General features: G+C 65.2%; 49 protein-coding genes (2 of these 49 cut by a window edge). 33 read left to right on the top strand and 16 right to left on the bottom strand.

Translation table 11 applies throughout. The features are described from left to right. The 3 genes in view from RMP10_RS19060 to RMP10_RS19050 are tightly spaced (each overlapping or abutting the next) and all read left to right on the top strand, a layout consistent with a single transcriptional unit that may run on beyond the window. A protein-coding gene (locus RMP10_RS19060) for a PDZ domain-containing protein (protein ID WP_310571693.1) crosses the window boundary here: on the top strand, positions 1–1,427 show its 3' end. The gene continues 1,909 nt to the left of window position 1, outside the view; 1,427 of the gene's 3,336 nt are visible here — the last part of the coding sequence; its start codon lies beyond the left edge, outside the window; it ends in the stop codon at positions 1,425–1,427. Next, positions 1,424–1,972 carry a PepSY domain-containing protein gene (locus RMP10_RS19055; RefSeq protein ID WP_310571692.1) on the top strand — a complete coding sequence of 183 codons (549 nt, stop codon included), beginning with the start codon at positions 1,424–1,426 and terminating at the stop codon, positions 1,970–1,972. The genes RMP10_RS19060 and RMP10_RS19055 overlap by 4 nt, the downstream gene beginning before the upstream one ends. Next, positions 1,969–2,985 carry an MBL fold metallo-hydrolase gene (locus tag RMP10_RS19050; protein WP_310571691.1) on the top strand — a complete coding sequence of 339 codons (1,017 nt, stop codon included), beginning with the start codon at positions 1,969–1,971 and terminating at the stop codon, positions 2,983–2,985. The genes RMP10_RS19055 and RMP10_RS19050 overlap by 4 nt, the downstream gene beginning before the upstream one ends. Here the strand turns inward: RMP10_RS19050 and RMP10_RS19045 are convergent. Together RMP10_RS19045 and RMP10_RS19040 are read right to left on the bottom strand one after the other, a co-directional pair. Continuing rightward, positions 2,882–3,238, bottom strand: a complete 357-nt coding sequence (locus RMP10_RS19045; protein ID WP_310571690.1) for a hypothetical protein — start codon at positions 3,236–3,238, stop codon at positions 2,882–2,884. The two genes, RMP10_RS19050 and RMP10_RS19045, sit on opposite strands and share 104 nt — an antisense overlap. Further along, positions 3,238–4,740, bottom strand: coding sequence for an FAD-dependent oxidoreductase (locus RMP10_RS19040; protein WP_310571689.1), 1,503 nt, complete (start codon positions 4,738–4,740; stop codon positions 3,238–3,240). The genes RMP10_RS19045 and RMP10_RS19040 overlap by 1 nt, the downstream gene beginning before the upstream one ends. A 116-nt stretch (positions 4,741–4,856) precedes the next feature. On the opposite strand from RMP10_RS19040, the gene RMP10_RS19035 reads away from it, so the two are divergent. From RMP10_RS19035 to RMP10_RS19025, 3 genes are all read left to right on the top strand, one after another. After that, positions 4,857–5,333 carry a cytochrome c gene (locus tag RMP10_RS19035; protein WP_310571687.1) on the top strand — a complete coding sequence of 159 codons (477 nt, stop codon included), beginning with the start codon at positions 4,857–4,859 and terminating at the stop codon, positions 5,331–5,333. Between the two features lie 587 nt (positions 5,334–5,920). Next, positions 5,921–8,956, top strand: a complete 3,036-nt coding sequence (locus RMP10_RS19030; protein ID WP_310571686.1) for a SusC/RagA family TonB-linked outer membrane protein — start codon at positions 5,921–5,923, stop codon at positions 8,954–8,956. Positions 8,957–8,970: 14 nt separating this feature from the next. Next, entirely contained in the window at positions 8,971–10,329 is a 1,359-nt protein-coding gene (locus RMP10_RS19025) for a hypothetical protein (protein WP_310571685.1), read from the top strand. Between the two features lie 108 nt (positions 10,330–10,437). Here the strand turns inward: RMP10_RS19025 and RMP10_RS19020 are convergent, their stop codons facing one another. Then, positions 10,438–11,418 (bottom strand): aldolase/citrate lyase family protein, encoded by a 981-nt coding sequence (locus RMP10_RS19020; RefSeq protein ID WP_310571684.1) that lies wholly within the window; start codon positions 11,416–11,418, stop codon positions 10,438–10,440. A 232-nt stretch (positions 11,419–11,650) separates the two neighbouring features. Here RMP10_RS19020 and RMP10_RS19015 point away from each other — a divergent pair, with 232 nt between their 5' ends. From RMP10_RS19015 to RMP10_RS19005, 3 genes are all read left to right on the top strand, one after another. Next, positions 11,651–14,203 (top strand): DUF1592 domain-containing protein, encoded by a 2,553-nt coding sequence (locus RMP10_RS19015; RefSeq protein WP_310571683.1) that lies wholly within the window; start codon positions 11,651–11,653, stop codon positions 14,201–14,203. A gap of 64 nt (positions 14,204–14,267) precedes the next feature. Continuing rightward, on the top strand, positions 14,268–15,656 hold the full coding sequence (locus RMP10_RS19010) for a DUF1552 domain-containing protein (RefSeq protein WP_310571682.1): 1,389 nt from the start codon (positions 14,268–14,270) through the stop codon (positions 15,654–15,656). Continuing rightward, on the top strand, positions 15,649–17,568 hold the full coding sequence (locus tag RMP10_RS19005; protein ID WP_310571681.1) for an ankyrin repeat domain-containing protein: 1,920 nt from the start codon (positions 15,649–15,651) through the stop codon (positions 17,566–17,568). The genes RMP10_RS19010 and RMP10_RS19005 overlap by 8 nt, the downstream gene beginning before the upstream one ends. A 58-nt stretch (positions 17,569–17,626) precedes the next feature. On the opposite strand, the gene RMP10_RS19000 is transcribed toward RMP10_RS19005, so the two are convergent. Continuing rightward, a complete protein-coding gene (locus RMP10_RS19000; protein WP_310571680.1) occupies positions 17,627–17,872 on the bottom strand; it encodes an FmdB family zinc ribbon protein in 246 nt (81 codons plus the stop codon). Between the two features lie 35 nt (positions 17,873–17,907). Here RMP10_RS19000 and RMP10_RS18995 point away from each other — a divergent pair, with 35 nt between their 5' ends. Then, a complete protein-coding gene (locus RMP10_RS18995; protein ID WP_309669474.1) occupies positions 17,908–18,390 on the top strand; it encodes a RidA family protein in 483 nt (160 codons plus the stop codon). Positions 18,391–18,593: 203 nt separating this feature from the next. On the opposite strand, the gene RMP10_RS18990 is transcribed toward RMP10_RS18995, so the two are convergent. After that, positions 18,594–19,775, bottom strand: coding sequence for a hypothetical protein (locus RMP10_RS18990; RefSeq protein WP_310571679.1), 1,182 nt, complete (start codon positions 19,773–19,775; stop codon positions 18,594–18,596). Positions 19,776–19,915: 140 nt separating this feature from the next. Between RMP10_RS18990 and RMP10_RS18985 the strand changes: the two genes are divergently transcribed. From RMP10_RS18985 to RMP10_RS18975, 3 genes are all read left to right on the top strand, one after another. Beyond that, positions 19,916–21,730, top strand: a complete 1,815-nt coding sequence (locus tag RMP10_RS18985) for a HupE/UreJ family protein (RefSeq protein ID WP_310571678.1) — start codon at positions 19,916–19,918, stop codon at positions 21,728–21,730. A gap of 10 nt (positions 21,731–21,740) precedes the next feature. Next, a complete protein-coding gene (locus RMP10_RS18980) occupies positions 21,741–23,951 on the top strand; it encodes a PQQ-binding-like beta-propeller repeat protein (protein WP_310571677.1) in 2,211 nt (736 codons plus the stop codon). A 104-nt stretch (positions 23,952–24,055) separates the two neighbouring features. Then, the gene (locus tag RMP10_RS18975) at positions 24,056–24,460 is read left to right on the top strand and encodes a hypothetical protein (RefSeq protein WP_310571676.1); all 405 of its coding nucleotides are present in this window, start codon (positions 24,056–24,058) and stop codon (positions 24,458–24,460) included. A 7-nt stretch (positions 24,461–24,467) separates the two neighbouring features. Here the strand turns inward: RMP10_RS18975 and RMP10_RS18970 are convergent, their stop codons facing one another. Then, a complete protein-coding gene (locus tag RMP10_RS18970) occupies positions 24,468–25,535 on the bottom strand; it encodes a hypothetical protein (protein ID WP_310571675.1) in 1,068 nt (355 codons plus the stop codon). A 199-nt stretch (positions 25,536–25,734) separates the two neighbouring features. On the opposite strand from RMP10_RS18970, the gene RMP10_RS18965 reads away from it, so the two are divergent. The 7 genes from RMP10_RS18965 (at position 25,735) to RMP10_RS18935 (ending at position 31,258) form a co-directional block, all read left to right on the top strand. Next, positions 25,735–26,295: a Uma2 family endonuclease gene (locus RMP10_RS18965; RefSeq protein ID WP_310571674.1), complete on the top strand. Its 561-nt coding sequence runs from the start codon at positions 25,735–25,737 to the stop codon at positions 26,293–26,295. 44 nt (positions 26,296–26,339) lie between these two features. Then, entirely contained in the window at positions 26,340–27,200 is an 861-nt protein-coding gene (locus tag RMP10_RS18960; RefSeq protein WP_310571673.1) for an N-acyl homoserine lactonase family protein, read from the top strand. Positions 27,201–27,528: 328 nt separating this feature from the next. Beyond that, entirely contained in the window at positions 27,529–28,740 is a 1,212-nt protein-coding gene (locus tag RMP10_RS18955; RefSeq protein ID WP_310571672.1) for a radical SAM protein, read from the top strand. Positions 28,741–28,755: 15 nt separating this feature from the next. Further along, positions 28,756–29,682: a glycosyltransferase gene (locus tag RMP10_RS18950; RefSeq protein ID WP_310571671.1), complete on the top strand. Its 927-nt coding sequence runs from the start codon at positions 28,756–28,758 to the stop codon at positions 29,680–29,682. Continuing rightward, a complete protein-coding gene (locus tag RMP10_RS18945) occupies positions 29,682–30,566 on the top strand; it encodes a glycosyltransferase (protein ID WP_310571670.1) in 885 nt (294 codons plus the stop codon). Before RMP10_RS18950 ends, RMP10_RS18945 begins: the two co-directional genes overlap by 1 nt. A 27-nt stretch (positions 30,567–30,593) precedes the next feature. Then, positions 30,594–30,977, top strand: coding sequence for an MBL fold metallo-hydrolase (locus RMP10_RS18940; protein ID WP_310571669.1), 384 nt, complete (start codon positions 30,594–30,596; stop codon positions 30,975–30,977). Further along, a complete protein-coding gene (locus RMP10_RS18935; protein ID WP_310571668.1) occupies positions 30,974–31,258 on the top strand; it encodes an FG-GAP-like repeat-containing protein in 285 nt (94 codons plus the stop codon). Before RMP10_RS18940 ends, RMP10_RS18935 begins: the two co-directional genes overlap by 4 nt. Before the next feature lie 45 nt (positions 31,259–31,303). Here the strand turns inward: RMP10_RS18935 and RMP10_RS18930 are convergent, their stop codons facing one another. The 4 genes from RMP10_RS18930 to RMP10_RS18915 form a co-directional block, all read right to left on the bottom strand. Beyond that, entirely contained in the window at positions 31,304–31,588 is a 285-nt protein-coding gene (locus RMP10_RS18930) for a hypothetical protein (protein WP_309669458.1), read from the bottom strand. A 90-nt stretch (positions 31,589–31,678) separates the two neighbouring features. Then, positions 31,679–32,500, bottom strand: coding sequence for an ATP-binding cassette domain-containing protein (locus RMP10_RS18925; protein WP_310571667.1), 822 nt, complete (start codon positions 32,498–32,500; stop codon positions 31,679–31,681). Beyond that, on the bottom strand, positions 32,497–33,435 hold the full coding sequence (locus RMP10_RS18920; RefSeq protein WP_310571666.1) for an ABC transporter permease: 939 nt from the start codon (positions 33,433–33,435) through the stop codon (positions 32,497–32,499). Before RMP10_RS18920 ends, RMP10_RS18925 begins: the two co-directional genes overlap by 4 nt. Further along, entirely contained in the window at positions 33,432–34,454 is a 1,023-nt protein-coding gene (locus tag RMP10_RS18915) for a sugar ABC transporter substrate-binding protein (RefSeq protein ID WP_310571665.1), read from the bottom strand. Before RMP10_RS18915 ends, RMP10_RS18920 begins: the two co-directional genes overlap by 4 nt. 102 nt (positions 34,455–34,556) lie before the next feature. Here RMP10_RS18915 and RMP10_RS18910 point away from each other — a divergent pair, with 102 nt between their 5' ends. From RMP10_RS18910 to RMP10_RS18895, 4 genes are read left to right on the top strand one after another with little or no spacing between them, the layout of a single operon-like run. Beyond that, positions 34,557–35,471, top strand: coding sequence for a serine hydrolase (locus RMP10_RS18910; RefSeq protein ID WP_310571664.1), 915 nt, complete (start codon positions 34,557–34,559; stop codon positions 35,469–35,471). Beyond that, entirely contained in the window at positions 35,468–36,829 is a 1,362-nt protein-coding gene (locus RMP10_RS18905; RefSeq protein ID WP_310571663.1) for an MATE family efflux transporter, read from the top strand. The genes RMP10_RS18910 and RMP10_RS18905 overlap by 4 nt, the downstream gene beginning before the upstream one ends. After that, positions 36,826–38,166, top strand: a complete 1,341-nt coding sequence (locus RMP10_RS18900) for a hypothetical protein (RefSeq protein ID WP_310571662.1) — start codon at positions 36,826–36,828, stop codon at positions 38,164–38,166. Before RMP10_RS18905 ends, RMP10_RS18900 begins: the two co-directional genes overlap by 4 nt. Further along, a complete protein-coding gene (locus RMP10_RS18895; RefSeq protein ID WP_310571661.1) occupies positions 38,163–38,801 on the top strand; it encodes a hypothetical protein in 639 nt (212 codons plus the stop codon). The genes RMP10_RS18900 and RMP10_RS18895 overlap by 4 nt, the downstream gene beginning before the upstream one ends. Here the strand turns inward: RMP10_RS18895 and RMP10_RS18890 are convergent. Further along, entirely contained in the window at positions 38,752–40,164 is a 1,413-nt protein-coding gene (locus tag RMP10_RS18890; protein WP_310571660.1) for an MATE family efflux transporter, read from the bottom strand. The genes RMP10_RS18895 and RMP10_RS18890 overlap by 50 nt on opposite strands. 15 nt (positions 40,165–40,179) lie before the next feature. Next, positions 40,180–41,307, bottom strand: a complete 1,128-nt coding sequence (locus tag RMP10_RS18885; protein WP_310571659.1) for a DUF4097 family beta strand repeat-containing protein — start codon at positions 41,305–41,307, stop codon at positions 40,180–40,182. A 107-nt stretch (positions 41,308–41,414) separates the two neighbouring features. Here RMP10_RS18885 and RMP10_RS18880 point away from each other — a divergent pair, with 107 nt between their 5' ends. Continuing rightward, positions 41,415–42,701 (top strand): M20/M25/M40 family metallo-hydrolase, encoded by a 1,287-nt coding sequence (locus RMP10_RS18880; RefSeq protein WP_310571658.1) that lies wholly within the window; start codon positions 41,415–41,417, stop codon positions 42,699–42,701. Between the two features lie 11 nt (positions 42,702–42,712). Here the strand turns inward: RMP10_RS18880 and RMP10_RS18875 are convergent, their stop codons facing one another. Then, positions 42,713–44,209 (bottom strand): amidase, encoded by a 1,497-nt coding sequence (locus RMP10_RS18875; RefSeq protein WP_310571657.1) that lies wholly within the window; start codon positions 44,207–44,209, stop codon positions 42,713–42,715. A gap of 27 nt (positions 44,210–44,236) precedes the next feature. Next, positions 44,237–44,686 carry a DCC1-like thiol-disulfide oxidoreductase family protein gene (locus tag RMP10_RS18870; protein WP_310571656.1) on the bottom strand — a complete coding sequence of 150 codons (450 nt, stop codon included), beginning with the start codon at positions 44,684–44,686 and terminating at the stop codon, positions 44,237–44,239. A gap of 21 nt (positions 44,687–44,707) precedes the next feature. On the opposite strand from RMP10_RS18870, the gene RMP10_RS18865 reads away from it, so the two are divergent. From RMP10_RS18865 to RMP10_RS18855, 3 genes are read left to right on the top strand one after another with little or no spacing between them, the layout of a single operon-like run. Continuing rightward, a complete protein-coding gene (locus tag RMP10_RS18865; protein ID WP_310571655.1) occupies positions 44,708–46,594 on the top strand; it encodes an ATP-binding cassette domain-containing protein in 1,887 nt (628 codons plus the stop codon). A 55-nt stretch (positions 46,595–46,649) separates the two neighbouring features. Beyond that, a complete protein-coding gene (locus RMP10_RS18860; RefSeq protein WP_310571654.1) occupies positions 46,650–48,749 on the top strand; it encodes an ATP-binding protein in 2,100 nt (699 codons plus the stop codon). Between the two features lie 28 nt (positions 48,750–48,777). Then, a complete protein-coding gene (locus RMP10_RS18855; protein WP_310571653.1) occupies positions 48,778–50,736 on the top strand; it encodes a DUF885 family protein in 1,959 nt (652 codons plus the stop codon). Between the two features lie 9 nt (positions 50,737–50,745). Here RMP10_RS18855 and RMP10_RS18850 read toward each other — a convergent pair whose 3' ends face one another. Continuing rightward, on the bottom strand, positions 50,746–51,720 hold the full coding sequence (locus RMP10_RS18850; protein ID WP_309669112.1) for an alpha/beta fold hydrolase: 975 nt from the start codon (positions 51,718–51,720) through the stop codon (positions 50,746–50,748). Positions 51,721–51,752: 32 nt separating this feature from the next. Next, complete coding sequence (locus RMP10_RS18845) at positions 51,753–53,849, bottom strand: prolyl oligopeptidase family serine peptidase (protein ID WP_310571652.1); 2,097 nt, start codon at positions 53,847–53,849, stop codon at positions 51,753–51,755. Positions 53,850–54,213: 364 nt separating this feature from the next. Here RMP10_RS18845 and rplS point away from each other — a divergent pair, with 364 nt between their 5' ends. The 5 genes from rplS to RMP10_RS18820 form a co-directional block, all read left to right on the top strand. Beyond that, on the top strand, positions 54,214–54,576 hold the full coding sequence (gene rplS / locus RMP10_RS18840) for a 50S ribosomal protein L19 (RefSeq protein WP_309669110.1): 363 nt from the start codon (positions 54,214–54,216) through the stop codon (positions 54,574–54,576). Positions 54,577–54,615: 39 nt separating this feature from the next. Then, positions 54,616–55,299: a ribonuclease HII gene (locus RMP10_RS18835; RefSeq protein WP_310571651.1), complete on the top strand. Its 684-nt coding sequence runs from the start codon at positions 54,616–54,618 to the stop codon at positions 55,297–55,299. A 4-nt stretch (positions 55,300–55,303) separates the two neighbouring features. Further along, complete coding sequence (locus tag RMP10_RS18830; RefSeq protein WP_310571650.1) at positions 55,304–56,164, top strand: SDR family oxidoreductase; 861 nt, start codon at positions 55,304–55,306, stop codon at positions 56,162–56,164. 212 nt (positions 56,165–56,376) lie between these two features. Then, positions 56,377–57,021 (top strand): OmpA family protein, encoded by a 645-nt coding sequence (locus RMP10_RS18825; RefSeq protein WP_309669107.1) that lies wholly within the window; start codon positions 56,377–56,379, stop codon positions 57,019–57,021. Positions 57,022–57,108: 87 nt separating this feature from the next. Continuing rightward, positions 57,109–57,671: the start of a glycosyltransferase gene (locus RMP10_RS18820; protein ID WP_310571649.1), read on the top strand. 700 nt of this gene lie beyond the right edge of the window; the window shows 563 of its 1,263 coding nt (coding positions 1–563); its start codon is at positions 57,109–57,111; its stop codon lies off the right edge, out of view.

Here is a 57,671-nt window from a genome sequence, read left to right as displayed (position 1 = left end):
GCAACACGCTGCATCGCTTCCAGCTGTCCACGCGTCGTGCCGCGCCGTTCGTGACGGGCGTGGCGCAGTACGTGGTGAGCGCCGATGGCCGCAAGCTGCTGTATCGCACCGGTGGTGCGCAGGGCGGACTGTATCTGGTGGACGCCGACCGCGCCGTGCCGACGGCGGGTACGGGTCGGCTCACGGCGACGCTGCGCGCGTACATCGATCCGCGCGAAGAGTTTCGGCAGATCTTCAATGAAGGCTGGCGGAATCAGCGCAACAATCTGTACGTGAAGAACGCGCATGGCGCCGACTGGCCGGCGGTGAAGCAGATGTATGAGCCGCTGCTGGCGCACGTGAATCACCGCGCCGATCTGAACTATCTGATCGACAACATGGGCGCCGAGATCGCGATCGGGCATTCGTATGTGCGCGGTGGCGACATCCCTGACGTGCCGGCCAACACCGGCGGCCTGCTGGGCGCCGACTTCACAATCGAGAACGGTCGGTACCGTTTGTCACGCATCTACGATGCGGAGAGCTGGAACCCAGAGCTGCGGGCGCCGCTCGCGGTGCCGGGCGTGAACGTGAGCACCGCCGACTACGTGCTCGCCATCAATGGCGTAGAGTTGCGCGCGCCGGACAACCTGTTCCGCTTGCTCGACGGCACCGCCAACCGACAGACGGTGCTGACGGTGAATTCGCGGCCTGATATGCAGGGCGCGCGCAGCGTGACCGTGATGCCGATTGCCAACGAGCAGGGCCTTCGCACCCGGGCCTGGGTGGAGTCCAACCGGCGCAAGGTGGATTCGCTGTCGGGTGGCAAGCTGGCGTATGTGTATTTGCCGAACACCGGTCAGCCGGGATACACCAGCTTTAATCGCTACTACTTCGCGCAGCAGGACCGCTTAGGCGTGGTGGTGGACGAGCGATACAATGGCGGTGGCTCGGCGGCCGACTATATCGTGGATCTGCTCGGACGTGACTACGACGGCTATTTCAACAACCCCGTAGGCGAGCGCTATCCGTTCACCAGTCCCGCCAACGGGATCTGGGGACCGAAGGTGATGATCATCAACGAAATGGCGGGCTCCGGCGGCGATCTGATGCCGTACATGTTCAAGCGTCGCAAGCTTGGCCCGCTGGTTGGCGCGCGCACGTGGGGTGGACTGGTGGCCACGACCGACACGCCCAACTTCGTGGACGGCGGCTCGATGATCGCGCCGCGTTTTGGCTTTTTCTCGCGTGACGACACGTTCGCGGTCGAGAACGAAGGCGTGGCGCCGGATATCGACGTCGAGAATTTCCCGAAGGAGGTCATCGCCGGTCGCGATCCGCAGTTGGAGCGGGCCGTGCAGGAAGCGATGCGACTGTTGTCCACGTGGAAGAATGATCGCGCCACGAAGGAGCCTTTGCCCCCCGTGTGGGGTAAACGGAAGCCGTGACGACACTCAATCCGCGCATCTGGAATCGGAAGCTGCACCGCTGGGGCTCTATCGCCGTCGCGCTGCCGTTCTTCATCGTGCTCTGCACCGGGCTGCTCTTGCAGCTCAAGAAGCAGATCGCCTGGGTACAGCCACCCGAGCAGAAAACGTCAGTGCGCGTGCCGACGGTCACGATGGAGCAGATTCTCGCCACCGCGCAGTCGGTGCCCGAGGCGAAGGTGGCGAGCTGGGCGGACATCGATCGACTCGATGTGCGCCCGGGTAAGGGCATCGTGAAGGTCGCGACGATCACCAACTGGGAGATCCAGATGGAGCTCGCCACCGGCGCGCTGTTGCAGTCGGCGTATCGGCGGTCGGATCTGATCGAGACGATTCACGATGGGTCGTTCTTTCATCCGCTCATGAAGCTGTGGGTGTTCTTTCCCGCTGCCGTGATCGTGCTCGGGCTGTGGATCACGGGGATGTATCTATTCATCCTGCCGTTCCGCGCACGCGCCAACAAGCGGCGCGTGGTGGCGTCGTCCGTGGGACCGTTGGCGGAGTGAGCACGCCCGTCGGACCGCCGTACTCCAATCGCTCCGGCATCGATGTGGATGGTGCCGGCGCTGGGACGTGGATGGTACAGCGGGCGCGTGACCGACTTCCGCGTCCGCCGGCCCATCCCATCGTCGGCGTGGCGCCGGACCTCGAATTCATTCACGCGAATCGCACCGAGCCGGCGCTGACATGGATTGGCCACTCGTCGCTGTTGCTGCAGATCGACGGCGTGAACCTGCTCGTCGATCCCGTGTTCAGTTCGCGGGCCTCACCGGTGCGGTTCGCCGGCCCCAAGCGCCATCAGCCGCCCGGTTTGCGCGCCGACCAGTTACCGCGCATCGATGCGGTGGTGTTGTCGCACAACCACTACGATCATCTCGATCGGCGCTCGATGCGCGACGTGTCGGTGCAAACCGGTGGGCCTCCGGCGTTCATCGTGCCGCGGGGTACGGAACCGTGGTTTGCCGCGAACCTGCCGCGGGCGGCGAATGGAGCCCGCGTGATCGGCTGCGCGTGGGATGAGGTCGTGCGCTGGCCCGGCCGCACGCGCGATCTCGAACTGCATTTCTTGGCGGTGCAGCATTGGTCGAATCGGAACATGCTCGATCGCAATAAGTCACTGTGGGGCAGTTGGGCCTTCGTACACCCCGACTTCCGCTTCTGGTACTCTGGTGACCTCGGCTACTCGAACGAACCGCGCGAGATCGGGGAGCGCTTCGGCCACTTCGACGCCGCCGCGATCGCGATCGGGGCCTACGAGCCGCGGTGGTTCATGCGCACACAACACGTGAACCCCGAGGAAGCGGTGCAGGTGATGCTCGATGTGAATGCGCAGGAAGCCGTCGGTGTGCACTGGGGCACCTTTGCGCTCACCGACGAACCCCTCGATCAGCCGCCGCGAGATCTCGCGGCGGCGCTCACGGCGCGCGGGTTACCGCCGGATCGGTTCCGGGTACTGCGCCACGGGGAGACGCGTCGCTACCGGTGGCCAGATACACCAGCAGCGGTGGACATCCCATGATGAGCGTGGCCGGCCACCACCAGATGGCGCGGCCGCGGGCGCGCAGATCGCGCGCCAGCCAGACCAGCACGATCGCGGTGAATACGCCCATGTCGTTCCAGGCCATGAACACCATGGGATCTTGCCGAAGGGTGGCCCACGCGTGCGCAAGCCCGGCCGATACCGTGCCGTGCAGCTGCATCCACATGTAGAACGACCACTGTTCGTAGGCGAAGAAGAGCGCCGCGAACGCGAAGAGGGCGACGCGTCGCATCAACCGGGCGGCTTCTCGTATTCCTCGGTGGGCAGCTTGAACGCCGCCACGAGCTTCGGGTCACCAGTGATGCCCAGTACGCGCTGCGCGACGTACTCGCCAACGACCGGACCAAACTTGAATCCCTCGGCCTGACCGACGCCGGCGATCCAGGCGTTCGATGTGCCGGGTACGTGATCGATGATGAAGTTGCCGTTCACACTCGATTCGTAATGACAGGCGCGAGTCTCGAGCAGCGGCGCGTTGGCCAAGAGCGGAAAGCGCGCGGCGAGAAAGCGACGGGATCCGTCGACGCGATCCTGACTGGCCCAGCGGCTGCTCGTGTCGGGGTCCTGCTGGAGCGGATCGGCCGCCACGGGTGCGCCGGCGGCGGGTCCCACGGCCGGCCGGGTCGCGGTGCCCGCTGCGGGAGTGGCCGGAGCCGCGGGAGCTGGTGCCGGTGTGCCGGCGGGCGGGGCCGGCGGTGCGATCGCTCCGCGTACGCGGAAGCCGCGTGAGTCGACCGGCAATACGGGCCAGCCGGTGACGCCGGGAAAGTTGAAGCTGGGCAGATTGGGGAAGGTGAAGCGCGAATCACCGACCGGTACGCCGAAGTAACAGGCGACGCCGATCGGCACGCGCATCCTGTTCTCCATGTAGGGGAAGAGTTTGCGCAGCCACGGACCGCAGGCGAACACATACGAGTCGCCGCGTACGGTCGTGCCGTCTTCCAGGATCACGCCATCCATCGCACCGTTCACGATGGGGCCGGGACGTACCCGGCTGATGACGAGCTTCACGCCCATCTTTTGGCCAACGGCGGCCACGGCCTGCGTGGCGGCGCGGCAGCGCACGACGCCGGCATCGGGCTCTGTGATCGCGATGGTGATGTCATCGGCCTTGATGACAGGATACCGTTTGCGCAGTTCGGCGCCGTTGAGCACCTCGTGCTTCACGTTGTTCGCCTTCCAGAGTTCGAGCGTCTTCGTGATGAATGGCTCAGCGGTGGCGCGCATGATCACGTCGCCGGTCTGGTGGAAGTACGACGTCCGGAACACCGGTGCCCATTCCTTTTCGAAAAGCCGCCAGCGCTCGATCGCCGCGCGCGCCCACGGGGTCCAGAGTTCACCGGTGGCGCGATCACCGTACGACGAGCGAATGCCGCGCGTCTCGTCGCCGCTCGTGGAGCGCGAGTTGCCGGGACCATAGGCGTCAATGAGGGTGACGCGGGCGCCACGCTCACGAAGATGATACGCCGTCCAGCCGCCCCAGGCGCCGGCACCGATCACGACGACATGCCCGACCCCGCCGTCTTTGGCACGGCCGCGCTCGATGCCACGCACGGGGGCGGCCGACGCGAAGGCGCCGGCCGAGGCGCAGCCGGAGGCGAGCAAGGCACCGGCGCCGACACCGGCGATTCGGAGAAAGTCGCGACGGGGGAGGGCGGAGGGCTCAGGCGCCGAATCTTCGGTGGGATCCTCAGCCGGATCCAAACGTTCAGGGTCATGTGGGGTAAGCGTCATGGGGCGAAAATGTCCACGAGCCCGCACAATCGCAATCGACTTTCACGAAAGGATCACGAGATGCCGCGCAGGTCACATCTTGTCAGCGTTCTGCCCGCGACGCACGTTGATCGGCCATGACGATCAGCAACTATCTTCCCAGCGCGTTTCTCGCGACGGTGGTCGCCGCCAGCGTATTCGGCGGCAGCCGGATGTCCGCCCAGCGCCCGCTTGCCGTATCCCCACTGCGCGCCGCGATGTTCGTGGTCGACAGCGCGAAGTTGTATACCGAAGCCCAGGCGGTCGAGGGGGCGAAGGTGTGGACTGCCACCTGCTCGGGCTGCCACGAATCGAAAGATGTCACCAGCGCCGACTTCAAGACGAAGTGGGTTGGCCGTTCGTTGTTCGAGCTGTATGAGCAGATTCGCACGACCATGCCCGACGATGCGCCCGGTACGCTGACGCCGGAGCAGTACCTGACGTCTGTCACGTATATCCTCAAGCTCAATGGCCTGCCCGCGGGCGAAACGCCGTTGGTGGCCGATTCGGCGACGATGTCCACGTTGAAGTTCGACCTGCCGGCACCGCCGCCGCCATCACCGTTGGTACCGTAATTCCCGTCGTCCCCGTCGGCGGACGTGTCGTCCGTCGACGGGCATGCTATTGTTGTATTCAGCGCACGCGTAATGGCGTTCGATATTGACAGCCGGTGCACCGTGCCGTACCCTCTCGCGGTCCGACTGTATCAGTCCTATACCAGTCCCATTTCGCCGCGGTCAATTTAGCAGCCCTCGGTGACGGATTCTCGGTTCGGACTGTTGTTCCGGTTAGCAGCCCCTTTCCCTCGAAGTTCCCACCGCGTGCATGTCACGCACCCGGGAGCGACGCGCGAGTTCCGCAGCGTCCTTCCGTTCCCTTCGCGCCTATCGGGCCTTCACACGCCCGTGCACCGTAGTGGCATGGCCAACCCGATTGCCCGCCGTCAGGCGAGCGATGGATGTTGGCTATTGCCATGTTCGGCCACACTGGGTGGCCGTTGAGTGATCCAGCTCTCTGAGGGAGTCACGAGATGCGATTGTTCGGACCCGTCGCGACTGATCGTGGCGAGCGAAACGGCTCGCCACATCATTCCGTTTATCGCCGCCCACTGGCCGCTGTATGCGCCCGTCTTGCCCTGTTTGCCGGGCTTGTCGGCGCCTCCTTGCTTGCGGCTCCGCGCGTAGAAGCGCAGGCTGCTGGCGGAACTATCTCTGGACGCGTCACCGACGCCGCCACCGGGAACCCGGTCTCGCAGGTCCGCGTGCTGGTGTCCGGCACGCAGAACGGAACGCTCACCGCCGACAACGGCCGGTACACGCTTCGCGTCACGACGACTGGTGCGGTCACGCTCGATGTGAATCGCATCGGCTACGAAGCCCAGAAGATCACGGTCACCGTCGGCGCTACGCCGGTGGTCGCCGATGTCCAGATCAAGCAGGCCGCGTTCTCGCTCGCCGCCGTCGTCACCACGGTGACCGGCCAGCAGCGTAAGGTCGAACTGGCGAACGCCACGGCGCAGATCAACGTGGCCGAGAAGATCGCCGAGCTCCCCGTGTCCAACATGGGCAGCTTGCTCTCGGGTCGTACCTCCAGCGTGCAGGTCGTACAGACCGGCGCCACCGGTACCGGCTCGCGTATCCGTATCCGCGGCCAGAACTCGTTCTCGCTGTCGAATGACCCCATCGTCGTTATCGACGGTGTGCGCGCCACGTCGACCACGAACAACGCCCTGGGCGTTGGTGGTTCGGGTCCGTCGCGTCTCGACGACATCAACCCGTCCGAAATCGAGACCATCGAGATCGTGAAGGGCCCGTCGGCCGCCACGCTGTACGGCACTGAAGCGGCGAACGGCGTGGTCGTGATCACGACCAAGCGCGGTAAGTCGGGCAAGACGAACTACAGCCTGAGTGTCGAGAACGGCAAGATCGACAACACGGCCAGCTATCCCGACCTGTGGCAGCTCTGGGGCCGCACCGCCGCCTCGCCGAGCCGGGCCGTGCCTTGCTTGCTCACGGCCGTTTCGCTCGGCACCTGTACGGCCGTGGATTCGCTCTCGCATGGCAACATCCTGAACGATCCGAACCTCACCCCGCTCAGCACCGGCAGCCGTCGTCAGTACAACCTGCAGGCGTCGGGCGGCAACGATAAGGTGCAGTTCTTCGTCTCCGGTCAGACCGAAGGCGAAACGGGCATCTACAAGCTGCCCGACAACGAAATTGCCCGTCTCAAGGCGCGTCGCGGCGTAACCGAGCTACCGTCGGACATCGTGCGTCCTAATGCACTCGCGCGTAACAGCTTCCGCGCCAACGTGAACGCTGAGCTCCGCAAGGGACTCTTCGTGCAGGCGTCGTCCGGCTACGTGAACAGCGAACTGCGCCTGCCGCAGAACGAAGACAACGGCAACGGTCTCATGGTGCTCGCGCTCGGCGGCCCGTGGCGCGCCGACCTGGTCGATGCGCAGGGCGATTCGCTCCGTGGCTATCGTGCCTTCATGCTGGGCGACGTGTTGTCGCAGACGACGAAGCAGGGACTCAATCGCTTCATCAACAGCGTGTCCGCCCAGTGGACGCCCACCACGTGGCTCTCCACGCGTGCCGCCATTGGTTCCGACTACACCGACCGCAACGACTTCTTCATCGCGAAGGTCGGTGAAGGTCCGAATACGGCGACGGTCCGCCAAGGTAACATCACGAGCCAGCGCGTGGACATCAACCAGCAGACGGCGGACTACGGCGCCACCGGCACGTTCCAGCTGACCGATTGGATGAAGTCGACCACGAGCATCGGTATGCAGTACATCCGCAACGCGGTGGGTGCCACGGCTGGTACCGGTATCGGCCTGCCGCCGGGCGGCGTCACGGTGTCGTCGGCCGCCACGCGCTCCAGCACGCAGACGTATAACGAGCGTCGAACGCTCGGCTACTACGTGGAGCAACAGATCGCCCTGCGCGATCGCCTGTTCATCACGGGTGGCATGCGTCGCGACGCCGCCAGTGCCTTCGGTGCCAACACGCGTGCCGTGTACTACCCGAAGCTCGGTGCCTCGTGGCTCATCTCCGACGAGACGTTCCTGAATCTCCCCGATTTCGTGAACTCGCTGCGCTTGCGCGGCACGTACGGCGCGTCCGGCCAGATCCCGGGTGCCACCGACGCCGTGCGCTTCTACTCGCCGGGACCGCTCACCACGGCCAGTGGCGATGCCCCGGCGGCGTCACTTGGATCGCTCGGTAACGTCAACCTCAAGCCGGAGTACTCGGCCGAGACGGAGTTCGGCTTCGATCTGGCCATGTTCTCCGGCCGCACGAACGTCGAAGTCACGTCGTACAACAAGAGCACGACGGATGCCCTCATTCAGCGCCAAATTGCCCCGTCGCTGTCGGGTCTGACCACACAGTTCGTGAACATCGGCAACATCAAGAACCAGGGTGTCGAGTTCACGTGGAACCAGCGTATCATCGACCGCGAAGCGGCTGCGCTCTCGTTCGCGTTCACTGGGTCGACGAACAAGAATCGCATGACCAAGCTGGGCCAAGGCGTCAGCTCGATTGCTTCCGGCAATCGCAACACGCAGCAGAACCGTCCGGGCTTCCCGTTGTTCGGCTTGTGGGACAAGAACATCAGCTTTGACGACAAGAATGGGGATGGCATCATCACCTTCAATTCGAACAAGGCATTGAGCGAACTGACGTTCAGTGACACCGCGGTCTACCAGGGCAACACGTTCCCGACGCGTGAAGTCGCGTTCTCCCCGACGCTCGAGCTGTTCAAGAAGAAGCTCAGGATCTCGGGTCAGGTGGACAGCAAGTGGGGCTTCCGGAAGTTCAACAACACCCTGCGTCACCAGTGCATGAACGGCGTGACCTGCCGCGGCCGTTACGACAAGAGCGCCTCGCTGCAGGAACAGGCCAACGCCTTGGCTACGTCGCAGGCGGTGTACACGGGCATGTTCGAGAACGGCTCATTCACGCGCTTCCGTGAACTCTCGGCCTCGTATGAAATGCCGACGAAGTGGGCCAACGCCGTTCGTGCCTCGCGCTGGAGCGTCGTGCTCACCGGCCGAAACCTGGGCGTGATCACGGACTACACCGGCGTCGATCCCGAAGCCGCGCAGTCCAACAACGACGCCCGTGGTAACGAGGAATACTTCTCCACGCCACCGCTGCGCATCATGACGTTGCGCATGAACTTCTCCTTCTGAGACGACCCACATCCATGCGATTCTTCAATTCCGCACGCCGGGTGATCCGTCCAGTGGGCGCCATGGCCGCCGTGTTCGCGGTAACCGGGTGCAGCTCGGACCTTCTCTCGGTTCCCACGCCTGACGTGATCGCCGAGGCCGCCATTGGTGGCAGTCTTGGTGTGACCACGCTGCGCAACGGCGCCATGCAGGACTTTATCGTATCGTACTCGGGTACCCAGGACGGGTTCGTTGTCGTCTCTGGCAACCTCGGCGATGAGCTCAACACCACGGACACCTTTGCCGACCGGTACAACACGGACGGACGCAACTCGAGTGAAGTTCTCGGTGGTGCCGTGCAAACGCCCTACGTCCAACTGCAACTGGCACGCACGAGTCTCGCGTCGGCCATCGAGAAGTGGATCGTGGTGAAGCCGACAACCGCGGTCGTGAAGGACTCACTCAGCGAGATGTACGCGATTCGCGGCTTCACCGAGACGGCGTTCGGTGAGGGCTACTGCTCGGGCGTGCCGTTCAGCAAGGTGTCGGCGAGCGGTGACTTCGAGTACGGCGATCCGCTTACGACGGCGCAGATCTACACCCGCGCTCTCGCGTCGATGGATACGGCGCTCATCAATGCGACCGGCACCAACTATCGCAGCCTGGCCTCGATCGGCAAGGCGCGTGTGCTGCTCGACCAAGGGCAGTTCGCCGCGGCGGCCGCGGCGGTGAGCGGTGTGGCCACGAGCTACAAGTACGTGCTCAACCACTCGATCGCGACTGGTCGTCAGACCAACGGTCTCTGGACGGCGATGTACAATGCCGGCACTCGCTACACGGTGACCACGAACGAAGGCACCAACGGTATCGACTACCTCGTCACGCCGGTTGATCCGCGTGTGCCTTGGGTGGCCACGGCCAACCTCGGATTCGACGGCACGAGCACGAACCTGCCGCGTCAGCTCAAGTACACGTCGCAGTCGGCGCCGTTTACGCTGGCCGACGGTATCGAAGCGCGTCTCATCGAAGCCGAAGCCCGCTTGCAGGGTGCCACGCAGGGCGATCGTGACGCCGTGTTCGCACAGCTGAACGCGCTGCGGGCCACTGGCCTCAGCACGGCGATCGCTCCGCTGCCGGCATCGCCCACCACGCAGGCTGCGGCCGTGGACATGCTCTTCAAGGAGCGCGCCTACTGGCTGTACCTGACCGGTCATCGCCTAGGCGATATGCGTCGGCTCATCCGGCAGTACAGCCGGACGGCCGCGACGGTGTTCCCGACGGGCGCTATGCGCTATCGCCCGGGTAGCAACTATGGCACCGACGTGACGCTGATTGTTCCGTTCATCGAGCGGAACAACCCGAAGTTCACCGGTTGCCTCGACCGCAACCCGTAGCGGTTGCCGGTTGGAGTCGTGAAGAAGGCCGCCGATGCGAACTGCATCGGCGGCCTTCTTCGTATGCGACATGGTTCAGCGAACGGCGCACAGCGTTCGTGAATTTCCTTACCGGCCCGCCACGCCGCGTCCGATCTCAACCGCCTTGAAGCCCGGCTCGCCCCAGCCGATCACAAACACGCTGAACCCCTGCTTCATGCGCATCTCGATGTCGGCGGCGCCGGCCGGGTAACCACACGGCACGTTGAACTCCTTGCACGCCGCCAGCACCGACTGAATCGCGGCTTCCCACGCCTTCTCGTCGAACGTGCGCTTGCCGGCCGCATCTGTGGTACTGAATACGCCACGCAGTGTACCGGCGCCGGGGAACAGCACGCCCACGCCCTTCACCGCGGCGATCTCACGAATCTTCGCCAATCCCGCCTTGCTCTCCACGATTGTGAAGTTGTACAGCTCACCCTTGGGGTTCATCGGCCACAGGTCGGCCTTCGCCTTGTACTCGGCCGGCGTCATGCCCCACATGGCGGGCGCGTCGCCCACGTCGTCGGAGCGGGTGCCGCCGTTGCTCTTGAAGCGCATCGCGGCCAGTCCCTGCTCGAGCTCTTCCGCACTGTCCACATCGACGAACACCACGCCCGCCACGCCAAGGTTGAGCTGCTGCCCGATGCGCTTGGCGGCGAGGGCAGGATCGGGCGAGATATCGTGCGTCTTGACGTAGATCGGGTGCGTGAAACGCGGCGACTTCCCCTTCTGCAGCGAGCCTTGCGCAACCATGCCCTTCGAGAAGGCGGCGAACTGCGGCAGGGCGGCATCGAAGTCGCCTTCCATGCTGCCGTCAAAGATGTAGTCGTTCTTCTTATAGCCGAGCGCTTCGGCGGCAAGCTGCGCCGGCGACTTCATCGAGTCGGGAGATATCGCCGGCTGGCCGGGACGGGCGCGGCGGTTGGCGGGGCCATACAGACCGAACACTGGCTGCTTCTTGGCAATCAGGTCGATCACGGGATTCAGGCGCGTCTGAGCGTGCAGGGGGGAGACAGCGCTCAGAGAGACGGCCACAGCAGCGGCCGACAGCATCCAGCAGGGGCGCACGGAGAGTCCTCCAGGTGGGAAAGGGGCAGGGATGCCCCCGGGTACCGCGTATATGCCCCCCAACGAGATTCGGGGCAAGAGTGTTGAGAATCGGTACCCCACAAGCGCACTTCCGCTAAAAACGCGATAGCTTTCCTCGATATCTCAGCACTTTCCACTGCGCGCGCGTTACTCAGTATTCACGCACGTGGTCGTATCCTGCCCGTTCCCGCCTGAGCCCGGAGTTCCGAGGATGAAATCCTTGGTTGCCGCTTCGGTTGGTGGCTTGTCGCTCCTCGCCGTCGCGATCATTGATCGACCTGATCCGGCTGCGACTTCGACGCTGACATCGCCGCTCGCCTCGTCTGCTTCGTTCGACGCCTCGCTATCCGATCCTCCCGTGCGACCCGCCGCGCCGACGCGGCGTGGTCTGGGGCATCCGGTGCTCTCGCCCGCGCCGACCGCGATCGCGCCGAGTGCGTTGACCGAGGTGGTCAAGAAGACCTGCGCCGGCTGTCATAGCGAGCAGCGCAAACAGGGTAACCTGTCGCTGCAGGGCTTCGACATGGCGAACATCAACGGCAGCCCCGAGCTGGCCGAAAAGATGATCGGTAAACTGCGCGCCGGCATGATGCCGCCGCCGGGTCGTCCCAAGCCGGGTGGTGACACGCTCGATGTGCTCGCCGGCACACTCGAACGGATGATGGACGCGCGCTACGCGCTCAATCCGAACCCCGGCACGCGCACCTTCCAGCGCTTGAATCGCGCCGAGTACGAGCGGTCCGTGAAGGATCTCCTCGGCGTGGACATCAAGGCCGAATCGTGGCTGCCGCTCGATACCAAGAGCGCCAACTTCGACAACATCGCCGACGTGCAGATGCCGTCGGCCACGCTCCTCGATTCGTACCTCGATGCGGCCAGCGAGATCAGCCGCCTCGCGGTGGGCGACCCAAAGGCGAGTGTGTCCACGTCGAGCTACAAGATCGCCCGCTTGGCGTCGCAGATTGATCCGGTGGAAGGCGCACCGGCCGGCACGCGCGGCGGCACCTCGGTCACGCACGCGTTCCCGGCCGATGGCGAGTACGTGTTCACGATCACGCTGCACGCGATTCCCACGGGCCAGCTGTTCGGTTCCGCGGCGCCGTTCGACGAGAAGATCGAAATCTCGGTGAATGGCGAGCGGATGGCGGTGCTCGATGTCGATCGCGGCATGTCGCAGGCCGATCCGAACGGCATGGAGATCCGCACCAAGCCGATCTCGGTGCGTGCTGGTCCGCAGCGCATCACGGCCGCGTTCATCCGCACCTTCGAAGGTCCGGTGAACGACAACATCGCGCCGATCGGTCACAGCATCGCCGACACGCAGATTGGCTCGCAGGCCGGCATCACCACGCAGTCGCACGTGCAGATGTTTGCCGTCACGGGCCCGTTCAATCCGACCGGCGTGTCGGATACGCCTAGCCGTCGTCGCATCTTCAGCTGCCGGCCGCTCACGCCGTCAGAGGCGCGGCCGTGCGCCGAGAAGATCATGACGCGGTTGGGTGCGCAGGCGTATCGTCGCCCGCTGGCGACGAACGATCTGAAGGGACTACTCACGTTCTATGACGCCGGTGCCAAGGACGGCGGCTTTGAACTCGGTATCCGCACGGCCGTCGAAGCGTTGCTGGCGAGCCCGCACTTCATCTTCCGCGTCGAAGAGATGCCGGCGGCGTCGAAGCCGGGCTCGCGCGTGGCAGTGAATGGCGTCGATCTCGCCTCACGTCTTTCGTTCTTCGTGTGGGGCGCTCCGCCCGACTCGCAGCTTGTGTCGCTGGGCCGTCGCGGTCTCCTGACCGACACGACCGTGCTGATCGCGCAGACGAAGCGATTGCTGGCCGACAAGCGCAGCAGCGCGTTGTCCACGCGCTTCGCGGCGCAATGGCTGCGGCTGTCGGACATCGAGAAGGTGCATCCTGATGCACTGCAGTATCCCGATTTCCGCGAACAGCTGGCAAACGATATGGTGCAGGAAACCGAGATGTTCTTCGATCATCTCGTGCGGGAGAATCGCAGCTTCCTCGATCTGTACACGGCCAACTGGACGTACGTGAACGAGGATCTCGCGAAGCATTACGGGATCCCCGGCGTGGTCGGCACTGATTTCCGTCGTGTCGAGTACCCGGCCAACTCCGGCCGCGTCGGCATCTTCGGGCATGGCAGCGTACTCACGCTGACGTCGCATGCGAACCGCACGTCGCCGGTGTTGCGTGGCAAGTGGGTGATGGAAGTGCTCATGGGCACTCCGCCTCCCGCCCCGCCGCCCAATGTGCCCGATCTCGAGAAGACGGGTGACAGCAAGGAAGGCCGAATGCTGACCACGCGCGAGCGCATGGAAGAGCACCGCGCCAATCCGAGTTGCCGGTCGTGTCACGTGTTCATCGATCCCATCGGCCTGGCCATGGACAACTTCGATGTGAACGGACAGTGGCGCATCCGTGAGAATGGCACGCCGCTCGACACCCGTGGCGACTTCTACGATGGCACGAAGATCACCAATGCGATCGAACTCCAGAAGGCGCTGCTGAAGCGGCCCACGCCGTTGGTACGCAACTTCACGCAGAACCTGATGGCGTATGCCTTGGGCCGTCGCGTGGAGTACTACGATCATCCCGCCGTGCGGAAGATCGAAGCGCAGGTGAAGGCGAACAACTACCGCATGCAGGACTTCATTGTCGGTGTCGTGAAGAGCGACGCGTTCCGACTGAAGAAAGTGATGGAGCAGGCTGACTCGGGAACGAAAGGCGTTTCGGCGCCCGGCGTTCGCTGATCATTCGTAGAACTCATTCGCAAACGATTAGCACCCCCGTTCACGATACCGGAGACGCCACACCATGTATTTTCTCAGCGGCAAGGCGATGCCCCGCCGGCAGTTCCTGCAGAACCTCAGTGCCACGATCGCGCTACCGTATCTCGATGCGATGATCCCGACCGGACGTGGCTCGCGCATCCTGGCCAACAAGGCGCCTCGCCTGGTGGCCATCGAGATGGTACACGGCGCGGCTGGCTGCAACGAACTCGGCTCGAAGCTCAACCTCTGGTCGCCTGCGGCGGCCGGCAAGCAGTTCGACCTTGCACCCACGGCGATGTCGTCGCTCGAGCAGTATCGCGACTACCTCACGATCATCAGCAACACCGACGTCCGTGAAGCGGAACCCTCGTCGCCGAACGAAATCGGCGGCGACCACTTCCGTTCCAGCGCCACGTACCTCACGCAGGCACACGCCAAGCAGACGGAAGGCTCGGATGTGAAGGTCGGTACGTCGCTCGATCAGCTCTATGCGAAGCGCTTCGGGCAGGAGACGCCGATTCCTTCCATGCAGCTGTGCATCGAGAACGTCGACCAGGCGGGCGGGTGCGCGTACGGCTATGCCTGCGTGTACACCGACTCCATCAGCTGGTCGTCACCGACTGAGCCGCTGCCTGTCATTCGCGATCCGCGCGTGGCGTTCGAGAAGCTGTTCGGTGTGGGTGGAACCAGTTCCGAGCGGGCCGAACGCCGTCGGACGCGTCGCAGTATTCTCGACTTCGTGTCGAGGGAGATGTCGTCGCTCAAGGTGAACCTCGGTCCCGACGACCGTCACCGTCTCGACAAGTATCTCGAGGACATCCGCGAAGTCGAGCGCCGCATTCAGCGCGTGGAAGCGCGTAATCAGAGCGGCGATCCGCGCGAGTTGCCGGAAGCCCCGGCCGGCGTGCCCGATTCGTTCGCCGAGCATGTCAAGCTGATGTTCGACATTCAGGCGCTGGCGTTCGCGGCCGATATCACGCGCGTGTTCTCGTTCAAGATGGGTCGCGACGGCTCCAGCCGGACATACCCGGAGAGCGGCACGGACAAGCCGTTCCACCCGGCCTCGCACCATGGCGGGACCGAGCGCGGCGTGAAGGACTTCAACATGATCAACAAGTACCACGTCTCGATGCTGCCGTACTTCCTGGACAAGCTGAAGAACATCCAGGAAAGCGACGGCAACATGCTCGACAAGACGATGATCATCTACGGCTCGCCGATGGGTGACTCGAACTTGCACAACCATCGCCGCTGCCCGCTCATCCTGTTGGGCAAGGCCGAAGGGCAGCTGGCCGGCAACCTGCACATCAAGGCGCCGGATGGCACGCCGATGGCGAATGCAATGCTCAGCATGATGCACACGCTCGGCCTGAACGATCAGACGAAGTTCGGTGACGCCACGGGTGCCCTCAACCTGAACTCCTATGCCTAAGTCCGGAGCGCGGAACGGCTACCGCCTGGCGGTGATCGCGTCGGTGCTCGGTGCCTCGCTGGCGTTGGGCGCGGCGCGTATGCCGACTGACGAGTCGCCGGTGGCGGATGCCGTCATGCGCGGCGACAGCTCGCGCGTGCGGCAGCTGATCAAGCAGGGACTCGATGTGAACGCGGCGCAGCCGGATGGCATGACGGCGTTGCATTGGGCGGCGCAGCGTGGTGATGCCGGCGGCGCGCAAATGTTGATGTATGCCGGCGCGCGCGTGGATGCGGTCACGCGCAACGGCAACTATACGCCGTTGCACTTGGCGGCGCGCCACGGACGCTCAGCCGCCGTGAGGGCGTTGCTGGCGGCTGGCGCCGACGTCAATTCCGTGACGACCACCGGTGCCGTCTCCGCGCTGCATTTCGCCGCGTCGAATGGCGATCCGGCCACGGTAGCGGCGCTGCTCGACAAGGGCGCGCCGGTGGATATCCGTGAAGGTGCGTGGGGGCAGACGCCGCTCATGTGGGCGGCATCGGCCAATCGTCTGGCCGCACTCGACATGCTGATCAAGCGCGGCGCGAACCTCGAGCTGGCGTCGAAGATTGAAGACATCTCGGCCAAGGAAAAGGCCGAGCGCGCGATGTTGGTGCAGCGTGGTCGTCGTGTGGCGGCCATGAAGGCGGCGGATGCGGCGCCGACGGTGGCGGCGGCTGGTCCTGGTGCGTCGGGTGCGCCGGCCACACCGCGTGTTGCGGTCGCCGTCGCGGCGCCGGCTCCGGTGGCCGACGCGAAGGCGCCGGACACGAAGGCGCCGGACACGAAGGATTCCGCCAAGAAGAGCCCGGCGGCCGCTGCGCCAGTCAAGCGCGACTCCGCCACCACGCCGCCGCCGCAGACGGGCTTCAACAATCGTGGCCCGACCTACGGCGACTTGATCGGCAATAAGGGCGGTCTCACCGCGCTGCTGTTCGCGGTGCGTGATGGCAGTGACGAGTGCGTGGCGCGGTTGCTCGAGGCTGGTGCCAAGATCAATCACGTGAGCGAGGGCGATCATACCAGCCCGCTGCTCATGGCGACGATCAACGGCCGCTTCGACATGGCCAAGATGCTGCTCGAGAAGGGCGCCGACGTGAAGCTACAGAGCGACGCCGGGGCGACGCCGCTGTACGCGACGATCAACGTGCAGTGGGCGGCCAAGTCCCTCTATCCGCAGCCCACCGCGCAGTTGCAGCAGACCACGTCGTACCTCGACCTGATGGAGTCCTTCCTGAAGGCCGGCGCCGACGTGAACGTGCGCCTCAAGAAGCACCTGTGGTTCATGTCGTACAACTTCGATCTGCTGGGCGTGAACACCGTGGGCGCCACGGCGTTCTGGCGTGCGGCGTACGGCACCGATGTGCCAGCCATGAAGTTGCTCGTGAAGTACGGTGCCGATATCACGATCCCGACGATCAAGCCGACGGGCCGGTTGCCCGGCGACGATTCAGGCGGCGATGACGCGGCGGCCGGCGGCAAGGATCCGTCGGGGCTGGCGCCGATTCCCGATGGCGGCCCCGGCGTTTATCCGATTCACGCGGCCACCGGCGTGGGCTACGGTGAAGGCTTCGCAGCGAACTCGCATCGGCATGCGCCGGACGCGTGGATGGCGTCGGCCAAGTATCTGATCGAGGAGCTCAAGGTCGACGTGAACATGCGCGACCATAATGGTTACAACGTCGTCCACCATGCGGCGGCTCGCGGCGACAACGCTCTGATCACGTATCTCGCCAGCAAAGGCGGGGACATCATGGCGATCAGCCGTCGTGGCCAGACCACCGTCGACATGGCGAATGGTCCGGTGCAGCGCATTCCGCCCTTCCTCGAGACCGTGGAGCTGCTGGTCAAGATGGGCGCGAAGAACAGCAATAAGTGCAAGTCCTGCTAGTTCGCTAGCACGCGGACTCGATCTGCCGCTGAGCCACGCCGACCGGGCCCACGTGCCTTCAGTCGTCGTGGCTCAGTTCGTATTTACGTTGCTCGTGCATGCGATCCTTGCCCTGCGCGGCGTCCCGTCGCTTGGCGGCGTGCATGGCCTGACCGTGCGTGGACGAGGTCTTGATCGAGGGCAGGGCCATCTGCTTTTCGAGGGCGGTGCTGCCACAGGCCGGGCAGGCGGGCGGCGTACTACCGCGCACCAACGCTTCGAAATGCTGTTGACAGGCTGTGCACACAAAGTCGAACATAGGCATATGATTCCCGCTCCCGCTTACCTGGAGGATTGCTGATGCATCGTTCGTTCGTTTTCGCTTCCACGGCCGCCATCGCGGCGTCGCTTTCTACTACGCTGCTCGCCGGTTCGGCGCTGGCGCAAGCTGCTGCATCACAACCGGCCGCTGTCCGGCAGCAGGTGATTCCGGCAGGACAGAGTGCGTCTCCTACGCTCACCCCGGGCATCCGCGTGGGCAATATGCTGTTCGCGTCGGGCCAGCTGGGTATGAGCCGCACGGCGCCCGACACCACGATTCAGGGGCAAACGCGCCTGGCGCTGGAGAACACCAAGAAGGTGTTCGAAGCTGCCGGCACCACACTCGCCAACGCTACGAAGTGTACCGTGTTCCTCACCGACGTGAAGGATTTCGGCGGCATGAATTCGGTGTATCGTGAATTCTTCCCGGTCGCGCCGCCAGCCCGCTCCACGGTGGTCGTGGCCGCGCTCGTGTCGACCGGTGCCAAGGTCGAGATCGAGTGCGCGGGCGTGATCCCCTGAGTTCAGGTCGCACCGCTTTTCAAAACCAAAACAACTCGACCGCGGATTGCCACCGATCGAACGCGGATTGGCACGAGCGAATCCGCGCCGTTTCGGCGCTAATCCGCGGTCGAGTTGTTTTGGTTGTTTGTTTTGGAGGAAACGAAAAGGCCAGCGCAAACCCTGCGCTGGCCTTTCTGTTTGAGCGGCGGCGATACCCGCGGCTACTTCCCCGTCGGCCAGACCACGCCTTGGTTGCCGCGCTTGACCGGTCCGATACCCTTGTAGCGGAACTTCTGCAGGCGCTTGCCCTCGTACGTTTCGGTCGTGTAGAGATTGCCCTTGGAGTCGGTCGCGATGCTGTGCACGGCGAAGAACTGCCCGGGCTGACGGCCGCCGTCGCCGAAGCTCGTGAGGATTTCCAGCGACTGACGATCCATCACGTACACCCGCTCGTTCTTGCCGTCGGCGAGATACAGATACTTCTGGGCCGGGTCCTTCGAGAAGGCGATGTCCCACACCGAGCCGTCGCCGCGCGTGGCCGGCACGACACGCACTTCCTTCACGAACTTGCCGTTCTTCTGAAACACCTGGATGCGATCGTTGGGACGGTCGCAGACATACACCAGCCCATCATTCGTCGGCTCGGCGCAGTGCACCGGATTGCGGAACTGCTGCACCAGCGGCGCCGACGGATCGTACGGTGGCAGGCGCGCGTCGTCAGGCTTGTTGCCGTAGGCGCCCCAGAAACGCTTGAGCTTTCCGCTGTTCATGTCGAGCACGGCCACGCGTTTGTTGCCGTAGCCGTCGGCCACGTAGGCCTCGCCGGCCTTGGTGTCGAAGGTGATCTTGGCCACGCGACCGAAGTGCGTGCTGTCGTTGCTGGCCGATCCCTGACCGGGCGTGCCGATCTGCTGCAGGAACTTGCCCTCGTGCGAGAACTTGAGGATGTGCGAGTCGGTGGGGCCGTTGCCGCCGATCCAGATGTTGTCCTTGTCGTCCACGGCCACGCCGTGGTTGGAGCCGGGCCACACGTAGCCCTCGCCCGGTCCGCCCCAGCCCTTCACTAGATTGCCGTCGGGGTCGAACTCGAGGATCGGCGGGGCCGACGCGCAGCATTCACCGATGGGTGGCTTGGCGTTCAGTCCCGCTTCCGTGCGCTGATTCAGCGTGGAGTCACCGCGGTGGATGATGAACACGTGGTCACGGCTATCGATACCCATGCCGATCACCGAGCCCAGAATCCAGTGGTTCGGCATGGGCTTGGGCCACACGGGATCGACCTCGAACCGCGGGGCCTGGACCATCTGCCGGTCAGTGGCGCGGAGCGACGCTTGCGCGACACCCAGGGCTCCGATGGTCAGTATCAGGGCCGTCCAGCGCAGCGTATTGCGCTTCCTCGTCATCAGCGTCTCCATCAGGGGTAATACCCCGTGTGGATTCCGGGGCGGGATGGTATGTTCGATCGATTGCGGCATGGCCGCATCTCCCACCTTTAGTAACCTTGCATCTCCCGCCTGTCCAGAGAATCGACGCCCTCTTCGCGATGCCCTTTCTCTACTCCCTTCTCGTTCTGCTGCTGGTTCTCGTGCCGGGACATCGTGCGCATGCGCATGAAGTGCCGGCGAGCGTGGTCGTGCGCAGCTACGTGAAGCCCGACGGCGCGCGCGTGAGGTTGCTGGTGCGTGTCCCGCTCGAAAGCATGCGTGACGTGTCGTTCCCCACGCGTGGTGCGGGGTTGCTGGACGTGGCACGGGCCGAACCCACGCTGCGCGATGCGGCGCAGCTGTGGATTGCTGACGGACTGCGGCTGCGGGTTGGTGATCGCGCGTTGGGAGCGCCGCACGTGATCGCCGTGCGTGCGGCGCTGCCAAGTGATCGTGCCTTTGACTCGTACGACAGCGCGCTGCGCGCGGTGCGGGAATCTCCCTTGCCGGCCAGCACCGATATTCCGGTGGGGCAGGTGATGCTCGACGTGTTGCTCGACGTGCCGACCGCGGGCATCGTGGTGGGCAACGGCGCGGACCTCGTGCTCGAGCCCAAATGGGCGCACCTCGGGGTACGTACCACCACGGTGGTCACGCTGGTCCTGAACGACGGCACCGCGCGGGTCATCACGTTCGACGGCGACCCAGGCGCGGTGCGACTCGATCCCCGCTGGTGGCATGCGGCGGGGCGGTTCGTGGTCACCGGCATGGAGCACATGGTCAGCGGCATCGATCATCTGTTATTCGTGCTCTGCCTGGTGCTGCCCATACGCGCCATGCGGCCATTGGTGGGTGTCGTCACCGCGTTCACGATTGCGCATTCGATCACGCTGGTAGCGTCGGCCATGGGGTTCGCGCCGACCGTGCTCTGGTTTCCGCCGCTGGTGGAAGTGCTCATTGCCGGGTCTATCGTGTACATGGCGCTCGAGAACGTCGTGGGCGCCCGCGTGCAGCAGCGTTGGATGATTGCGTTTGCGTTCGGCCTGGTGCACGGCTTCGGATTTTCGGCAGCGCTGCGCGACCAGCTGCAGTTTGCCGGCTCGCACCTGCTCACCTCACTGGCGGCCTTTAATGTCGGCGTGGAGTTGGCGCAGCTGGCCGTGCTGGCCGTCGCGGTACCGGCGCTGCGCTGGATGTTTGCGCGCGGTGTACCAGAACGCATGGGTGTGATCATCGCCTCGGCGTTCATCACGCACGAAGCGTGGCATTGGCTGCTCGAGCGCGCGGCCACTTTGCGGAGCTACCGGTTTACGCCGCCGGTGCTCGATGCTCTTTTTCTGGCGGATGTCCTGCGGGGAGCGATGGGTGTGTTGATCGTGATCGGTGTGGCGTGGGGGATATCGGGTGTGATGCGCCGGCTGTCGGGCGCGCGCGTCGCGTCGAAGGCGGCGGCGACTGGCCTCGTGTTGTTGTGCGGCGTCGCACTCGTGGCCCCGCGCACGAGTCGCGCGCAGGCTCCCAAGACGACCATGCAGGGCGTGTACACGGTCGCGCAGGCCACGAAAGGCAAGAACGTGTTCAACGGCGCCTGCCTGGGCTGCCACACCACGGCATCGCACATGGGGCCGGCGTTCGAACTGCGGTGGTTCGGGCGTCCGCTGTCGGAGTTGTATGGCTACCTGAGCAATCTGATGCCCAAATCGGCGCCGGGTACGCTCACCGAAGCCGAATATGTGTGGGTGACGGCCTATATCCTCAAGCTGAACGGCATGCCGGCGGGTAAGGTGGAGTTGAATGCCGAGCCGGATTGGTTGAAGGCAGTGCGTATCGATGCGGCGCCAAGTCATGCGCCGAACAATGCGCCGAATCACGCGCCGTCGCCGTTGGAAGATCGTTGGGAAGTACGCAGGTTCAGACTCGTCCCGCAGTTTTGACGGAGATCAGATGATGCAACGCAGGACCAAACGGCTCGTCGGCTTTGCGCTGGTCGCGGGCGCCGCGGTTGTCGGCGCCACGTTCACGCGTGTCGCTCCCACGGTGGCGCAACAGGGCAAGCCACTCGTGCGCGGCAACGCGTATGGCGAATGGCGCCATTGGGGAGCAGACCAATGGAGCACGCGCTACTCGCCGCTCGAGCAGGTGAACGCCAGCAACTTCGATTCGCTGCAGGTGGCTTGGGAGTGGAAGGCCAGTGCGTTCGGCAAGGACGAGTACTATCGCACCACGCCGATCTTCGCGAACGGCCGGTTGTTCACCGTGGCCAGCACGCGTCGCGTCGCCACCGCACTCGACCCGGAAACGGGCGAGACGTTGTGGATGTATCGCCTGGACGAAGGCATTCGCTGGCAGAAGGCGCCGCGTCAGTTCGCCGGTCGTGGCTTGTCGTACTGGACCGACGGTCGCATTGAACGCGTGCTGTTGGTGACGCCGGGCTATCACCTGATTTCGCTCGATGCGAAGACGGGCAAGCCCGATCCGCTGTTCGGCAAGAACGGTGTCGTCGATTTGATGGACGGCTTGGGCTACCCCATGGTGCCGCTGGCCGTCGATGACTCGGGGCCGCTCATCATCTCCGACGCCGCGCCGATGCGCAAAGCGAAGCCCGGCGAAACGTGGGACCCGATCAAGAAGATCGGCGCCGACGGGACGGTGGGCCTCGACCCCGCGGCCGGCCAGATCGCTGCCAGTTCACCGGCAATGGTGGTGGGCAACATGATCGTGTTGGGCAACTCGTCGATTCACGGCTACTACCCGATTCGCTCGCATAACGTGACCGGCACCGTGCGCGGATTCGATGTTCGCACCGGTCGTCAGGCGTGGAAGTTCAACCTCGTGCCGCAGCCCGGTGAGTTCGGCGCCGACACGTGGAAGAACGGATCGAAGAACGGCACCAAGGGTGTGGGCAAGAACGACGCCTGGGCGCCGTACGCGGCCGACGAACAGCTCGGTCTCGTGTACATCCCGGTGGGTATGCCGTTGATGGATGAATACGGCGGACATCGCCCCGGCAACAACCTGTATGGCAACTCACTCGTGGCGCTCGACGCGAAGACGGGTCTTCGCAAGTGGCACTTCCAGATGGTGCATCACGACATCTGGGACTACGACACGCCGATGGCGCCAAACCTGATGGACATCACGGTCGACGGCAAACCGCGCAAGGTGATTGCGCAGACCACGAAGCAGGGCTGGGTGTACACCTTCGATCGCGCCACCGGTGAGCCCATCTGGCCGATGGTCGAGACGCCCGTGATGAAGAGCGACGTGCCGGGGGAGATTTCGTCGCCGACGCAGCCGATTCCGAGCAAGCCCGCGGCGTACTCGCAGCAGGGCCTCGTAGAAGCCGATCTCATTGACTACACGCCAGCCATCAAGGACTCGGCGCTCAAGATGGCCAAGCGGTGCCGCATGGGCCCGTACTTCATTCCGCCGGCCGCTGCCGACGGGAAGGGGAGCACGGGATTCAAGTGCTCGTGGTATGCGCCCGGTGCGAGTGGTGGCGTGAACATCGACGGCGGGGCCACGGTGGACGTGGAAACCGGCATGATGTACGTGGCGTCGATCACCGGCATGAGCACCGCGCAGCTGCAGAAGGATCCGTGCTCGGAGTTCGACTACAGCTCGCCGCGCAACAGCTGCGGCCTGCTCGGCGCAATGCCCGCGCCGCCGGGATACGAAGGCCCCGTGCGTGAGCGCGGTGGGGACTTCGCGGCGCGCGCCGGTGGTTCGATCATCGGTGGTGTGTCGATCGTGAAGCCCAAGGAGTTCGGCGGCATCACGGCGTACAACATGAAGAGCGGCGACAAGTCGTGGTGGGCACCGAACGCCGGCATGCTGAAAGTCACGAGCCGTGATCCGCTGTTTGCCGGTGTTACGTTGCCGCCGCAAGGCGGTCGCGGTCAGGCGCAGGCGATCACGACCAAGACGCTGTTGATTTATGGCACGGGCCGCAGCGGTGGCGCGCCGGGTGAGGCACCCAAGCTGTACGCGCTCGACAAGACCTCTGGCAAGCAGGTAGGCGCCGTGGAGATTGCGTCGAAGACGACGGCCGTGCCGATGACGTTCCTGCACAAGGGGCGTCAGTACATCGTGTTCGCCAGTGGTGCGGAGAACGAAACGCAGCTCACCGCGTTGGCGCTGCCGGTGAAGAAGTAAGGGCGCTACTGCGAGCGGTCACGGAATGGCAAACGCCCTTGGCAGATCAATGCCAGGGGCGTTTGTTTTCGGAGAGCACCCTGAAGAAATGACACGGAGGCGTCGTGATGAGATCGATGAAGTACTGTGTGGCATTCTGCTGCACGGCATTGCTGTCGTGCGAATCGATCACGGACATCGAGGACGGATATCCCACGGTTCGCGTCGTGGGTCGCGTGGTCGATGGCGCTGGGCTGCCCGTGGCCCCGTCGATGGTCGCGATCACGTCCTACAAAGGCAGCTGCTCCGGTTCGGCGAGCACATATGGGACCGCGAATACAGACGCCAACGGCCGGTATCGTGGTGGGTTCCCCACGCCAGGAATACCGTTCATAGGATGCGTCAAAGTCACGGTCACGGCTGGCGTGCGCGAAACCTTTCCGGCCATCACGGTGCGTCGCGACAGTCTGTCGATCAGCGATCCCGATGCGGATTCGCTGATCGTGAACTTCGTGGTGGCGCGACCGTAACGCCCGACTACTTCTTCTCGTAGCGCTTCAGCGCCTTCTGCCCCACCTCGGCGCCGTAGATGTTTCCTGCCGCGTCAACCGCCACGCCCTCGGCCGAACTCGTGCTGGGGGCTTTGTCGTCGGGGTCGGGAATGAACGCCGTGACCTTGCCGTCGCGCGCGCTGCCGATGCGCATGCCGCGCTTCCACGCGACGTGCGGCGGGTTCACTGAGCCTGACTCCGAGTCGGCCACATAGATCACATCGTTCTTGTCGATGTAGATGCCGCTCGGGCGGCTGAACTGGTACCACGTGTCGAGCACCTTGAAGTCCTGATCGACGATGATGATGCGGTCGTTGCCGCGATCGCCGACGAACAGGCGTCCCTTCGAGTCAAACGCCAGCGTGTGCGGCTGATCGAGTTGCGTCGGGCCTTGGCCCCACGAGCCCCATGTCTTGAGCAGCTTGCCGCTCTGGTCGAACTTGAGCACGCGCGCGTTCGAGGTGTTGCGCGACGAGTGCCCCTCGGCCACGAAGATGTCGCCGTTGGATGCCGTGATGACGGCGTTGGGCTGCCAGAAGTACGACGTGTCGCGCTGTCCGCCGCCGGGCGTGCCGAGCGTCATGAGCAGCTCGCCCTTCGGAGAAAACTTGTAGATCTGGTGCCCCTTGCCCGCGTTGGCCGGCGCGGTGGCGGCGGCGCCCAGTGTGCAGGCACAGTCGACCACCCACACGTTGCCGCTGTTATCCACGTGAATGCCGTGTGGCGACAGGATCAGGCCGGCGCCGAAGCTGGTGACGAGCGTGCCCTTGTCGTCGAACTTGAGCACCGACGGTTGCGGCGAGCCCGCGCAGTTGTTCACGCCGCACCGTTCAGCCACCCAGATGCTCTTGCCGTCTTTGTCGATGGCCACGGCACTGGTGGAGCCCCAGGTGCGTCCCTCGGGCATCTTGGCCCACCCGGTCACGGTACGATACGGATTGGGCAGGTCATTGACCGCCGGCATCGTCGCGGACGACTGCGCGGAGATTTGCGCGGGAGCGTGCACGCAGGCGCTCGACGAGGCGAGCGCGAGCAGGATGGCAAGACGGCGCATGAGGGCAGGGGCGGGAGGTGGGGCGGACGGCTTTGTGTACGCGGGCGTGCCATCGGGCTGCTGTAACTTGGGGGCAGAAGCAGCGGTCACGCCAGATGATGGCGCGTGCGTAGCATCGGTGACGGAGATGACGAGCCCGCGCGGCATGATGGGCGATGCGTACTTGCCAACCCCGCGCCGAGGATCGCAGCTTATGGCCATGCCCGCCCTGGTCGCCGATTGGACCATCGACATGCTCGACGCACTGCCTGAAGACGGCCAGCGCTACGAGCTCATCGACGGAGTGCTCCACGTGACTCCCTCGCCCAACGAGGGACATGAGGACGTCGCGCGCGAGCTCAGTTATCGCCTGTCCGCGTACTTCGTCAACAGCGATGTCGGCAAGGTGATGATTTCACCCAGCGACGTCTGGCGCGGCGAACGCAATCGCAATCGCGTGCAGCCCGACGTGTTCGTGGTGAAGCGTGTCAACGGAAAGCGCGCCCCGTACCCCTACCATCTGCGCGACCTGCTGCTGGCCGTCGAGGTCGTGTCGCCGTCCAATCCGCTGCTCGATTACCAGATCAAGCGCGATCTGTACCTGCGCGAGGGCGTCGGCGAGTATTGGGTGGTGCACCCCGAGGCGCGCAACATCTCGCGATGGAGTGGCGCGGCCGATCCTGGCGAGGTGCTCAGCACGACGCTGCGCTGGCAGCCGCAGGGCATGGCGGAGTCCTTCGTGCTCGATCTGCCGTCGTTTTTCGAACACGCCTTCCGGTAGCCTCCGGGAGGCGCTTCACTCTTTACTCTGGCCGAGATGTTCGCATGACTCGCTCCCTCCGCACCGTCACTGCACGCCTGCGTCCGGCCTTTGCACTAAGCGTGGCCAGCTTCGTGGCTGCCCTCGCTTCGCCGACGGCCCACGTCGCGGCCCAAGCTGCTCCCACGGTCACGCTCACCCGCATGTCGTGCGGCACGAACGCGCCTCCTACCGACGTGGGTCTGCGGTTCTCCGACACGTTCGCCTTCAGTGGACTCATGGTGCAGCTCACCTACAGCTGCTACCTCGTGCGCCACAACGACGACTACCTGATCTGGGATACCGGGTTCGCCATGGGGCCCGGCGCCACCGCGCCCAAGCAGAGCCTGGTGGACATGCTGGCCGTGTTGAAGTTGCCGACGGCGAGTGTGAAGTACGTCGGCATCAGTCACTATCATGGTGACCACACCGGGCAGACCAGGCTCTTTCCGCAGGCCACGCTGCTGATCGGCAAAGGTGACTGGGAGGCGCTCAACGATCCGAAACTCGCCGCCGCCACGAATCCCGCGAACTTCGCGCCGTGGATCAGCGGCGGAGCCAAGGTGGAGCCGCTCGCGGCCGACAAGGACGTGTTCGGCGACGGCTCCGTGATGATCCTCAACATGCCGGGACACACACCGGGTCATCACAGTCTGCTGGTGAAGCTGCGCGACATGGGGCCGGTGCTCATCACCGGCGATCTGTCGCACTTCCGCGAGAACTACGAGAGCGACGGAGTGCCCACCTTCAACACCGATCGCGCGGCCACGCTGGCGAGTATCGATCGCTTCAAGCGGATCGCGAAGAATCTCAAAGCCACCGTCATCATCCAGCATGATCAGCGGGATGTGACCAAGCTGCCCGTGTTTCCGGCGGCGGCGAAGTAGCTCCGGCACGCGGGACCGCGGACGATCGCGCCGTGGCCACCGGGCTCCGACAAGTTCGAGGGCCCAACGGCGGACACCGAAGCCGCCGACAAGCGCGCGCACCGATGCTACCGAGGCAGGGGACCGCGGCCTACATTACAGCCACCTAGACTGAATTTTCTATCCCGAATCGTCTAGTTGCTGGTCGCCGCAGGCGAGGATCTTTCGGCGCCGTGGGTGCAGCACGCCGATGCGCCATGCCGATCCTACAGTTGCCCTTGAGCCCAAGCTGTACGAAACCTTGGGCCACCGCACACCGCTCGCCCGTGGTGCGATGCACCGAGAATCCATGAAACAACCTGCTCTCACCGACCGCGTTCGTAGACACCTGCGGTTGACGCGCGACGCCTACCTGCCCGTTGATGGTACCACGCCGCCGTTTCTCGTGCTGTTCATCAACTCGATCTGCAACCTGACCTGCGACCACTGTTTCTACTGGCGGGAACTGAATCAGCGCGACGACCTGACGCTCGACGAAATCAAGAAACTGAGCGCCGAACTCGGCCCGATCGACAACTTGAATCTGTCGGGTGGCGAGCCCTTCATTCGCAAGGAGTTTGCGGAGATCGTTCGCACATTCGTACGCAACAATGGGGTCCGGCAGGTCTACGTGCCAACCAATGGCTACTTCACGGACAAGACCGAAGCGGCGTTGCGTAGCGTGCTCGAAGAGAAAGACTTGATGCTGTTCGCCTGCGAGATCTCGCTCGACGGGATGCCGGAGTACCACAACAAGTTCCGCGGCAACGACAAGTCGTTCGAGAAGGCGATGGAAACCTACGAGATGCTCGCCGCCTTGCAGCGCGAAGATCCACGGCTGCGCATTCACTCCATTTCGACGGCCACCAACCAGAACATGGGCGAGATCTGGAAGTTGACCGAGTATCTGCACGAGCGCTGTCCGCAGATGGATCACCACAATCTGGCGATCATCCGAGGCGACCGAAAGGATCCCAAGCTGCTGACGCCGCCGATCGATCGTTATCGAGCGCTCTCCGACCATGTGCGGACGGTGTGGCGCGATCGCGACGAAGGCAGGTTCGGCGCGATCATCGAACCGATGTTGCAGTGGGCCAAAACCGAGTCCGTGCTGCAGAGTCGGCAGGTCGTTCCGTGCAAGGCGGGCGTGCTGGCGGGCGTGGTGTATGCCAACGGCGACGTCTCCGTGTGCGAGATGCATGAACCACTGGGCAACCTGCGACAGTCATCGTTTCGGGAACTGTGGAACTCGCCCAAGGCACGTGAGCTCCGCGAGTCGATCAGCGCCAAGAAATGCTGGTGCACGACCGAGGTGTTCCTGTGGCCGAGCATCGCGTTTCAGCCCGTTCCTTTGGTGCGCTCGATGGTCGGCGGGCGGGTCTGGGAAGAGCCCAAGGAACATCCCGGCTACTCGGCGGACAGCTTTGCCGTGGCGCCTGCCCCCGAGAGCTTGGGAGTGCCCGAACGTCTGGCGACTGAGAGCAACTCGGCAGCGGACGCGGACGTGCACCGCGAAGCCTAGCCGCGCATCGAACACATGACGGCCGCGCCCATTCGTCAGCCGAAGCGCCTCAGCGTGGTCGTGGCCGCGCGCATGCCGCCCGCGACGCTCGAGGAGGTGCTTCGCTCGCTCGCGGCTCAGCACGGGGCGTCGGAGCTGGACGTTATTCTCGCGGACGGTAGTCCGGATGGCAGCATGGCGACGATTCGGCATCGTTGTTTGCCGCAGGCGCGTCACATCTCGCTACCGGGTGGAAACCTGCCGGCGCTGAAGGCGGCCGCCATCCGTCAGGCCGAAGGCGATTTCGTCGCGATGCTCGACCCGAGCGACGCGGCTGACCCGGACTGGGCTGACCAGATCATCGCGGGCTTTGCCGATCCGGGCGTGACGGCCGTGGGCGGCGTCGTCCTGCAGGCGGGCTCGGATAGCGCCGGGAACGTGTCTGCCTATTTGTTCGAGTACGGCGCGTTCAATCCGCCGGTGACTCCGGGAGACACGCAGGGCGATCTCCCCGGCAACAACGTCGCGTATCGGCGGGCAGCGTTGACGGACACCTGTGCAGACATCCTGGCCGCGGAGGGCTTCAACAAGCCATTCGTACACGAGCGCATCCGCGCCGCGGGCGGCAGATTGGTGATCAGGCCATCGATGCGCGTGCGGCACCTGACGAACTACGCATTCATGGCGTTCGGCGTGCGGCGATTTCACTACGGCCGCTGCTTCGGCGCGACGCGCGTGCGACGGGCACCGCACGGGGAAAAATGGTTGTTTCGCCTTTTCGCACCCGCCGTTCCGCCGTTGCTGATGTCTCGACATCTCCGCCGCGCTTGGCAGCACCCCGCGAATCGCCGCCTACTGCCTCGAGCCGCGCTCGCGCTGTGCGGGGTCTGTGCGTGCTGGGGCATGGGCGAATGGCTCGGCTACTGGTTCGGACCCGGCCGTTCGTGCCAGGAGCTGTACTAGTGGCAACGCCGGCGATGAGTGTGGTGGTCGCCGGGTCGCGGCCGTCGGGGCCGCCGACCGGGCTTCTTCACGTGCTCGGTCCGGCACTACAGACGGGACGAATCGAATTGCTGTTGGCGACGGCGCGCGACGCGGGATCGCCGATCACGCCGAACACGCGTGTCGTGAAGTGCCGGGTAGGCAGCACGATACCGCAGATGCGCCTGCTGGGGATGCGCGCGGCGCGTGGCGGGCTGGTGGCGCTGACCGAGGACTTCTGTGTGCCGGCGCCCGGCTGGGTCGAGGCGTTGATCGAAGCGCATCGGCGTGAAGGCGCTGCCGTCGTCGGCGGACCGGTAGCACGCCGCACGGGCAGCGCTGCGGACTGGGCGCTGACCTTGATCGAGTACGGACGCTTCTTTCGCGGCGGGCCTGAGGGCACGGTCGGCGACCTTCCGTCGATCAACGTGGCGTACGACGCGGCGCAGTTGCGCGCCGTGCTGCCTGCAGATGCCGACGGCCTATTTGAAGTGGCGCTGCACGCGCGGCTGCGCGCAGCCGGTGCACGATTCTGGCGGGTGCCCGACGCGGTGATGTTCGACCACAGCACCACCGACGTGCGTCGCGCGGCCGCGGCGCAATTCCATCACGGCCGACTCTACGGCGGCGGGCGCGTGCAAGGTCACGGCTTGCTGACGCGGTTGACCCGAACGGCTCTCAGCCCAGGCATTCCGGCGGTCCTGCTGTCACGAATCGCCCGCGAAGTCGGCGCGGCGGGCCAGACTCCGCAGCTGCTGCGGGCGCTGCCTGCGCTGTCGATCTTGCTCGGCGCATGGTCAATTGGTGAAGCCGTCGGCTCCATACTTGGCGAAGGTCCGAGTGGGGCACGCTGGACAGGTTTGTGATGCACCGGCGAGGCGCTGATCCTCAACATGCCGGGACACACATCCGGTCATCATGGTCTGCTGGTGAAGCTGCGTGAGATGGGGCCCGTACTGATCACCGGAGACCTGTCGCACGTCCGCGAGAACTACGAGAGCGACGGAGTGCCCACCTTCAACACCGATCGTGCGGCGTCGCTCGCGAGTATCGATCGCTTCACGCGGATCGCGAAGAATCGCAAGGCGACGGTGATCATTCAGCATGATCGACCCGTCGCGTCGCTGGCGACCCCGCCGCGTGGCCCAAGAGCGGTACGAGCGACGTCGCGGTGGGCCGCATCGGGGCCGAGCGATTCATCGCCACCATCGAGCCGTGGCACGGCCATCAGGTCGTGGTGTACCGGCACCACGACGGCGCATGGGAGCCTCATGTGATTGATTCGACCATCGTCGACGGTCACGCGATCGCGGCGGGTGATTTTTCGCGCACCGGTCGCGACGACATCATCGTGGGCGAACGTGGTGGAAAACGGGGCGTATGCCTCTGCCGGCTCGAGAACGACGTCACCGACTCGTGGTCGAAGACGCCGCTCGACGCTGGTGGAATGGCTGCGGCTGGCTGTGCGGTCGCGGACTTGAACGGCGATACGCGACCTGACGTGATCTGCATCGGGAGTGCGACTGCAAATCTCAAATGGTATGAGAACCGGCCTTAGCTGGAGTGCCGGATCATACGGAGTGAGGTGGGGGGGCGGGCCCTCTCAGCCGTGCGTGCCGCCGTGCCCGCCGCCGGACGACTCCGACGACCCGCTGCCACCGGAACTCTTTGAACCGGTAGAGCCATACCCGTTGGCTTCCTTCTTCGCATGCTGCGACTTGGTGCTGCCCGTCTTACCGGGTCCGCCGCGCCCGCCCGACATTCCCTGCCGTTCCTTCGCGTGACCTTTGCCTTTCCCCGAGTCGTCGTTCGTGCGCGCCATGGTGATCTCCGCCGTGAAGTCGTGTACGCTGTTCAATGCCGGGCTCGTGGGACGCGTAGTTCGCATCGCCGCCGACGCTGCGTGCAGTGCACAACCGGTGCCGAGATCGTCGCCTGCGTTGCTGGTGCTCTCCGAGCGTCGATCCCGTTGCGTCGATTAGGCTGAAGGCCACGCAGCCTGATCGGCTTCCGCCACGCGAGGCGCCGGCCAACCGGTTGCCCCCGTCATCACCGCCACCGCATCCGCCATGGTGATCTCGCGCGTGTTCACCAGCGCCGCCCGACGCCCCATCCGCTGAATGTGAATCCGATCAGCCAGCTGAAACACGTGCGGCATGTTGTGACTTATGAGGATCACGCTCAACCCGCAGTCGCGCACCCGCGTGATGAGGTCGAGCACCATACCACTCTCTTTCACGCCGAGCGCAGCCGTAGGTTCGTCCAGAATCACCACGTGTCGCGCGAAGGCCACGCTGCGCGCCACGGCGATGCCTTGGCGCTGTCCGCCGGAGAGCGTCTCCACGGCCTGCGTGATGGAGCGAATCCCAATGCCGAGCTCGCGCAAATGTTCGGCCGCCTCACGTTGCATGCGTGGGCGATCGATGAGTCGCAGCAGCGACCCTGCAAGTCCCGTCCGACGATGCTCGCGCCCCAGAAATAGGTTCTCCGCGATCGACATCGCCGGCGCCAGCGCGAGATCCTGGTACACGGTCTCGATGCCCGCGCGACGGGCGTCTATGGGCCCGCCGAAGTGCACGCGCGCGCCGTCCAGCCAGATCTCGCCGCTGTCGGGAATCATGGCGCCCGACAGCGCCTTGATAAGCGACGACTTGCCCGCACCGTTGTCGCCGATCACGGCCATGATCTCGCCCGCGCGCACTTCGAAGTCGGTGCCATCGAGTGCCGTTACCTGGCCATAGCGCTTCACAAGGCCGTGCCCTTCCAGCACCATCGGCGCCGTTGCGTTGGGGGTACTCACGCTTTCCTCGACCACTGGTCAGTCGCCACGGCCAGAATCACCAGCACACCCGTCACCAGAATCTGATACACCGACGACACACCCATCAGCGTGAGTCCATTGCGGAACACGCCCACGATGAGTGCGCCCACCAGTGACCCCACTACGATGCCGCGTCCGCCAAACAGGCTCGTGCCGCCCAGCACCACGGCGGTGACGGTGTCGAGGTTCTCCGTTTGCCCGCTTTGCGGATCGCCGACGCCGGTGCGCGCGATCGACAGCAACGCCGCCGCGCCGGCGCACAGCCCAGACAGTGCGTACACGCTGAGTAACACGCGGTTGGTCCTGATGCCGGCTAATCGCGCGGCTTCGAGATTGTTGCCCACCGCATACACGTGCCTCCCGGCCGCCGTTTCGCGCAGCACGACGAACGCGAGCCCGTACAGCAGCAGCATGGCGAGGGCACCGTAGGCGATTGGCGTGTTGCCCACGCGCACGCTGTTCCCGAGCCACGTGAGCAGCGGCGGCAGGTCGGTAAACGTCTGCGCCCGTGACACGAGCTGCGTGACGGCGAAGGCGATGTTCATCGTGCCGAGGGTGACGATGAACGGCGGCAGCTTGATGCGCGTGACGAGGAGGCCGTTGATCATGCCGGCGATTGTCGTGACACCCATGCCGCCGGCGATGGCCATGGCCGGATGCCAACCGTGTTTCACCGCCAGCATGCTCATGACAATTGAGCCGAGCGCCATGATCATGCCGCAGGCGAGGTCGATACCGCCGGTGAGAATGACCAGCGTTTGCCCGACGGCCAGCACGCCGACCACCATGACTTGTTGCAGCACCAGCGACAGATTGGCGCCGGTCAGGAATCGCGGTGATTGCAGCGCAAAAAAGAGGCAGGCGAGCAGTAGCGCGACCAGCGGACCGGCGAAGGCCAGCCGCCGAGTGATCATTTGTCGCCCCAGCAAACCCCGAGTGCCTTCTCAGCGCCAAGGCTTGCCAAGCCGGCCACACTGTCTTTGGCGATCAACTGCACGCCGGTGTCGACGTAGCCACTCGCCTTCTTGGCCGACCTGATGAACGTCATCGCTGCCTCAACGCCCAACTCGGCCATGCGCAGCGGATACTGTTGCGCCGTCGCGGTGAGTGTGCCGTCCACGACATGCTGCACGCCGCGGCAGCTCCCATCGACCGAGACGATCAGCACGCCCTTCTCCTTGCCGGCATTCTTGAGTGCGGTGAAAGCGCCCGCCGCCGACGGCTCGTTCACCGTGTACACGACGTTGATATCGGGATGCGCCTGGAGGCAATTCTCGATGGCCGTCTGCCCCTTGGCCTGATCGCCCATCGCGTCGGTCATGCATACCACTTCCGGAGGCTGCGCGAGCTCGTTGCGCGCCTTCTCATACGACGGGAGCCCGAAGCCGCTCAGGAATCCGTTGTGGCGCTGCGCCCCAGTGGGATGCCCAGGAATGAGGTCGAGCGTGGCGATCCTAGCCGGTGTCGCCCCAAGGCGTGCCTTGGCGTACTGGCCGATCAGCTGTCCGGCTTTGTAGTTGTCGGTGGCGAACAGCGCGTCGGTGGCGTCGACCGGATCGGTCGGGCTATCGAGGGCGATCACCAGAATGCCGGCGTCCCGCGCCTTCCTGATGGCGGGCACAATGGCCTTCGAGTCGCTGGCGGAAATCAGAATGGCCTTGGCACCGGCGGCCATGAGGTTCTCGATGGCCGTGACCTGGCCGGCGTTGTCGCCATCGCTGCGACCGGCAGCGGCGATCAGCGTCGCCCCCTGCGCGGCAGCGGCCTGTTCGGCACCCTCCTTCATCTTCACGAAAAACGGATTCGACGCGGTCTTCGTGATCAGTCCGATTACCGGCTTGTCGTCCGCCTTGGGCGAGCAAGCGACGAGCAGCGGGAGGGCCAGGGCGATCAGGCGCTGGGTCGAGAATCGGGGCAGGGCAAGAATGCGCATAGGGGAGGAAATCAGCACGCAATTGCGAATTGGGCAAGAGAGGCCACGGGTGATTGCGCCGGACGATTGCGGTGCGCCCGTGCGAGTGACAGCCTTCCCACCATGAGACGATTGTCTATTCGATTCCTGATGGCGCTGGTGGTGATACTGACGGTGGTCGGTGGCACCGGCTGCCGCCTGCTCGGCCCTCAGAAGCCGTTGTCGGTGCGGCAGGAGATCTGGGCGCGCGTGGCGAAGGTGCCGGGGGCGCAGGTCTCCATTTCGATGCGCGACTTCGAGCGCGGCCGTGCCTTCGATCTGTACGCCGACACGGTGTACCACGCCGCCAGCATGATGAAGGTGCCGGTGCTCTTCGCGCTATTCGACGCGTTCGCCAAGGGTCGGCTGCGCCCCGAGCAGTCGATCCGCCTCACGAATCAGTTCCGATCGATTGCCGACTCGTCCACCTATGTGCTCGACCCGGCCGACGACAGCGACAGCACGGTGTACGCGCGCGTGGGACAGGATGTGTCGCTGCGCTGGCTGGCCGAGCGCATGATCACGCACTCCAGCAACCTGGCCACGAACACGCTGATCACGTTGCTCGAGCCCGCGAAGATCACGTCGCTCGCACGTGAGCTCGGCGCCCGGAACACCGTGGTGCTACGTGGCGTGGAGGATACGCCGGCCTTCCGGAAGGGCATGAACAACGTGACCACCGCCAGCGATCTGGTGATGCTGTTCGTCGCACTGCAATCGCGGCGGCTGGGGGACAGCACGGCCACGGCCGACATGCTCCGGATTCTCGAACAGCAGGCGTTCAACACGCAGATCCCGGCAGGATTGCCGCCCGGCACGCGCGTGGCGCACAAGACCGGCAGCATCACGGCGACGCGTCACGACGCGGGGCTGGTGTATCCGCCGGGGAAGGCGCCGTATGCCATCGCCATCCTCACGCGCAACATCGCGAATCCCGCCGTCGCCGACGCACTCACGGCGGATTGCTCACGTATCCTCTGGGAGTGGCTCGCCAAGTGAACGATCTCACCACCGGTTCCATCCCTCGCCACATCGTGCGCCTCGCGGTGCCGATGGCGCTCGGCATGATTTTCCAGACGTTGTACTTCCTCGTCGACCTCTTCTTCGTGGCGCGACTGGGCGACGCAGCCGTGGCCGGCGTGAGTGCCGCCGGCAATGTGCAGTTCATCATCATGTCGTTCACGCAGATTCTCGGCGTGAGTACGATGGCGCTTATTGCGCACGCGGTGGGCCGCAAGGATCAACCCGATGCGAATCTGGTGTTCAATCAGAGCGTGCTCTGGGCCTTTGTGTGCGGCATCGGGACGTTGATCTTCGGGTATGCGCTGTGCGGCCGCTACATGAGCGCGCTTGGTTCGAACGCTGAGACCATCGCCGCCGGTACGTCGTACCTGCGCTGGTACATCCCAGGGCTTGCGCTGCAGTTCGCGCTGGTATCCATGGGCAGTGCCTTGCGCGGCACCGGCATCGTGAAGCCCGGCATGTTGGTGCAGATGCTCACGGTCGTGCTGAATATCATCTTCGCGCCGATCTTCATTGCGGGGTGGGGCACCGGGCGGCCGCTTGGTGTCGCGGGCGCGGGGCTGGCGAGTTCACTGGCCATCGCCATCGGCGTGATTGCGACGGCGGTGTATTTCGTGCGACTCGAACATTACGTGACGTTCAAGCGCGAGCTGCTTTCGGTGCGCACCGACGTGCTCACGCGCATGCTGAAGATCGGTGTGCCGCCGGGTGCCGAGTTCGCCCTGATGTTCGTATTCACGGCGGTGATTTACACGGCCATCAAGCAGTTCGGCCCAGAGGCGCAGGCCGGCTATGGCATCGGGTCGCGCCTCATGCAGTCGATGTTCCTGCCAGCAATGGCGGTGGCGTTCTCGGCGGCGCCGATGGCTGGGCAGAACATGGGCGCTGGTCACCTCGACCGCGTGCGCGACACGTTCAAGTGGGCGGCGATCATGGGCAGCATCCCCATGGCGTTGCTCACACTGCTGTGTCAGTGGCGTCCCGAACTGCTGGTGCAGGGATTCACGAAGGAAGCAGCAGTGATTGCCGTGGCCTCGCAGTTCCTGGGCACGATCTCGTGGAATTTCGTGGCGTCCGGTTTGGGCTTCACGTGTGGTGGCATGTTCCAAGCACTCGGCAATACCGTGCCGTCGCTGATCGCCAGTGCCACGCGCCTCATCACGTTCGCTGTGCCGGTGTGGTGGTTGTCGCATCGCCCGGGCTTTCAGATCAAGCAGGTGTGGTATCTCTCGGTGATCACGATGACGCTGCAGGCGGCATTCACGCTGTGGCTGTTGCGCGGTGAGCTCCAGCGCAAGGAGTTGAAGATGGCCACGGCCCGGCTGGCGGTATGATGCGTTACGCTCGACGAGCCGTCGTGTTCGTGGCGTTGGCGATCGGATCCCTAGGCGCGCAGGAGACGCGCGCCGTCCCGACGCCGTGTCCCGACGGTATCCCCGCCACCGTCCAGTGCTCACTGGGCAAGGACAGCACCGGCGCGTTCTACTGGATCGCGATGCCGACGCCGTGGAAGAGGCGACTGGTGGTGCACGCGCATGGCGGGCCCGACCTCGGCGTCCCCGACGCCAAGGGCAGTGCCGACGATCTCACGCGGTGGAATATCTGGACGCGCATGGGCTTCGCCGTGGTGGCCAGTACGTATCGCCAAGGTGGTGTCGCGGTACGGTCGGCGGCGGAAGACGTGGAGCGCTCTCTGCAGCAATTCATCGCGCAGTTCGGCCGGCCCGAGCGCACGATTCTGCACGGGCAGTCGTGGGGCGCCGGCGTGGCGGCGCGTACGGCGGAGCTGTTCGGGGCGCGTGATATGCAGGGACGCGTTCCGTACGATGCCGTGCTGCTCACGAGCGGCGTCTTGGGTGGAGCCAGCTTATCGTACGACTTCCGGATGGATCTGCGCGTGGTGTATCAGGCGGTGTGTGGCGATCATCCGCGGGCCGACGAACCGCAGTATCCGTTGTGGCACGGCTTGCCCGTAGGCGCGAAGCTCACGCGCGGGCAGTTGGCCGATCGCGTGGACGCGTGCACCGGGGTACGGAAGCCGGCGGCCGCGCGCTCGCCAGAGCAGGCGCAACATCTGGCTACGATTCTCGCCGCGGTGCGCGTACCCGAGCGCACACTGATCGCACACCTGAACTGGGGTACCTGGCACTTTCAGGATATCGTGACGAAGCGGACGAGCGGTGCGAATCCGTTCACGACCACTGGCGTGACCTACGCCGGTGGTGCGGCGCTGAATGACAAGATCGCGCGCTACCTCGCTGATTCTGTAGCGGTTGCTACACTATCGGCCGATGCCGATCCCACCGGTCGTATTCCGGTGCCCGTGCTCACGATGCACGCCATCGACGATCCCACTGCGTTCGTCGAGCTCGAGAGTACGTTCCGTCACACCATGGAGCGCGCGGGCCGAGCCAAGGCGCTGGTGCAGCTGTTCACGCAGGACAGCGAGCACAGCTACCTGAGCGACGCCCAGTACGTGAGCGCCATGCACGCGCTGTTGGCGTGGGTGGAGCGGGGCGCCACACCAACACCAAAGGCCGTCGCCGCGTCGTGTGCACGCGTTGAGCCCACGTACGATCCGGCCAAAGGATGTCGATTCGTGCCATCGTATACGCCGGCGCCGCTGTCGTCGCGGGTGCCAAACAGAGCGAAACCGGGAAGCCCGAAGTGAACACGCCGTTCCATCATTGCCTGCGTCTGGCTGCGGCCTCCATGGCGCTGACGCTGTCAGCCGTGGCCGGCTGCCGACCGTCCGCGCCCTCGTCGCCGTCGGAAATGGCCGCGCAGTTCTACACGCTGCTCGATGGTCTCGGCGTAGACGGTGTTCCCGACTCGCTCGCGCTCGATGCCGTGCAGCCGTACCTCGATTCCACACTGGTAGGTTTGCTCGTTAAGGCGCGCCACGCACGTGATGATGCGTCGCGCCGCGCACCCGGCGAGAAACCGCCTTTCACGGAGGGCGACCTGTTCGGCAGTCTATTCGAGGGCAACACGTCGTTCGGCATTCGGAGTCTCGCCAAGCGCGGCGACACCACCTTCGCCGTGATGGCGTTCACCAACGCGATGCAGCCGCCGACGGTCAGGTGGACGGACACCCTGGTGATCGTGCCGAGAACCAATGCGAATCCGAAAAGCCCGCAATTCGTGATCGCCGATCTGCGCTATGGTGCCGGCTGGGACTTCGGCAATCGTGGGTCGCTGATAGGATCCCTTCGCGCGGCGCTCTCTCCCGACAGCGCAACCACCACCACCCCCGCTACACCCGCTGCGTGCGCCACGCCCCCCTGCGGAACATCACCGCACTGACCGCCGCCAGCAGCGTGTAGGCGGCCAAGACCGATACGAACACGGCGTGTGAGCCCATAGCCGTCTGCGTGGTGAGCAGCCACGCCAGCGGCAGTTCGAACGCCCAGAACACGGCGATGTTGATGTTGGTGGGTGTGCGCGTATCACCGGCGCCGTTGAAGGCTTGGGTGAGCACCATGCCGAAGGCGAAGAACGGAAACCCGGCGGCCATGACGCGAAGGCCGAACACCGCCACCTCGGTGACCGCGGGATCGGTCGTGAAGCCGGCCACGATGGGCCGTGCGAAGAGCACGAAGATGGCGCCCATGAGCCCGAGAAAGGCCACGTTATAGCGCGCTGCGGTCCATACGGCGGCGTTGGCGCGATCGGGATTCCGCGCGCCAAGCGCTTGCCCCACCATGGTGGCGGCGGCGTTGCCGAGCCCCCAGGCGGGAAGCATCGCGAACATGATCATGCGCACGGCGATCGTGTAGCCGGCCATCGCGGCATTGCCGAACGATGCCATGAGGCGGATGAGCACCATCCAGCTCAAGCTGCCCACCAGCACCTGAAAGGTGGCGTTCACCGACAGGCGCAGCATGGAGCGCATGGTGTCCCACTCGAACACCAAATGCTCGCGCGTGACGCGCAGATGCCCGGAGCCACGGGTGAGCCGCCAGAGGGCGTAGCACACGCCGGTGCCGCGGCCGATCGTCGTCGCGATAGCCGCGCCGGTTACGCCGAGTTGGGGAAACGGCCCCACACCAAAAATGAGCATGGGGCCTAGCACAATATTGATCGCGTTGGCCAGCCACAACACGCGCATGGAGACCGCCGCGTCGCCGGCGCCACGAAACGCCGCATTGATCACGAACAGCAGAAACGCCGTGCCGCTGCCGCCCAACAACACGCGGGTGAACATCGTGCCAGTGGCGAGTACGTCATCGGTCGCGCCCATGGCGCGCAGCAGCGCGGGGGCTGCCAGCGCGCCGACCATACCGATCACCACCGACGCCATCACACCAAGCGTGATCATCTGCACGGCCGCGCGCGCGGCACCACCGGCATCACGCTCGCCCACCCGTCGCGCCACCACTGCCGTGCCGGCGATCGCCAACCCCATCGCAATCGTGTAGACCACGATCATCATCGACTCGGTGAGCCCCACGGTGGCCACCGCGCTCGCACCGAGTCGCGCCACGAAGAACACGTCGGAGAGCGCGAACAGGCTCTCCATGATCATCTCCAGCACCATCGGTATGGCGAGGAGGAAAATGGAGCGCCCGATCGGACCGGTCGTGTAGTCGTGCGTTGTGCCGCGCAGCGCGCCGCGCACTGCCTGCCACCACGACCGCGTGTCGTGGTCCTGCGCCAATTCATGCATGGCGCGAAGGCTCAACTACATCGTCGATCGGCGCAAGCGGACGGATCCGGATCCGGTTTCCACCACGACACGTCCTGCGCCATTGCCGATCGTCCCGCGCAGGTGGCGCCGTTCCAGGGTGCGCGTGCGCACCGCGAAATCGGTGGTGATGCTGCCGCTCCCCGTTTCGATATCCACTTCGGCACCGAAATTCTCGGGCAGTGCCAGCGTGACGCCACCGGAGCCGGCGTCGACAGTGACCGACGATGGAGACGACACCATGTCGATCGAGACGCCACCGCTGCCGGCATCAACCGACACGTCGTTGGAGGACACGCTCCCGAGTCGCACACTGCCCGAGCCGACATCCACCGAGAGGCGCTTGCAGGACAGCTCCGTGGCCGTGACGCCGCCGGAGCCCGTATCAACCGTGCACTCGTCGCTCGCCACGCGATCCAGAGAGACCCCGCCCGATCCGTTGTCGACACTCAGGCGACGACCGCGCGTGCCCCGCAGCGACACGCCACCCGACCCGGCATCGATGATCAGTGTGCCGCGGGTATCGGTGGCAAACACGCGCGCCGACGCCACGTCGAGACGCAGATCGGAATCCACGTCGGTGGCGCTCATCTCGCCCACCAGGAGATAGCTGTCGAGCGCCGTGCCGTTGGGGACCAGCACGCGGATGTCGGCCCACGCCTCGAGGCCGCTGCCCGACGTTTTCACGCGCACGCGCTGGCCGTCGCGATCGCGCCATCCGTCGCCGCCCCACGTCCCGTCGTCGCGGATCCGCGTTTCGGTACTGCCGCCCCACCGCCGCTCGGGGCCGCCGCGATAGACCACATCGTCGTCGGGATAGATCACGCGCAGGGTCGGCAATCCGCGTACGGTGCCGGTCTCGATGCGTAGGCGGTTCGCGTCCCGTCCCCGCATGGTGATCTCGAACTGCACGTCGCGCCGGTCGCCGCGCACGATGCGGACCTCGCCGGCCACGTTGTAGAGCGCCACCTGCGAACCGCTAAGTGTGCGGCGCTCGGTCTGTGCGGTCAGTGCGGCGGGCACGAACGTCGCCACGGCAATCAAGGCCGAGAGGCGCCGGCCGAAGCCGGTTGCGCACGACGTCGACCGGGCGGAGCTTGAAGAGGCGATAAACATGGGGCTCATGGGAAGGTATTGAGAAGTGACCTCAACGCTTGGATGCCCCGGTCCGTCAGAATGGTTTGAAGGTCCCGCCACGTTTTTGCCACGTTTTCCTTTCCACTCGCCACATCATGCGTACGATGCGCACGCTCACTTCCCTGTCCCTCTCGGCCGTCGTGGCCGTCCTGACGGCGTCGCCCGCTCTCGCCCAGAAGCAGGTGCTGCCGACGGCGATTGCCCCGATCGACTCTGCCGATCCGGTCGCGTTGATGGTCGCGCGCCTCGACCTGGAGAAGTACAAGACCACGCTGAAGGGACTCACGCAGTTCGGCGACCGGAAGCAGGGCACCAAGCGCAACCGCGATGCGGTGGATTGGATCGAAGCGCAGCTCAAGAGCTACGGCTGCTCGAACACCGAGCGCATCATCTATCGCTACGAACCGCCCACCTTGGCCGAGCGCCCGGCTGCACCGCCTGCCGCCACGCCGCCCGCGGCCGGTCAGCCGCCGCTCCGTCGTGTCGGCCCGCCGCCCACGCAGGCATCCGGCGGTGGGCGCAACCGCGGTATTCGCACGCGCACCGGTGTGAACAACGACTCGCTGTTGCAGCCCGACCCGAAGCTGCGCGCGTTGAACGCCGAGCCGAGCACGCCGGGCGAGCGTCAGGAAGTGTATTGCACGAAGGTCGGCACGACGCATCCGGAAGAGATGTACATCGTGGGTGCGCATATGGATGGTATCGGCTGGGGCGAGGCCGTGAACGACGACGGCTCCGGCACCGCACTCGTGATGGAACTGGCGCGGATTTTCAGCAGCCCCGACGTGCAGACCGAGCGCTCCATTCGCTTCGTGCTGTGGAATAACGAGGAGAGCGGCTTAAACGGCGCGCGCGCGTACATCGAACAGCGCGCGAAGTTGCAGGGTATCGAAGAGCCGAAGGGGTCGGGCAAGTATCCGGAACCCAAGTGGCTCGGCATGATCCAGCACGACATGATGATGTGGGATCACGGCATGCCGAAGGCCGACGGCACCATGGCCAAGGATCAGCGTCCGGAAGCGGACGTGAACATCGAGTTCCAGATCAACTCGAAGATGTGGAAGGCGTCGTCGGAGCTGGCGTGGGCGCTGCACCAATCCAACACGAAGTACGCCACCGACTATCCGGCGCAGGTGGGTCCTCATATGACCAACACCGACTCGGGACCGTTCCAGGACCTCATTCCCGCGATCAGCTTGCGCGAGAACGAGCGCGGCACGCAGACAGGCAACGGCTGGAACCCGCACTGGCACCAGCCCACCGACGTATGGTCCACCTATACCGACAAAGATTTCCGTCTGGGCTTGAACGCCGCGCAGACCACGCTTGGTGGCGTAGGCCGACTGGCTGGTGCGACGCTGAAGCCTGCGACCAAGATGTAATCAGCCACGCCTCAGATCAGCGGCGGAATGCGTCCCGCCCACGGGCGGGCGCGTTCCAACTGACCGGCCACGCGAAAGAGCGTGGCTTCGTCGCCGAAGCGCGACACGAGTTGTGTGCCGATCGGCAGACCGGCGGCGTTCCAATGCAATGGCACGGACATCGCGGGCTGGCCGGTCACGTTGAACAGCGGCGTGTAGGGAATGAAGCCGTACACTTTCTTCGCGGTCTCGTTGAGTAAGCCGGCGGCCTTGAGCACACCGCCAAGGCCGAGTCCCGCCACCACGCGCAGCATGGTGCGTTCGGCGGTCGTGGGCTGCAGGGCACCGATGGTGAAGGGAGGCGCCCCCAACGTCGGCGTGACCAGCACATCGACGTTGGTGAAGAAGCGACCCACGGTGCGTCCTGCCATCTGCAGCGTGCGGACCGACGTGGCGTAGTCGGCGGCACTGGCCGCTTTGCCCACCAGTCCAAGAGCCCAGGTGGTGAGTTCCACATCGTCGCTACGTGGCGCGCGTTTGAGTTGGGCGCCGATCCACTCGATATCCGCGCGCGCTTCGGCGGCGACCACCGTGAGAAACGCCTGCGCTAACACCTCGCCATTGACCACCGGTTCGGCGCGGATCACGTCGTGCCCCAGCGATTCCAGCAGCGCGGCGGCGTCTTCGAGTGCGGCCACGCAGTCGGGGTGCACCGTGCTGCCGAAGAACGGCGTCGTGGTCACGGCAATGCGCAGACGCCCGGGCTCGCGCGTGACCTCATCGAGAAACGGCCGTTCCTGCGGTGGACAGGCCACCGGTGTGCCGGCGTCCTCGCCGGCGGTGGCATCGAGCATCGCGGCGGAATCGCGCACGCTGCGGGTGATGACATGCTCCTGCACGAAGCCGCGCCAGGCGTCGCCGATGTCAGGGCCGGTGGGCAGGCGGCCGCGGGTGGGCTTGATGGCGAACACGCCGTTGCAGGAGGCTGGAATGCGCAGCGATCCACCGCCGTCGCCGCCGTGGGCGATGGGCACGATGCGCGCCGCCACCGCCGCGCCGGAGCCACCGCTCGAGCCGCCGGTGGTTTTGGTAGGATCCCACGGGTTGCGCGCGGGGCCCAGCGCCTCGCTCTCGGTATACGGTGTGAGGCCGAGTTCGGGGGTGTTGGCCTTGCCGATGAACACGGCGCCGGCACCGCGATAGCGCGCTACCAGCTCACTGTCGTGCTCACGAACGATGGCCTGCATCACCCGGGTGCCGTCGCTGGTGGGCACGCCGGCGATACCCGTCATCAAGTCCTTGATGAGCATCGGTACGCCAGCGAAGGGCGCCTCGAGATCGACCTTCGCGGCCATCGCGCGGGCCATGGCGTCGAGCGGACGGACCACGGCGTTGAGCCGCGGATTGCGGACGGCCACGCGGGCCAGCGCCGCTTCGGTCACATCGGCCGGGCTCAGTTCACGACGGCGCACCAGGTCGGCGATGGCGAGTCCATCGAGCCCATCGTACTCGGGGAGGGGAAGAGACATGCGAGAAACTACCGTCTCGACGGAAGACTACGGAAGGAAGCGCGCCCGTTCCTCAGGGGTCGGCAGCAGGCAGGCCGGGGCGGCGATCTCGAAGCGGCGACGGGCGATCTTATCGTAGATCGCGTCCCTGAGTCCCCGAGGCACGAGGCGGGCGAGCGTGGCCGCGACGGCCCACAGGCCGCCCAAGTGGGCCGTGGCGGCCAATGCCGCCGCACTGCGCACGCGTACGGCGGGAACCGCGGGGTCGTACCACACCACCGAATCCACGCCAACCAACTCCGGAAATTGCTCGCGCACGCGAGTACCGAAGGCGCTCTGCAGCGGGGCGAACGCCAGGCGCCCTCGCGCGGCCGCCGGTTCATGTCGCAGCACGAACTGCACGCTGCCGGCGCAGAAACCGCAGTCCCCGTCGTACAGCAGCACCGATCGATGCTCCGATCGCGTGCCGGAAGGCGGCGTGTCCGTCGCATTGGCCATGCCTGCAAGCTAATGTGCGGCATGTCGCTCGTATCGTTGCAGGACGTCAGTGTCGCCTTCGGGGGTCCCCCCGTGCTCAACCACGCCGATTTCGCCATCGAGCGGGGGGAGCGGGTCTGTCTGCTGGGCCGCAATGGCGCCGGCAAGAGCACGTTCATGAAGGTGCTCGACGGCACGCAGGGGCCGGACAGCGGGGCGGTGGTGAAGCTGGGCGGCGTGACGATGGCCCGGCTCGATCAGGAGATGCCGCTGGCGCTCACCGGGTCGATGTTCGAGGTGGTCGCCGAAGGGTTGGGCGATCGCGGCCGCTTGCTCACGGAGTACCACGCGGCCTCGCTGCGCGTCAGTGTGGATCACTCCGATGCCGCGCTGCGCGAGCTCGACCGCCTGCATCGCGCCCTCGATTCGGCCGACGCGTGGCAGCTGCACATCCGCGTGGAGACCGTGCTCGAACATCTCGCCCTCGACCCGGAGGCGCGTATTGAGCAGGCCTCGGGTGGTCGCACGCGTCAGGCGTTGTTGGCGCGCGCACTCGTGTGCGAGCCCGATCTCATTCTCCTCGACGAGCCCACCAACCATCTCGACATCGACGCTATCGAGTGGATGGAGGAGTACCTCACCTCGCGCGGACTCACCTTGATCTTCGTGACCCACGATCGCGCGTTCCTGCGCCGGGTCGCCACCCGCATCGTGGAACTCGATCGCGGCCGGCTGGTGGACTTCGGGACCAACTACGATACGTATCTCGAGCGGAAGGACGCCATGCTGGCGTCGGAAGCGAAGTCGTGGGAAGAGTTCGACAAACGGCTGGCGAAGGAAGAGGTGTGGATTCGCACCGGTATTCAGGCGCGACGCACGCGCAACGAAGGACGGGTGCGCGGCCTCGAAGCCCTACGGGTGGAGCGGTCGCAGCGCCGTGAACGCGTGGGCACTACACGGGCGCAGACGCAGGACGCCGAGCGCTCCGGACGGATGGTGCTCGAGGCGAACGCCATCAGTTTCACGCATGGTACGAAGTCGATCGTGTCGGAACTCACCACCACCATCATGCGCGGCGACCGCGTGGGCTTGGTGGGGCCGAACGGCTGTGGTAAGACCACGCTCATCAAACTCCTGCTTGGCGAGCTCACGCCGCAGAGCGGATCGATCCGTCACGGCACGAATCTCGAGATCGCATACTTCGATCAACGTCGCGAGCAGCTCGACCCCGAGCGCAGCGTGTTCGACAGCATTGCCGACGGCGCCGAGTTCGTGTCGGTGGGGGGTCAGCAGCGGCACGTGAACGGCTACCTGCAGGACTTCCTGTTCTCCCCCGATCGCGCCCGCACGCCGGTGCGTGCCTTGAGCGGCGGCGAACGAAATCGCCTCCTGCTGGCCCGCCTGTTCACGCGCTCGTTCAACGTGCTCGTCCTCGACGAACCCACCAACGATCTCGACATCGAAACGCTTGATGTGCTCGAGGCGCTGCTCACCGCGTTCACCGGCACGTTGCTGCTGGTGTCGCACGATCGTGCCTTTCTCGATGCGGTCGTGTCGAGCACGCTGGTGTTCGAAGGGAAGGGCGTGATTCGCGAGTACGTGGGCGGGTACACCGACTGGCTTCGTCAACGGCCGGCACCGGTGGTGGTCAACGCTGTGCCACCGAAACGCATCGAGATCCCCGGCGGCGCGAAGCCGAAGAAGCGGAAGTTGTCGTACAAGGAGACGCAGGAGCTGGCGGCGCTCCCCGATCGCATCAGCGCAAGCGAACAGGAACTGGAGCAGGGGTATGTCTCGCTCGCCGACCCGGCGGTGGTTCGTGACCCCGCCACCTTCGGTGCCGTCCGTAGCCGGGTGGCCGAACTCGAGTCGGCGATCCCGGCCATGATGGCCCGCTGGGAAGAGCTGGAAACGATCGCCTCCGAGTAAAACCACGCGTGCTGACTGCTTGCGATCCGGCCGCGCCGGTCGGAACATTCCCCCGATGACCAGCTCGATGCCGCTCTCGGCACCGACGCGACGCGGTGAATCGCTCGGGGCGCTCGCCTTCGCGCGCTTCGGGCCGTCGGCGATCGTGGCCGCGATTCTCTATTTCCTTGCCGTCGCCGCCCCCCTCGCCGCCTCGTTCCGGTTCGGGTCGAACTTCGGCGTGTGGCCGGCCACGGCGGTCGGCATCTTCACGCTGTTTCTGACGCCGCGCGCGCTCCGCCCCGTCATGGTCGCGGCGCTCGCGGTGATGAACTGGTGCGCGTTGGAATTGTTCGTGGCCGGCTCACTGCCGGTGCAGCTGCTGTTGATCAGCGCGCGCATCGTGGGCGAATGGGGCACGACCGAGCTGACCGAGCGCGTGCTCCGTCGTCCGCCCGACTTCGAGCAGCCGGGCGATCTGGCCCGGTTCGGCCTTGTCGCGTCGGTGGGCACTATTCCCCTGGCCGCGCTGCTGGGTGGTATCGGCTATTCGGCGATCGGCCGCGGCACCGTGCCGATGGAAGGCTTTCAGTGGTGGGTGTCGGAGATTACATGGGTGCTGCTGTTGGTGCCGGCGCTCATGCACCTGCGTCGGCAGCAGGTGTCCACGATGGAGTCGACCACGCGACAGCAGGTGCTCGAACGACTGCTGTTCTTCGAAGCGCTTGCGCTGTCCTTGCTGGTCGCCTTCTCGTACACCAGCAACTCGGCGTTTCAGCCACCACTTGGCGTCGTCGTCAGTCCGCTGCTCATCTGGTCGGCGTTTCGCCTAGGCGTTGGCACTACGCTGTGGGGCACCATCGCCGTAGCCGGCGCTTGCGTCCTTGCCACCCTGAACGGACGCGGGCCGTTCGTCGTTCTCTCGGACGAAACGTTCTATCAGATCGCGTGGGCCCAGGGCTACGCGTTCATTGTGGGTATCTCGCACATCCTGCTCGCGGTCGCCGTCGGGCAGCGTCGTGCAGACGCGGAAGAGCGCGCGCGCATTCTCGAGGCCATGCGCACTTCATCGGCGCGGCTCGAGGCGCACTTCGCCGGTGCACGAGACGCCGTGGCGGTGGTCGATGCCACTGGCATGTTGGTGGCCGCGTCACCCACTGCCTCGCAGTTGGTCGCGCAACTGCAGCACGCCGGTACGCACAGTTGGCAGCGCGCGTTGAATGGCGAGAGCTTCACCGAAACCATGCGGTTGGAGCCGGATCAGGAATACGCGGTTACGCTGCTGCCGTTACGCGACGCCAGCGACGTGATCATCGGCGCATCGGCCAGCGCGGTGAATCTCACTGACCTGCGCAGTGAAATCGCCGCCGAAGAACGAAGTCAGCGACTCGCCACCGTGGGTCGGCTGGCCGGCGGCATCGCGCACGACTTCAACAACATCATGATGGTGATCCTCGGCAATCTCACGTTGCTGAAGGAGAGTATCCCGCCCAACGATCGCAAACGCGCCGATGTAGACGAGGCCAGCGCGGCCGCGCAGCGGGCCGTGGGACTGACGCGACAACTGCTGGCCTACGCGCGCCGTCAGACGATAGAACCGCAGCAGCTCGACCTCGGTACGCACGTGCGGCAGATGGCCACCATGCTCGAACGGCTCCTCGGTGCCGACATCGCGGTCACGGTCGACGTCAAGGCCAACGACTCGCCGGTGTGGATCGATCCGTCGCAGCTCGATCAGGTGGTGGTGAACCTGTCGGTGAATGCGCGCGATGCCATGCCCGACGGCGGCACGCTTCGCCTTCAGGTCGCGAAGGACACGGTGGATGACGCGCAGGCCGCCGAGCTGGGCATGGCGACGGGCGACGTCATCACGTTGGTGGTGCAGGACGAAGGCCACGGGATCGCCCCCGAGGCCCTGCCGCACGTGTTCGAACCGTTCTTCTCCACCAAGCCGATTGGCAAAGGGACGGGACTGGGCCTGGCCACGGTCGACGGCATTGTCCGGCAGGCCGGCGGCGCCATCAGCGTCGTCTCGTCGCTGGAGCGTGGGGCCACGTTTACCATCCGCTTGCCACGCGTGTGCATCCCATCGCCTGATATCGCACCGCCTGATGCCGCATCGGCTGATGCCGCATCGCAGGCGTCCGACAGTCCGAGTTGCGCCAGCGTGGCGTGACCGCATCCCCGACCCGCAGGAGTCCGTTGTGATTCGTTCGTCGCGCGCCGTTTGGGCAGCTACGTCGCTGTTTGCGATTCCCCTCGTGTTGTCCGCGCAGCCGGGCGGCGTGAAGACGACCACGCGGCAGAACTTCCCGACTGATCCGACGGCGAGTGTCCCCGCGCTCAGCGCCCTCGTGTCGGCGCGTACGAGCGAGATGGCCGATGTCATCGCGCGGTTTGCCTCCGATCAGCAGGTGCTTCAGCGTCGCTACGACGCGCCCGACTCTCCCGCGCAGCGCTCGCGTACGCGTGCCTTCTACATGGCCTGGCGCGCACGCTTGGGTGAGCTCGTGTTCGACAAGCTGTCGCAAGAAGGCAAGGCGGACTACGCGCTGCTCGAGAATCATCTGCGCTATCAGCTCGAACTGATGGATCGCGAGGAGATTCAGCGCAAGGAAATGCTGCCGCTGCTTCCCTTCGCCGATCGCGTACTCGCGCTGCAGGATGAACGACGCGACCTCAAGACCATCGATGCGCAGGCGTCGGCTCGCACGCTCGCCGATGTCGCCAAGCTGGTCGACAGCCTGCGGGCGGTGCTCGAGCCTGCCCCGGCCCGTCCCGCCGGCGACAGCGCGAATGGTACACCGCGTCCGGCCCGCGTCCCGGCGCCCAAGGTATCGCGTACGGTGGGCAACCGCGCCGCCGATCAACTCGATCAGATCCGCAACACCGTGGGCGTGTGGTATCGCTATTACAACGGGTACGATCCGCTCTTTTCCTGGTGGGCAACCAATCCCTATCAGAAGCTCGACGAAGCGATGCGGCGCTACGCGACCACCATTCGCACGCGGGTGGTCGGTATCCAGCCGGCATCCGTCGTCGCAGGCGGTGGCGGAGCGGGAGGGCAGGGCGGCGCCGGAGCGGCGCCGGCACCGCGAAATGCGGCGGCGGCCAATGAGCCGATCATCGGCGATCCGATCGGCGCCGAGGGGCTCGCGGCGGATCTGCGCCACGCCATGATTCCGTATACGGCCGATGAACTGATCGCGATCGCCGAGACGGAGTATGCGTTCAGCTTGTCCGAGGCCAAGAAGGCCGCGCGTGAGATGGGCGTGGGCGACGACTGGAAAGCGGCGATGGAGAAAGTGAAGAACATGTACGTCGAGCCCGGCAAGCAGCCAGATCTCATTCGCGACCTTGCGAACGAGGCGGACGCGTTCTTCGCCAAGCACGACTGGGTCACGATTCCGGCATTGGCCCGCGAAGACTGGCGCATGGAGATGATGGCCCCCGAGCGTCAGCGCGTCTCACCGTTCTTTCTGGGCGGCGATCTCATTCTCGTGTCGTATCCCACAGCGGACATGACCGATGAAGAGAAGCTGATGAGTTTGCGCGGCAACAATCCCTACTTTTCGCGCGCGGTGGTCTTTCACGAGCTGAATCCCGGCCACCATCTGCAAGGGTTCATGTCGGCGCGCTACAACCCACATCGCCGCGTGTTCTCCACGCCGTTCTGGAACGAAGGGCAGTCGTTGTATTGGGAAATGTTTCTGTGGGATCGCGACTTCCATGTCACGCCGGAAGACCGTCTCGGGGCGCTCGCGTGGCGCATGCATCGCAGTGCGCGCATCGTCTTCTCGCTGAGCTTCCACCTGGGCAAGATGACGCCGGAGCAGGCGATCGAGTATGTAGTGGACAAGGTGCCGTTCGAGCGCGCCAACGCCGAGGGGGAAGTGCGCCGCTCGTTCAACGGGTCGTACTCACCGATCTATCAGGCGGCGTACATGCTGGGTGGATTGCAGTTGCGCGCGTTGTACAAGGAGCTGGTGATGTCGAAGAAGATGACCGACCGGGAGTTTCATGACGCCGTGCTGCAAGGTGGCCCGATGCCGATCGCCATGGTGCGCGCACGGCTCGCCAATGTGAAGCTCACGCGGGAGGGGGCGGCGCCGTGGCGCTTCGCCGCCGATCTGCCGGCCCCTCGCCCGTTTCCGTCGAAGTAGTACGTGGTGTTACCGTGCGGTGTCGGTGAGTGGAATCGGCACGTACGGGAGAATGTTCTCCGGAACAGCGGCATCGGCGGAAAACTGCGCCGTCCACCGTTCGAAGATGCGCCACGTTGCCGATGTAAACAGCGACGCGTCGATCGGCACGGATTCCACTTCGTGCCGGTCGGTGCGACGCAACGGCACGGCTACGGGCGCGTCGCGGCGCACCAGCAACACCGGCAGCGGCGTGTCGTTCGCAATGGCCCACGGATCGTGCGGCAGCAGGGTGCGAATGGCGCGCCAGCTGAAGGTGCGGGCGGTCGGTCCGTCGGGCTGCTGCGCCCGCTGATACGCCACGGGAAGACGGTCGGCGAAGTGCAGGCCCGCGACGTTCAACAGCTGTTGCACGCGCAGTCTCCGGGTGTGCCACTGAAAGGCACCACCGTCTTGCGTGCCCGCCATCTGTAGCGAATCCAGCGTCAGGATGGGATCCACCAGCGCGATCCCTTGCACACGTGGCTGCTCGGCATCACGCGCGTGTGCGGCAAACGCGAGCACCGTGCCGGCACCCTGACGCACACCTACCAGCAACACCGGCCCCGACGGATTCGCGCGCTTGAGTTCGCGCACGACACCGGCGAGGTCGTCGGCGTACTGGGTGTCGTGCCCGATGCGTCCCCGCGCGCCGCCCGACCGCCCGTTCCCACGCAGGTCGAGGAACAGAATGTTCATGCCGGTCACGCGTCGCAGCGAGTCGCCGGCCTGCATGGCCAGGGCGTCGTGGGCGCCGAGCCCGTGCAGGATGATGATCGTGCCACGCGACGGCAGGAAATACTGCGTGCCGTACACCGCCACGCTGTCGGGCATGTCGAACAGGCGAAACGCGGCCTTGTTGCCCACGATCGGCATGCCTTCGATCGCTTTGGTCTCAAAGCGTGAGAGCCGCGCGAGCGTGGGCGCGCCGGTACCGAGTCCGACGCCGAGTGCGGTACCCGCCACGAGCAGCGCGAGCGCGGTGAGGCGGGCTCCGGTCAGAGCGACTCCGGTGAATGCCCGAGGTTCTCGAAAATGAACGCGTACTCGTCGGCTATTTCCGCAATCTGCTTGGTGAGTGACGAACTGCCGTGTCCCGACTGCGTCTCGATGCGGATCAGCACCGGGTTCGGCCCACGATGCGCTTGCTGCAATCGTGCGGCGAACTTGAACGAGTGAGCCGGCACGACGCGATCGTCGTGGTCGGCCGTGGTGATCAGCGTGGCGGGATACGCCGTGCCGTCCTTCAGATTGTGCAGCGGCGAGTAGGCAACGAGGTATCGGAAGCCGTCGGCGTCATCGCTCGACCCATAGTCGGCGATCCAGTTCCAGCCGATGGTGAACTTGTGAAAGCGGAGCATGTCCATCACCCCGACGGCCGGCAACGCGACCTTTGCCAAGGTGGGACGCTGCGTCATGATGGCGCCGACCAGCAAGCCGCCGTTGGAGCCGCCCGCGATCGCCAGCTTGTCGCTGCGGGTATAGCCGTGCGCGAACAACCACTCGGCCACCGCCACGAAGTCGTCGAAGACATTCTGCTTCCTCTCCTTCATGCCGCCCTGGTGCCACGCCTCCCCGTATTCATTGCCGCCGCGCAGGTTGGCCTGCACGTACACGCCGCCCTGCTCGAGAAAGGCCACGCGCATGGCACTGAAGTTGGGCGGCAGCGACACGTTGAAGCCGCCGTACGCGTACAGCATCGTGGGATTGGCGCCGTCGAGTACGAGCCCCTTTCGGGCCACGATGAACGCCGGGACCTGCGTGCCATCCTTGCTGGTCACGAACACCTGCGTCGTGTCGAACTGCGTCGGGTCGAACGGCAGCGTGACGTCGCGCAGCTGCGTGCTGCGTCCCGACGCGATGTCGTACCGATACACGGTGATCGGTGCCGTGAACGAGGTGAAGCCGTAGTACACCGACGTCGCATCATGCTCGCCATCGAAGCCGCCGGCGGTGCCGATGCCGGGGAGCGTGATCTCGCGCTCCACGGTGCCGTCGAGCGCATACACGTAGGCGCGCGTCGTCACGTCTTTCAGATACGTCGCGAACAGGCGTCCGCCAGCGGTCGACATCCCACTCACGGGCTCAGTGCGCTCGTCGATCACCGTGACCCAGTTCGCTTCGTCGGGAGCAGTGGGATCGATGCGCACGACGCGCTGATTGGGCGCGTGGCGGTTCGTGAGCACGAGGAGCTGATCGCCGACGGTGTCGAGCACGTCCATCTGATCGTCGAACGTGCGCCACAACGGAGCGAACGCGCCGTCGGGCACGGTGAGGTCCAGCAGGTGCAGCGCGTTACCATCCTTGCCCTGCCCGCGATCGCTCACCGAGAGGACGGCAAAGCGTTCGTCCTCCGTGGTGCCGACCGTGTGGAAGCGCTGCGGGTTGTCACGGTCCCGGTACACCAAGCGGTCGGACGACTGCGACGTGCCGAGTGTGTGGTAGAAGACCTGGTGGTCTTCGTTCACCGAGGAGAAGGCGGCGTCGGTGTTCTCGGGTGAGGGATAACGGCTGTAGAAGAAGCCGTCGCCGTGCCAGGCGATCCCGGAGACTTTCACCCAGTCGACCACGTCGGGCAGGTTCTCGCGCGTCGCCACATCGATCACGCGAATCTGCTGCCAGTCCGAACCGGCTTGGCTCAGCATGTAGGCGATACGCGTGCCGGTTTTGTTGAACGTGAGGCCGGCTACCCGGGTCGTGCCGTCAGTCGAGAGGGAGTTGGGGTCGATCAGCACGACCGGCGTGCCGGCGACGCCTTCCTGGATGTAGTAGACCGCCTGATTCTGCAGGCCGTCGTTCTTGGTGAAGAGATGCCACTGCTTCTTCACGACCGGGGCGGAGTACCGGGGATAATTCACCAGGTCGGTCAGTCGGGCCTTGAGGGCGTCGCGACACGGAATCCGGTCGAGATACCCGAAGGTGACGCGGTTCTGCGCCTCCACCCAGGCTTTGGTCTCCGCGGAGGTGTCGTCTTCCAGCCATCGGAATGGATCAGCCACCAAGTTGCCGTGATAATCATCCACCTGATCGACCGTCCGCGTGGTGGGATAGGTCGGCGGCGCAGTCGGCGGTTCAGGCTCGAGCGAAGAGATCACGAGAGAGGTGGCACTGGTGGCGGCGGGGGGCCGGGCCGACGGAGGGATGGCTGGGCCGAATGGGGCGTCCTCCCAACTCTACCGGCAGGCGAGGCACTAGCGCCAGCGGCAATTCCTCGGGTATCTTCTAAAGCTCTAGTGTTTTACCGGTCTTTCGAGACCATTTTGCCTCCCCGGAATATACCGGGCGGCGATGCCACGTCGATTCCGGATCGGGGGACTTCGCTCCCAGTCCGCGTCATGGCCTCTCGCACCGTTGGTGTTGGTGTCGTTCGCTGCACGGGCTTCGGCTACAGGCAGATCGACGTCGTACCGCCGGATCTGCAGCACCTGAACCGGGCGCAGTTTGGCCCCGGAGAGAACTATGCATCCGTTTATCGAAACGCAGAAAGAGTGGATGAAGACCGTCACGCCGTTCCGCCCGGGTGATACCGTGCGCGTCAACGTGCGCGTGAAGGAAGGCGACAAGGAACGCGTTCAGGCGTTCGAAGGCGTCTGCATCGCGCGTCGTGGTGGTGGTGTCAGCGAGACGTTCACCGTGCGCAAGATTTCGAACGGTGTCGGCGTCGAGCGTATCTTCCCGATCCACAGCCCGATGGTGGCCGAGATCATCGTGGTTCGCCGTGGCGCCGTGCGCCGTGCGAAGCTGTACTACCTCCGCGACGTGACGGGTAAGGCCGCGCGTATCAAGGAGCGTAAGGTCGTGCGCGCCCCTCGCGGCGCGTAAGACACACGCGTTTTCGCCCTCACCAGGAAGCCGGCCCACGTGGCTCGGTGGACTCCGATCGAGCGCACCCTGCGTGCGCAACACGGGCCGCTCCTGGTGGGTGTGGATGAAGTCGGACGGGGCCCGCTTGCGGGCCCCGTTGTCGCATGTGCGATCGTCATGCCGCCCGGCCGCCGCGCCATCGCCGGCGTGGACGATTCCAAGCAGCTCGACGCGGCCACACGCGTGACCCTGGCGGCGCGCATTCGCGAGCACGCCCTGGTCGTCTCGCTTGGCGCGGCCAGTGCGCGCGAGATTGATCGCATCAACATCTACCACGCCACGGTCCTCGCCATGCGGCGGGCGCTCGCTCGCGTGCCGGCGCGCCTCGGCTGCGAGCCCCATCACGTGCTGGTCGATGGCAAGCCGCTCCGCACCCTCGGGCACGTGCACACCGCGGTGGTGAAGGGCGACGCCAAGTGCTACGCGATCGCGTGCGCGTCGATCGTGGCCAAGGTGACGCGCGACCGGCTCATGCACGCACTCGCCGCCCGATACGACGGCTACGCCTGGGAGCGGAACAGCGGCTACGGCACCGCCGTGCACCGGACCGCTCTCGACGAACGCGGGCTCACACCGCATCATCGTCGTAGCTTCTGTCTGGACGAACAGGTGTCACTGCTGCTCGACGCGATGACGTCCGACGACCTCGTTGTCAATTCACAGCGCCTTCACACGGAGTAGCGGCATGAACGATGCGACTGGTGGGCCCGATCTCGCGAACGTGGCCTCGATCTTCCGACCGGGGCTCCTCGACGGACAAGTCGCCTTGGTCACCGGCGGTGGCACCGGCATTGGTCTCGGCATCTCCCAATTGCTCGCCGAGCTTGGCGCGCATGTCGTGATGGCCAGTCGCAAGCCGGCCAACCTCGAAGCCGCCCGGGCCGACATCGAATCGCGCGGCGGCAAGGTCACGGCGGTGCAGCTCGACGTGCGTGATCCTGAGCAGGTGAAGGCGGCGATCGATGGTATCGCACAGCAGTTGGGGCGTATCGACGTGCTCGTGAACAACGCCGCCGGCAACTTCTACGCACCGAGCGCGACCCTGTCGCCGAATGCGTGGAAGAGTGTGGTTGAGATCGATCTCTACGGCACGTTCTACTGCTCGCAAGCGGTGTATCCGATCATGGCGGCGCAAGGCGGCGGCCGCATCGTCAGCACATCCATGACGTTGCACTATCGTGGCTGGCCCATGATGGCGCATGCGACCGCCGCCAAGGCCGGCGTCGATGCGCTCACGCGCACGCTGGCCGTGGAGTGGGCGCCGCAGCGCATTCGCGTGAACGCGATCGCGCCGGGACCCATCCCCACCGAAGGCGTGCGGAAGGCGTTCACGCCACCGGCGGACAGTGGCGTGCCCGACGTGTTCGCGGCCGCGGATGCGCGCATGGCGGAGTACGCGAAGAAGGGAATTCCCCTCGGGCGGTGGGGCTCGCCGCGTGACATCGCGAACATGGTCGCTTTTCTCGCGTCGCCAGCAGGTGACTGGATTACCGGATCGATCTTCGTGATCGACGGCGGCGAGTGGCTGGCGAAAGCACCGGCCTGACGAGCCTGTTCGCTACACGTTTTTCGCCTGGTGTGATGCGGCACACGATCAACGCAAAGTGGTACGAAATGTGTGATATGAGGCACTTCGAAAGTCGTGCGGTATGGCGAGGTTCAACTCGTGGTTCGCGTTATGCATGACGCATGTATCGCGAGCCCGATGGATATACGTCGATACTCGAGCTTCACCTCACGACTGGACAAGGAGACTTCATGCGACAGGTAAAGTATGTGGCAATGGTTGCACTCGCGGCGAGCACGTTGGGCGCCTGTGCGACGAAGGGTTTCGTCCGTAAGGGACTCGAAGAGCAGCGCGTCGCGCTGGGTACCGAGCGGACCGAGCGCGTGGCGGGTGACGATGCGCTGCGCACGGATGTGAACGGTCTGCGCACGGATCTCAATGCGCTGCGGAACGACCTCACCACCATGCGCACCGAGTTCGGTGCCAAGATCACGGCGATGGAAGGTCAGGTGAAGTTCGCGATGCCCGTGCACTTTGCGTTCGACGATGCCGCCGTACGTCAGGATGATCAGGCCGCGCTCGAGAAGTTCGCTCAGGTGGCCAACCAGCATTACAAGGGCGCCACGATCACGATTGAAGGTTTCGCTGATCCTGCCGGTTCGGCCGACTACAACCTGCGTCTCTCGCGTGAGCGGGCTGATGCGGTTCGTGACTACCTCGTGACGAAGGGCCTCGATGGGACGGCGCTGCGCACGGTAGGTTATGGCAAGACGCGTCTGGTTCGCCCGGGCGCACAGGGCACTGCCGATGGAGCCGAACTCAATCGTCGCGTGACCTTCGTCATCGAGACGCCGGCTGGTGCCGCTACGGTGGCCGCCTTGTCAGGCATGAACTGAATCGGATGACGTTGGTGTAGGACCACGCGATGGCCGGCTCTTTTCGGAGAGCCGGCCATCGTTGCGTTTCTGACCGGGAGCTTCGCGTTGCTGCTGTCATCGGTACCTGCGCTGTCGGATCGTCTGACGGCCGAAGGTGAGGCGGAAAGCCTGCACTCGCTGGGCGAGGTGTCGCTCCCGCCGCGCTTGCGCGCTGACGCGGCGACGAGTGTTCTCGACATCACGGAGTGGTTTGGCGAAACGAGCGGTGGAATACGCACGTACCTGCTCGAGAAGGCGCGTTATGTCGATGCGCGCCCTTGGCTGCGTCAGACCATCGTCGTGCCAGGCCATCGAGATCGCGTGGTGGACGGCGATGGCGTACGCCTGTATCGCCTGCGGGGGCCGCACATCCCGGGACAGCGCCCTTATCGATTCATGCTGGCCACGCGCAGCGTTTCGCGCGTTGTGCGTCACGAGCGGCCCGATCTGATCGAAGTTGGCAGTCCATTCATCATCCCGTGGATTACCAGGTCAACCGCCCGATCGCTCGACATTCCCATGGTGTGTTTCGCGCACACCGACGTGCCACGGCAGTTCGCGCCGAACGCCGAACGTGATGGCACGCTCCGACGCGCCCTCGCACACGGCTCCGCGTGGTATCTGCGCCG

Origin of the sequence: Gemmatimonas sp. (assembly GCF_031426495.1) — a bacterium.
Lineage (GTDB): Bacteria > Gemmatimonadota > Gemmatimonadetes > Gemmatimonadales > Gemmatimonadaceae > Gemmatimonas.
This window is presented reverse-complemented; position numbering and strand designations above follow the sequence as displayed.

Coding starts and splice junctions, on each gene's coding strand:
- RMP10_RS19045 (WP_310571690.1), bottom strand. CDS start 3,238: ATGCGACGCGTCGCCCTCTTCGCGTTCGCGGCGCTCTTCTTCGCCTAC.
- RMP10_RS19040 (WP_310571689.1), bottom strand. CDS start 4,740: ATGACGCTTACCCCACATGACCCTGAACGTTTGGATCCGGCTGAGGAT.
- RMP10_RS19035 (WP_310571687.1), top strand. CDS start 4,857: ATGACGATCAGCAACTATCTTCCCAGCGCGTTTCTCGCGACGGTGGTC.
- RMP10_RS19025 (WP_310571685.1), top strand. CDS start 8,971: ATGCGATTCTTCAATTCCGCACGCCGGGTGATCCGTCCAGTGGGCGCC.
- RMP10_RS19015 (WP_310571683.1), top strand. CDS start 11,651: ATGAAATCCTTGGTTGCCGCTTCGGTTGGTGGCTTGTCGCTCCTCGCC.
- RMP10_RS19010 (WP_310571682.1), top strand. CDS start 14,268: ATGTATTTTCTCAGCGGCAAGGCGATGCCCCGCCGGCAGTTCCTGCAG.
- RMP10_RS19005 (WP_310571681.1), top strand. CDS start 15,649: ATGCCTAAGTCCGGAGCGCGGAACGGCTACCGCCTGGCGGTGATCGCG.
- RMP10_RS19000 (WP_310571680.1), bottom strand. CDS start 17,872: ATGCCTATGTTCGACTTTGTGTGCACAGCCTGTCAACAGCATTTCGAA.
- RMP10_RS18995 (WP_309669474.1), top strand. CDS start 17,908: ATGCATCGTTCGTTCGTTTTCGCTTCCACGGCCGCCATCGCGGCGTCG.
- RMP10_RS18990 (WP_310571679.1), bottom strand. CDS start 19,775: ATGACGAGGAAGCGCAATACGCTGCGCTGGACGGCCCTGATACTGACC.
- RMP10_RS18985 (WP_310571678.1), top strand. CDS start 19,916: ATGCCCTTTCTCTACTCCCTTCTCGTTCTGCTGCTGGTTCTCGTGCCG.
- RMP10_RS18980 (WP_310571677.1), top strand. CDS start 21,741: ATGATGCAACGCAGGACCAAACGGCTCGTCGGCTTTGCGCTGGTCGCG.
- RMP10_RS18970 (WP_310571675.1), bottom strand. CDS start 25,535: ATGCGCCGTCTTGCCATCCTGCTCGCGCTCGCCTCGTCGAGCGCCTGC.
- RMP10_RS18965 (WP_310571674.1), top strand. CDS start 25,735: ATGCCCGCCCTGGTCGCCGATTGGACCATCGACATGCTCGACGCACTG.
- RMP10_RS18960 (WP_310571673.1), top strand. CDS start 26,340: ATGACTCGCTCCCTCCGCACCGTCACTGCACGCCTGCGTCCGGCCTTT.
- RMP10_RS18955 (WP_310571672.1), top strand. CDS start 27,529: ATGAAACAACCTGCTCTCACCGACCGCGTTCGTAGACACCTGCGGTTG.
- RMP10_RS18950 (WP_310571671.1), top strand. CDS start 28,756: ATGACGGCCGCGCCCATTCGTCAGCCGAAGCGCCTCAGCGTGGTCGTG.
- RMP10_RS18940 (WP_310571669.1), top strand. CDS start 30,594: ATGCCGGGACACACATCCGGTCATCATGGTCTGCTGGTGAAGCTGCGT.
- RMP10_RS18930 (WP_309669458.1), bottom strand. CDS start 31,588: ATGCGAACTACGCGTCCCACGAGCCCGGCATTGAACAGCGTACACGAC.
- RMP10_RS18920 (WP_310571666.1), bottom strand. CDS start 33,435: ATGATCACTCGGCGGCTGGCCTTCGCCGGTCCGCTGGTCGCGCTACTG.
- RMP10_RS18915 (WP_310571665.1), bottom strand. CDS start 34,454: ATGCGCATTCTTGCCCTGCCCCGATTCTCGACCCAGCGCCTGATCGCC.
- RMP10_RS18910 (WP_310571664.1), top strand. CDS start 34,557: ATGAGACGATTGTCTATTCGATTCCTGATGGCGCTGGTGGTGATACTG.
- RMP10_RS18900 (WP_310571662.1), top strand. CDS start 36,826: ATGATGCGTTACGCTCGACGAGCCGTCGTGTTCGTGGCGTTGGCGATC.
- RMP10_RS18890 (WP_310571660.1), bottom strand. CDS start 40,164: ATGCATGAATTGGCGCAGGACCACGACACGCGGTCGTGGTGGCAGGCA.
- RMP10_RS18885 (WP_310571659.1), bottom strand. CDS start 41,307: ATGAGCCCCATGTTTATCGCCTCTTCAAGCTCCGCCCGGTCGACGTCG.
- RMP10_RS18880 (WP_310571658.1), top strand. CDS start 41,415: ATGCGTACGATGCGCACGCTCACTTCCCTGTCCCTCTCGGCCGTCGTG.
- RMP10_RS18875 (WP_310571657.1), bottom strand. CDS start 44,209: ATGTCTCTTCCCCTCCCCGAGTACGATGGGCTCGATGGACTCGCCATC.
- RMP10_RS18870 (WP_310571656.1), bottom strand. CDS start 44,686: ATGGCCAATGCGACGGACACGCCGCCTTCCGGCACGCGATCGGAGCAT.
- RMP10_RS18865 (WP_310571655.1), top strand. CDS start 44,708: ATGTCGCTCGTATCGTTGCAGGACGTCAGTGTCGCCTTCGGGGGTCCC.
- RMP10_RS18860 (WP_310571654.1), top strand. CDS start 46,650: ATGACCAGCTCGATGCCGCTCTCGGCACCGACGCGACGCGGTGAATCG.
- rplS (WP_309669110.1), top strand. CDS start 54,214: ATGCATCCGTTTATCGAAACGCAGAAAGAGTGGATGAAGACCGTCACG.
- RMP10_RS18830 (WP_310571650.1), top strand. CDS start 55,304: ATGAACGATGCGACTGGTGGGCCCGATCTCGCGAACGTGGCCTCGATC.
- RMP10_RS18825 (WP_309669107.1), top strand. CDS start 56,377: ATGCGACAGGTAAAGTATGTGGCAATGGTTGCACTCGCGGCGAGCACG.